This is a genomic window from Streptomyces sp. NPDC046335, from assembly GCF_055587985.1.
On sequence record NZ_JBVJFF010000025.1, the window covers coordinates 1 to 56,142 of the forward strand.

At 66.7% G+C, this 56,142-nt stretch carries 56 protein-coding genes and 7 pseudogenes; 28 read left to right on the forward strand and 35 right to left on the reverse strand.

The window, feature by feature from the left end; all coding sequences use genetic code 11:
• The 5 genes from ACZ6JY_RS39075 to ACZ6JY_RS39095 all read left to right on the forward strand — a co-directional run.
• A partial coding sequence (locus ACZ6JY_RS39075; protein ID WP_469204103.1) for an RHS repeat-associated core domain-containing protein occupies positions 1 to 2,833 on the forward strand: 2,833 nt, incomplete at its 5' end.
• A 248-nt stretch (positions 2,834 to 3,081) separates the two neighbouring features.
• A complete protein-coding gene (locus ACZ6JY_RS39080; RefSeq protein WP_469204105.1) occupies positions 3,082 to 3,312 on the forward strand; it encodes a hypothetical protein in 231 nt (76 codons plus the stop codon).
• Positions 3,313 to 3,320: 8 nt separating this feature from the next.
• On the forward strand, positions 3,321 to 3,572 hold the full coding sequence (locus ACZ6JY_RS39085) for a hypothetical protein (RefSeq protein WP_469204107.1): 252 nt from the start codon (positions 3,321 to 3,323) through the stop codon (positions 3,570 to 3,572).
• Between the two features lie 385 nt (positions 3,573 to 3,957).
• Positions 3,958 to 4,713, forward strand: coding sequence for a TIGR02391 family protein (locus tag ACZ6JY_RS39090; RefSeq protein ID WP_469204109.1), 756 nt, complete (start codon positions 3,958 to 3,960; stop codon positions 4,711 to 4,713).
• 64 nt (positions 4,714 to 4,777) lie between these two features.
• Positions 4,778 to 5,320, forward strand: coding sequence for a hypothetical protein (locus ACZ6JY_RS39095; protein ID WP_469204111.1), 543 nt, complete (start codon positions 4,778 to 4,780; stop codon positions 5,318 to 5,320).
• Positions 5,321 to 5,534: 214 nt separating this feature from the next.
• On the opposite strand, the gene ACZ6JY_RS39100 is transcribed toward ACZ6JY_RS39095, so the two are convergent.
• Positions 5,535 to 5,897, reverse strand: a complete 363-nt coding sequence (locus tag ACZ6JY_RS39100) for a hypothetical protein (RefSeq protein WP_469204113.1) — start codon at positions 5,895 to 5,897, stop codon at positions 5,535 to 5,537.
• Between the two features lie 156 nt (positions 5,898 to 6,053).
• A complete protein-coding gene (locus tag ACZ6JY_RS39105) occupies positions 6,054 to 6,542 on the reverse strand; it encodes a transposase family protein (RefSeq protein ID WP_469204115.1) in 489 nt (162 codons plus the stop codon).
• A gap of 436 nt (positions 6,543 to 6,978) precedes the next feature.
• Here ACZ6JY_RS39105 and ACZ6JY_RS39110 point away from each other — a divergent pair.
• Positions 6,979 to 7,829, forward strand: a pseudogene (locus tag ACZ6JY_RS39110) (IS5 family transposase).
• 29 nt (positions 7,830 to 7,858) lie between these two features.
• Here ACZ6JY_RS39110 and ACZ6JY_RS39115 read toward each other — a convergent pair.
• Positions 7,859 to 8,410, reverse strand: a complete 552-nt coding sequence (locus ACZ6JY_RS39115) for a thiol-disulfide oxidoreductase DCC family protein (RefSeq protein WP_469204118.1) — start codon at positions 8,408 to 8,410, stop codon at positions 7,859 to 7,861.
• Positions 8,411 to 8,664: 254 nt separating this feature from the next.
• Positions 8,665 to 9,003 (reverse strand): hypothetical protein, encoded by a 339-nt coding sequence (locus tag ACZ6JY_RS39120; protein WP_469204120.1) that lies wholly within the window; start codon positions 9,001 to 9,003, stop codon positions 8,665 to 8,667.
• A 627-nt stretch (positions 9,004 to 9,630) separates the two neighbouring features.
• On the opposite strand from ACZ6JY_RS39120, the gene ACZ6JY_RS39125 reads away from it, so the two are divergent.
• From ACZ6JY_RS39125 to ACZ6JY_RS39135, 3 genes are read left to right on the forward strand one after another with little or no spacing between them, the layout of a single operon-like run.
• A complete protein-coding gene (locus ACZ6JY_RS39125; protein ID WP_469204122.1) occupies positions 9,631 to 10,134 on the forward strand; it encodes a hypothetical protein in 504 nt (167 codons plus the stop codon).
• Complete coding sequence (locus tag ACZ6JY_RS39130) at positions 10,131 to 10,577, forward strand: hypothetical protein (RefSeq protein ID WP_469204124.1); 447 nt, start codon at positions 10,131 to 10,133, stop codon at positions 10,575 to 10,577. Before ACZ6JY_RS39125 ends, ACZ6JY_RS39130 begins: the two co-directional genes overlap by 4 nt.
• A 4-nt stretch (positions 10,578 to 10,581) precedes the next feature.
• Complete coding sequence (locus ACZ6JY_RS39135; RefSeq protein ID WP_469204126.1) at positions 10,582 to 10,935, forward strand: GntR family transcriptional regulator; 354 nt, start codon at positions 10,582 to 10,584, stop codon at positions 10,933 to 10,935.
• Between the two features lie 87 nt (positions 10,936 to 11,022).
• Here ACZ6JY_RS39135 and ACZ6JY_RS39140 read toward each other — a convergent pair whose 3' ends face one another.
• The 3 genes and pseudogenes from ACZ6JY_RS39140 to ACZ6JY_RS39150 form a co-directional block, all read right to left on the reverse strand.
• Positions 11,023 to 11,994 carry a sporulation-delaying protein SdpB family protein gene (locus ACZ6JY_RS39140; RefSeq protein ID WP_469204127.1) on the reverse strand — a complete coding sequence of 324 codons (972 nt, stop codon included), beginning with the start codon at positions 11,992 to 11,994 and terminating at the stop codon, positions 11,023 to 11,025.
• 11 nt (positions 11,995 to 12,005) lie between these two features.
• Complete coding sequence (locus tag ACZ6JY_RS39145; RefSeq protein WP_469204129.1) at positions 12,006 to 12,515, reverse strand: SdpA family antimicrobial peptide system protein; 510 nt, start codon at positions 12,513 to 12,515, stop codon at positions 12,006 to 12,008.
• A 133-nt stretch (positions 12,516 to 12,648) separates the two neighbouring features.
• Positions 12,649 to 12,777 (reverse strand): annotated as a pseudogene (locus tag ACZ6JY_RS39150) (IS110 family transposase); the annotation flags it as partial.
• A gap of 402 nt (positions 12,778 to 13,179) precedes the next feature.
• Between ACZ6JY_RS39150 and ACZ6JY_RS39155 the strand changes: the two are divergent.
• Positions 13,180 to 13,548: pseudogene (locus ACZ6JY_RS39155) on the forward strand (transposase); the annotation flags it as partial.
• Between the two features lie 558 nt (positions 13,549 to 14,106).
• Here ACZ6JY_RS39155 and ACZ6JY_RS39160 read toward each other — a convergent pair.
• Positions 14,107 to 16,059 carry an NAD-binding protein gene (locus tag ACZ6JY_RS39160; protein ID WP_469204131.1) on the reverse strand — a complete coding sequence of 651 codons (1,953 nt, stop codon included), beginning with the start codon at positions 16,057 to 16,059 and terminating at the stop codon, positions 14,107 to 14,109.
• Between the two features lie 341 nt (positions 16,060 to 16,400).
• The gene (locus ACZ6JY_RS39165; protein ID WP_469204209.1) at positions 16,401 to 17,033 is read right to left on the reverse strand and encodes a hypothetical protein; all 633 of its coding nucleotides are present in this window, start codon (positions 17,031 to 17,033) and stop codon (positions 16,401 to 16,403) included.
• Positions 17,034 to 17,198: 165 nt separating this feature from the next.
• Between ACZ6JY_RS39165 and ACZ6JY_RS39170 the strand changes: the two genes are divergently transcribed.
• The 6 genes and pseudogenes from ACZ6JY_RS39170 to ACZ6JY_RS39195 all read left to right on the forward strand — a co-directional run.
• Positions 17,199 to 18,341, forward strand: a complete 1,143-nt coding sequence (locus tag ACZ6JY_RS39170; RefSeq protein WP_469204133.1) for a hypothetical protein — start codon at positions 17,199 to 17,201, stop codon at positions 18,339 to 18,341.
• Between the two features lie 194 nt (positions 18,342 to 18,535).
• Positions 18,536 to 18,787, forward strand: coding sequence for a transporter associated domain-containing protein (locus tag ACZ6JY_RS39175; RefSeq protein WP_469204135.1), 252 nt, complete (start codon positions 18,536 to 18,538; stop codon positions 18,785 to 18,787).
• A gap of 256 nt (positions 18,788 to 19,043) precedes the next feature.
• The gene (locus ACZ6JY_RS39180; RefSeq protein WP_469204137.1) at positions 19,044 to 19,223 is read left to right on the forward strand and encodes a hypothetical protein; all 180 of its coding nucleotides are present in this window, start codon (positions 19,044 to 19,046) and stop codon (positions 19,221 to 19,223) included.
• Positions 19,224 to 19,514: 291 nt separating this feature from the next.
• Positions 19,515 to 19,637 carry a hypothetical protein gene (locus tag ACZ6JY_RS39185; protein ID WP_469204139.1) on the forward strand — a complete coding sequence of 41 codons (123 nt, stop codon included), beginning with the start codon at positions 19,515 to 19,517 and terminating at the stop codon, positions 19,635 to 19,637.
• Positions 19,638 to 19,810: 173 nt separating this feature from the next.
• A complete protein-coding gene (locus ACZ6JY_RS39190; RefSeq protein ID WP_469204141.1) occupies positions 19,811 to 20,296 on the forward strand; it encodes a cation:proton antiporter regulatory subunit in 486 nt (161 codons plus the stop codon).
• Positions 20,297 to 20,300: 4 nt separating this feature from the next.
• A pseudogene (locus ACZ6JY_RS39195) lies at positions 20,301 to 20,432 on the forward strand (cation:proton antiporter); the annotation flags it as partial.
• Positions 20,433 to 20,436: 4 nt separating this feature from the next.
• Here the strand turns inward: ACZ6JY_RS39195 and ACZ6JY_RS39200 are convergent.
• A pseudogene (locus ACZ6JY_RS39200) lies at positions 20,437 to 21,376 on the reverse strand (IS5 family transposase).
• A gap of 252 nt (positions 21,377 to 21,628) precedes the next feature.
• Between ACZ6JY_RS39200 and ACZ6JY_RS39205 the strand changes: the two are divergent.
• The gene (locus ACZ6JY_RS39205; RefSeq protein ID WP_469204143.1) at positions 21,629 to 22,153 is read left to right on the forward strand and encodes a GNAT family N-acetyltransferase; all 525 of its coding nucleotides are present in this window, start codon (positions 21,629 to 21,631) and stop codon (positions 22,151 to 22,153) included.
• Positions 22,154 to 22,238: 85 nt separating this feature from the next.
• A pseudogene (locus ACZ6JY_RS39210) lies at positions 22,239 to 22,717 on the forward strand (cation:proton antiporter domain-containing protein); the annotation flags it as partial.
• A 23-nt stretch (positions 22,718 to 22,740) separates the two neighbouring features.
• Here the strand turns inward: ACZ6JY_RS39210 and ACZ6JY_RS39215 are convergent.
• The 7 genes from ACZ6JY_RS39215 to ACZ6JY_RS39245 all read right to left on the reverse strand — a co-directional run bounded on the left by ACZ6JY_RS39215 (position 22,741) and on the right by ACZ6JY_RS39245 (position 29,476).
• Positions 22,741 to 23,796 carry a PucR family transcriptional regulator gene (locus tag ACZ6JY_RS39215; protein ID WP_469204145.1) on the reverse strand — a complete coding sequence of 352 codons (1,056 nt, stop codon included), beginning with the start codon at positions 23,794 to 23,796 and terminating at the stop codon, positions 22,741 to 22,743.
• A 106-nt stretch (positions 23,797 to 23,902) separates the two neighbouring features.
• The gene (locus tag ACZ6JY_RS39220; RefSeq protein ID WP_469204147.1) at positions 23,903 to 25,120 is read right to left on the reverse strand and encodes a cation:proton antiporter; all 1,218 of its coding nucleotides are present in this window, start codon (positions 25,118 to 25,120) and stop codon (positions 23,903 to 23,905) included.
• A 6-nt stretch (positions 25,121 to 25,126) separates the two neighbouring features.
• The gene (locus ACZ6JY_RS39225; protein ID WP_469204149.1) at positions 25,127 to 25,612 is read right to left on the reverse strand and encodes a cation:proton antiporter regulatory subunit; all 486 of its coding nucleotides are present in this window, start codon (positions 25,610 to 25,612) and stop codon (positions 25,127 to 25,129) included.
• Positions 25,613 to 25,827: 215 nt separating this feature from the next.
• On the reverse strand, positions 25,828 to 25,983 hold the full coding sequence (locus ACZ6JY_RS39230) for a hypothetical protein (protein ID WP_469204151.1): 156 nt from the start codon (positions 25,981 to 25,983) through the stop codon (positions 25,828 to 25,830).
• Positions 25,984 to 26,219: 236 nt separating this feature from the next.
• Entirely contained in the window at positions 26,220 to 27,743 is a 1,524-nt protein-coding gene (locus tag ACZ6JY_RS39235; protein WP_469204153.1) for a potassium/proton antiporter, read from the reverse strand.
• Between the two features lie 42 nt (positions 27,744 to 27,785).
• Positions 27,786 to 28,073, reverse strand: a complete 288-nt coding sequence (locus ACZ6JY_RS39240) for a DUF3040 domain-containing protein (RefSeq protein WP_469204155.1) — start codon at positions 28,071 to 28,073, stop codon at positions 27,786 to 27,788.
• A 104-nt stretch (positions 28,074 to 28,177) separates the two neighbouring features.
• The gene (locus ACZ6JY_RS39245; RefSeq protein WP_469204157.1) at positions 28,178 to 29,476 is read right to left on the reverse strand and encodes an ArsB/NhaD family transporter; all 1,299 of its coding nucleotides are present in this window, start codon (positions 29,474 to 29,476) and stop codon (positions 28,178 to 28,180) included.
• Between the two features lie 378 nt (positions 29,477 to 29,854).
• Here ACZ6JY_RS39245 and ACZ6JY_RS39250 point away from each other — a divergent pair, with 378 nt between their 5' ends.
• From ACZ6JY_RS39250 to ACZ6JY_RS39265, 4 genes are all read left to right on the forward strand, one after another.
• A complete protein-coding gene (locus ACZ6JY_RS39250; RefSeq protein ID WP_469204159.1) occupies positions 29,855 to 30,808 on the forward strand; it encodes a HAMP domain-containing sensor histidine kinase in 954 nt (317 codons plus the stop codon).
• A gap of 2 nt (positions 30,809 to 30,810) precedes the next feature.
• A complete protein-coding gene (locus tag ACZ6JY_RS39255; RefSeq protein WP_469204161.1) occupies positions 30,811 to 31,470 on the forward strand; it encodes a response regulator in 660 nt (219 codons plus the stop codon).
• A 674-nt stretch (positions 31,471 to 32,144) separates the two neighbouring features.
• Positions 32,145 to 32,345, forward strand: a complete 201-nt coding sequence (locus ACZ6JY_RS39260) for a hypothetical protein (RefSeq protein ID WP_469204163.1) — start codon at positions 32,145 to 32,147, stop codon at positions 32,343 to 32,345.
• Between the two features lie 103 nt (positions 32,346 to 32,448).
• Positions 32,449 to 32,766: a Shedu anti-phage system protein SduA domain-containing protein gene (locus tag ACZ6JY_RS39265; RefSeq protein ID WP_469204165.1), complete on the forward strand. Its 318-nt coding sequence runs from the start codon at positions 32,449 to 32,451 to the stop codon at positions 32,764 to 32,766.
• Positions 32,767 to 32,993: 227 nt separating this feature from the next.
• Here the strand turns inward: ACZ6JY_RS39265 and ACZ6JY_RS39270 are convergent, their stop codons facing one another.
• The 3 genes from ACZ6JY_RS39270 to ACZ6JY_RS39280 form a co-directional block, all read right to left on the reverse strand.
• Complete coding sequence (locus ACZ6JY_RS39270; protein ID WP_469204167.1) at positions 32,994 to 33,632, reverse strand: hypothetical protein; 639 nt, start codon at positions 33,630 to 33,632, stop codon at positions 32,994 to 32,996.
• A 90-nt stretch (positions 33,633 to 33,722) separates the two neighbouring features.
• Positions 33,723 to 34,493: a transposase gene (locus tag ACZ6JY_RS39275; protein ID WP_469204169.1), complete on the reverse strand. Its 771-nt coding sequence runs from the start codon at positions 34,491 to 34,493 to the stop codon at positions 33,723 to 33,725.
• A gap of 1,024 nt (positions 34,494 to 35,517) precedes the next feature.
• Entirely contained in the window at positions 35,518 to 36,441 is a 924-nt protein-coding gene (locus tag ACZ6JY_RS39280; RefSeq protein WP_469204171.1) for an ATP-dependent DNA ligase, read from the reverse strand.
• Positions 36,442 to 36,707: 266 nt separating this feature from the next.
• On the opposite strand from ACZ6JY_RS39280, the gene ACZ6JY_RS39285 reads away from it, so the two are divergent.
• Positions 36,708 to 37,850, forward strand: coding sequence for a pentapeptide repeat-containing protein (locus tag ACZ6JY_RS39285; RefSeq protein ID WP_469204173.1), 1,143 nt, complete (start codon positions 36,708 to 36,710; stop codon positions 37,848 to 37,850).
• 485 nt (positions 37,851 to 38,335) lie between these two features.
• On the opposite strand, the gene ACZ6JY_RS39290 is transcribed toward ACZ6JY_RS39285, so the two are convergent.
• The 7 genes from ACZ6JY_RS39290 to ACZ6JY_RS39320 form a co-directional block, all read right to left on the reverse strand.
• The gene (locus ACZ6JY_RS39290; RefSeq protein ID WP_469204175.1) at positions 38,336 to 38,500 is read right to left on the reverse strand and encodes a hypothetical protein; all 165 of its coding nucleotides are present in this window, start codon (positions 38,498 to 38,500) and stop codon (positions 38,336 to 38,338) included.
• Positions 38,501 to 39,073: 573 nt separating this feature from the next.
• Positions 39,074 to 39,796: a maleylpyruvate isomerase family mycothiol-dependent enzyme gene (locus ACZ6JY_RS39295; protein WP_469204177.1), complete on the reverse strand. Its 723-nt coding sequence runs from the start codon at positions 39,794 to 39,796 to the stop codon at positions 39,074 to 39,076.
• A gap of 524 nt (positions 39,797 to 40,320) precedes the next feature.
• The gene (locus ACZ6JY_RS39300) at positions 40,321 to 41,415 is read right to left on the reverse strand and encodes an alanine racemase (RefSeq protein ID WP_469204179.1); all 1,095 of its coding nucleotides are present in this window, start codon (positions 41,413 to 41,415) and stop codon (positions 40,321 to 40,323) included.
• A 169-nt stretch (positions 41,416 to 41,584) separates the two neighbouring features.
• On the reverse strand, positions 41,585 to 41,845 hold the full coding sequence (locus ACZ6JY_RS39305; RefSeq protein WP_469204181.1) for a hypothetical protein: 261 nt from the start codon (positions 41,843 to 41,845) through the stop codon (positions 41,585 to 41,587).
• Between the two features lie 32 nt (positions 41,846 to 41,877).
• The gene (locus tag ACZ6JY_RS39310; protein ID WP_469204183.1) at positions 41,878 to 42,261 is read right to left on the reverse strand and encodes a hypothetical protein; all 384 of its coding nucleotides are present in this window, start codon (positions 42,259 to 42,261) and stop codon (positions 41,878 to 41,880) included.
• A 77-nt stretch (positions 42,262 to 42,338) separates the two neighbouring features.
• Positions 42,339 to 43,751, reverse strand: a complete 1,413-nt coding sequence (locus ACZ6JY_RS39315; RefSeq protein ID WP_469204211.1) for an ABC transporter permease subunit — start codon at positions 43,749 to 43,751, stop codon at positions 42,339 to 42,341.
• Positions 43,752 to 43,852: 101 nt separating this feature from the next.
• Positions 43,853 to 44,788, reverse strand: coding sequence for an ATP-binding cassette domain-containing protein (locus ACZ6JY_RS39320; protein ID WP_469204213.1), 936 nt, complete (start codon positions 44,786 to 44,788; stop codon positions 43,853 to 43,855).
• 183 nt (positions 44,789 to 44,971) lie between these two features.
• Between ACZ6JY_RS39320 and ACZ6JY_RS39325 the strand changes: the two genes are divergently transcribed.
• Both ACZ6JY_RS39325 and ACZ6JY_RS39330 read left to right on the forward strand, forming a co-directional pair.
• Entirely contained in the window at positions 44,972 to 45,634 is a 663-nt protein-coding gene (locus ACZ6JY_RS39325; protein ID WP_469204185.1) for a response regulator transcription factor, read from the forward strand.
• Between the two features lie 26 nt (positions 45,635 to 45,660).
• Positions 45,661 to 46,773, forward strand: coding sequence for a HAMP domain-containing sensor histidine kinase (locus tag ACZ6JY_RS39330; protein ID WP_469204186.1), 1,113 nt, complete (start codon positions 45,661 to 45,663; stop codon positions 46,771 to 46,773).
• Positions 46,774 to 47,040: 267 nt separating this feature from the next.
• Here the strand turns inward: ACZ6JY_RS39330 and ACZ6JY_RS39335 are convergent, their stop codons facing one another.
• The 3 genes from ACZ6JY_RS39335 to ACZ6JY_RS39345 form a co-directional block, all read right to left on the reverse strand.
• On the reverse strand, positions 47,041 to 47,592 hold the full coding sequence (locus ACZ6JY_RS39335) for a GNAT family N-acetyltransferase (protein ID WP_469204188.1): 552 nt from the start codon (positions 47,590 to 47,592) through the stop codon (positions 47,041 to 47,043).
• A gap of 370 nt (positions 47,593 to 47,962) precedes the next feature.
• Positions 47,963 to 48,286 (reverse strand): DUF6221 family protein, encoded by a 324-nt coding sequence (locus tag ACZ6JY_RS39340; protein WP_469204190.1) that lies wholly within the window; start codon positions 48,284 to 48,286, stop codon positions 47,963 to 47,965.
• A 518-nt stretch (positions 48,287 to 48,804) separates the two neighbouring features.
• Complete coding sequence (locus tag ACZ6JY_RS39345) at positions 48,805 to 49,419, reverse strand: TetR/AcrR family transcriptional regulator (protein WP_469204192.1); 615 nt, start codon at positions 49,417 to 49,419, stop codon at positions 48,805 to 48,807.
• Between the two features lie 109 nt (positions 49,420 to 49,528).
• Between ACZ6JY_RS39345 and ACZ6JY_RS39350 the strand changes: the two genes are divergently transcribed.
• Both ACZ6JY_RS39350 and ACZ6JY_RS39355 read left to right on the forward strand, forming a co-directional pair.
• A complete protein-coding gene (locus tag ACZ6JY_RS39350) occupies positions 49,529 to 49,789 on the forward strand; it encodes a hypothetical protein (protein WP_469204193.1) in 261 nt (86 codons plus the stop codon).
• Positions 49,790 to 49,864: 75 nt separating this feature from the next.
• A complete protein-coding gene (locus ACZ6JY_RS39355; RefSeq protein WP_469204195.1) occupies positions 49,865 to 50,584 on the forward strand; it encodes a transposase in 720 nt (239 codons plus the stop codon).
• A 63-nt stretch (positions 50,585 to 50,647) separates the two neighbouring features.
• Here the strand turns inward: ACZ6JY_RS39355 and ACZ6JY_RS39360 are convergent, their stop codons facing one another.
• The 4 genes and pseudogenes from ACZ6JY_RS39360 to ACZ6JY_RS39375 all read right to left on the reverse strand — a co-directional run bounded on the left by ACZ6JY_RS39360 (position 50,648) and on the right by ACZ6JY_RS39375 (position 54,026).
• On the reverse strand, positions 50,648 to 50,896 hold the full coding sequence (locus ACZ6JY_RS39360) for an HD domain-containing protein (protein WP_469204197.1): 249 nt from the start codon (positions 50,894 to 50,896) through the stop codon (positions 50,648 to 50,650).
• An 879-nt stretch (positions 50,897 to 51,775) separates the two neighbouring features.
• A pseudogene (locus ACZ6JY_RS39365) lies at positions 51,776 to 51,978 on the reverse strand (transposase family protein); the annotation flags it as partial.
• Between the two features lie 239 nt (positions 51,979 to 52,217).
• Complete coding sequence (locus tag ACZ6JY_RS39370) at positions 52,218 to 52,619, reverse strand: hypothetical protein (RefSeq protein WP_469204199.1); 402 nt, start codon at positions 52,617 to 52,619, stop codon at positions 52,218 to 52,220.
• A gap of 135 nt (positions 52,620 to 52,754) precedes the next feature.
• Entirely contained in the window at positions 52,755 to 54,026 is a 1,272-nt protein-coding gene (locus tag ACZ6JY_RS39375; protein ID WP_469204201.1) for a NucA/NucB deoxyribonuclease domain-containing protein, read from the reverse strand.
• A gap of 903 nt (positions 54,027 to 54,929) precedes the next feature.
• On the opposite strand from ACZ6JY_RS39375, the gene ACZ6JY_RS39380 reads away from it, so the two are divergent.
• Complete coding sequence (locus tag ACZ6JY_RS39380) at positions 54,930 to 55,160, forward strand: helix-turn-helix domain-containing protein (RefSeq protein WP_469204203.1); 231 nt, start codon at positions 54,930 to 54,932, stop codon at positions 55,158 to 55,160.
• Between the two features lie 464 nt (positions 55,161 to 55,624).
• Here the strand turns inward: ACZ6JY_RS39380 and ACZ6JY_RS39385 are convergent, their stop codons facing one another.
• A complete protein-coding gene (locus ACZ6JY_RS39385) occupies positions 55,625 to 56,074 on the reverse strand; it encodes a hypothetical protein (protein ID WP_469204205.1) in 450 nt (149 codons plus the stop codon).
• Between the last annotated feature and the right edge of the window lie 68 nt (positions 56,075 to 56,142).

Here is a 56,142-nt window from a genome sequence, read left to right on the forward strand (position 1 = left end):
CCTCTACGACGCCTCCGGCGACACCCTGCGCTTCGACAAGGCCGCCGACGGCTCCTTCACCACCCCCAAGGGCTACTCCAAGGAGCTGAAGAAGAGCGCCGACGGCACCTACACCGTCACCAACTGGAAGTCACACACCAAGGACACCTACAACGAGCACGGCACCCTGACCAAGGTCACCGACAAGAACAAGGGCGCCATCACTGTCACCCAGCACGACCAGGGCGACGAGCACAAAGGCTTCAAGCTGACCGAGACCCGCTCCGGCCGCTGGATCGACCTGCTCAAGACCGACGCCTCACAGTGGCAGGCCAAGGACAACTCCGGCCGCACCGCTGTCTTCGACCTCGACCCGGCCGGTAACCTGCACAAGACCACCGACGCCGAAGGCAAGACCACCACCTTCGACTACGACACCTCCCGCCGCCTCACCAAGATCACCACGGCGGAGGGCCGGGTCACCGTCTTCACCTACGACCAAGCCAACCGCGTCACGTCCATGCTGCGGGCCACGGAGCTCAACGGCTCCGGCCACACCGGCCCCACCTGGACCTACGCCTACAGCGCGGACACGCCAACGGCAGCGGGCATGACGACCGTCACCGATCCGGAGAAGCACGCCACGAAGTACGAGCACGACGGCGACGGTCAGGTCACCGACGTCACCGATGCCCTGGGGCACAAGCGGTCCACGAAGTTCGACGCGAACCACAACATCGACACCGCCACCGACGCGATGGGCACCGGTACCACCCCCGGCAACGTGTCCGACTACGGCTTCAGTACTCGCAACAACCTCGAGTCGGTGAAGTCGCCCACTGGCGGGAAGTCGGTCACCAGCTGGCAGACGATCGCCGGTGGCGACAAGCCCAAGGACTCTACGAACGCCGACGGCGAGAAGACCTCGTACACGTACGACACGGCCGGCAACACCAAGTCGGTCGCGCAGACCGGTACCGGCGGAGGCAACGTTTCGTACACCTACAACCCCGCCGAGGCCACGTGCGGCGGTTTTGAGGGCCAGCGGTGCACGGCCGAGACGAAGATGTCCGCCTCGAAGACGGTGACGACGTCCTTCACCTACGACGCCAAGGGCAACCTGCGCAAGGTGACACCGCCCAAGCCGCTGGGGGAGACCACCTACACCTACGACAGCCTGGGCCGCACCGAGACCCTCACCGACGGCCGCGGGGTGAAGAAGGTCTTCACTTACGATCACCTCGACCGCATCAGGACCGTCTCCACCACCCATGACACGGTGCGCTACCACTACGACGGTGACGGCAACCTGCGCCAGCGCGATGACTCCACCGGCACGGTCAAGTACCAGTTCGACCCGCTCCAGCGCGAAACGGTCCGCACCCTCCAGGACGGTTCGCAGACCCTCCTGGCCTATACCCCGGCGGGCAACGTGGACTTCTACCAGGACCCGGCGGGCAAGACCGACTACAGCTGGAACGAGGTCAACAAGCTCAAGGAGTTCAAGGACCCCGCGGGCAAGGTGACGACGTACAAGTACAACCGCAACGACGTGCGCACCGAGACTGCCTACCCCGGCGGCACCGTGCAGACGGTCACCGTCGACAAGTCCGGCCGCCCCGAGAAGATCACCGCCAAGTCGTCCAAGGGCACTCTGGTGGACCTGGCCTACACCTACGGATACGGCACCGACGCCAAGACCGACGGTGCCAAGATCCGCACCAAGACGGACGCGGTGGCGGGCACGAAGACCAGCTACACCTACGACGGCGCGGGACGCTTCTCCTACGCGGCGGAGCACAAGGGCTCCACCCTCAACTCCTCCTGGCAGTACTGCTACGACCTGGCCGGAAACCTCACCAGCCAGGGCACCGAGAAGGGCTGCCCGCGCGGCACCACCTACAGCATCAACGACGCCCAGCAAATCACCTCGAAGAACGACTCCACCGACAACTGGTCCTACGACAAGATCGGCAACGAGACTGCTGGCGCCTCTACCCCGGAGCGCATCCGCACCGCCGAGCAGTACACCGACCACTCCCAGCTCACCTCGCTGACCGTGGGCGGCAAGACCTACACCGGCCAGTACGGTTCCACCGACCAGTCCGAACGCATTCGCCTGGGCGACACCTACTTCCACAACGGCCCCCTCGGCCTGTCCGCCACCTCAACCGGCGGCGTGGACACCGGGTTCAACCGAGAGCCCGGGGGCACACTGAACTCCATGACCACCGGCGGCAAGGCGTACTACTACCTCACCGACGCACTCGGCTCCGTCATCGCGCTGGCCGATGAATCCGGCGCAAAGGTCAACACCTACGCCTACAGCCCCCGCGGTGTCACCCGCGCGGCAACGTTGGAGAAGGTCGCCCAGCCCTACCGCTTCGCCGCCGGCTACCAGGATCCCACCGGCCTCTACCACTACTCCGCCCGCTACTACGATCCCAACATCGGCCGCTTCACCCAACCTGACCCCTCCGGGCAGGAACAAAACCCCTATCTCTACGCCGAAGGCGATCCCGTCAACCGCATTGACCCCAATGGCCTCAAGTCCTGGTCGCTCGGCGGAGAAATCTGCTTCGGGCTGTGCATTGGAGGGGGATATGCAGAAAACGAGGACGGCAGCGAAGGCGGTGGTTTCTTCCGAGTCGGGCTGGGATCTCCCGGAGGGGGATTCAGTGCCGAAATCAACAGCTCCAATATTTCGAAGGGGACAGATGGGTGGGGTTACGCGAATTGCAGTGCTGTAGTCCCCGAGGCGGAAGTGAATCTGGGTAAGAGCGGCCTCAGCTATGGCGCTGGGGCAGGCCTGAACTTCCCTGGGTGCTCCGCTGGAGCCCACGTCCAGTTCTGACCGGCAAGTACCAGGCGGGGGCCGTGCGTACGCGGCGGCCCCCGCCGCTCTGAGAGGATCTGCGGCATGGAGGGGTGGCAGATGTCGACTCCATTCTTGGTTGTCTTCTTCACGGTGTGGGCCTCCATCGCAGTATTTATCGTGTACAAAATCTGGTCGGCCCACAAGCAACGTGACAGGGGAGAGCGGCAGCGAGGTGGGCGGCCTTGAATCACACGTGTCACATCTATCCGTAGGGGAGTCGCTAGATGCATGTATGGATCGGATTGCTTTCAGCTGCCTTCGGAGCATTCCTCGTTTTGTCCGCAAAGAAGCTCGAGCGAACCAATGCCGCTGGCTCAAAAATCTTGTTCGGTGAAAACCGCGGCCGTAAGGCGGCCGGTTTCCAGGTGTGGGTATTCCGTGCGGGTGGCGCTTTGTTCTTTGTGCTGGGCATATTGGTGGCGATAGGAGTCGTCGAGTTGGCGGAAACTCGCTGAGCTGATTCATGAGTGAAGGCGATATCGATCCGCCCGCGCAGCGCGGCCGCACCGTTGCCGAGCAGCTCGCGGTACGCGCGCTCTTCCGCGTCCAGGACCTACTGCGTGAGACCGGCCGCAGCCTGCTCGGTAGTACGTTGGGCAGTGTTTCCCCGCAGACTCGCCCACAGCCCTCATTCAGCCACTACCGCACCAATTACGCCGGGCCCGACCGCCATTACGTCGGCGGTATCGTCATCCGAAAGATCCACCTGGTATAGCGCCCGCACCGTCCAGACCGCTCAGGCCGGGCACAGCAGCACACCCACCACTGCCAGTGGTGACCGTCCCCAGGACGCCCGTGAATCGCGCCGATAATTCTGCCGCTGCCGGACAGTACGACGGCAGCCCCACGAGGTAGCCAGCCCGCCTCGGTCTGCCGCCGCCTCCACAGCCGCGCCACGACCTCCTGCTCCGGGCGCCCGAGCACCGGGTCGGCGGGCAGCACGACCCGCACCGGCACGGGTGCCGGCTCGGGTGCGGCGTCGGAAAGAGCGTCACGGTTCCTACCGTAAGCAGCCGCCGTGCCTCCGCCGAACGCTGGTTCCGATTCGGGCACCTGGCAAATCGATCTCGTTTGTCGGTGCGTGCTCGTATTGTGACGACGTGACCTTCACCTACCACGCTCCGGTTCCCGCCCAGCAGATACGGGAGCTACCGACGCGGGATGTCGCTCTGCTTCTGCTCCAGCATCTGGCGAACGGGAACGGGCGTGCTCTGCAGCTGAACAACATCGTGGGCTCGACGGCGGCCCGCGCCTACGAGGGCGAGCCGGATATCGGCGCGCTCCTCGATGTCCTGGCTGATGCCTGGTCGTGGCTCGAGTCCCGGGCACTGCTCGCCCGGGACCGGACCCAGAACGAAGCCTTCCGCCGGGTCTCGCGCGAAGGAATGGAGCTGGCGAAGAACCCCACCGGTCTGGCGCGGTTCGAGGCGGGCGAACGGCTCTCAGGCCCGTTGCACCCGGCCCTGGAAGGGCCGGTGCGTACTAACTTCCTTCTGGGCGAGTACGAGCTCGCCAGCTTCGCAGCCATGAAGGCAGTCGAAGTCGCGGTCCGTGAAGCCTCCGGACTCGACAACTCCTTGGTCGGAGTGCACCTCATGCGCGCGGCGTTCCAGCCCCACAAGAACGGCAAAGCGGGCGGGCCGCTGGCTGACGCCGAAGCCGAAGGCGGCGAGCAGGAAGCCGCCTCGGCTCTCTTCGCCGGCGCCATGGGCGCGTACAAGAACCCGCCCAGCCATCGGACCGTGAAGTTCGACGACCCGATCGAAGCCGCCGAAATTATCCAGTTCGCTGACCTGCTGCTACGCCAGGTCGACCGGGCCAAACAACGTGCACAGTCACCGCCTGACGCATCATGACAGCCAGGGGGGGGAGAACGGCCGTGCACATCCCGTACGGCTGACCATCTAGGGGAGGATCTACGTGCGTCTCGCAGACATACGGAACACCGTCGAGCAGTCCACCAACGAGGACTGGCATCACATCGGGTGCTGGGGCGGCGGCTCCGGGCCCTCCTTCCACGACAGGTGGGAGCGGTTGGGCACGCTGGGGGCAGATGAGCTGAGCAAGTGGTCCCTAGACCTCGAGTCCCACGGGAACACCCTCGTGAACCGCGAGAACGTCGCGCTCACCATCGCCTGGGGCATCACAGTGAACAAGGGAATGACGCCGGACTGGAACACCTTCCCCAACGACAGGCCGGTGGACTACCAGGTGGGCGACGTCTTCTGGAACGGTGCCCTCGTCGACCGCCACCTGCTCGTCTCGGTCGACGGAGGCCGTGTCATCCTCCCGGTTCCCAAGGCCATCCACGACAAGCGGGAAGGCAAGACCATCGTGGCCCGCTTCGAGGTGACCCGCTTCGAGCGTGCCTTCGCCCGGCTGGTCCACAACGCCGAACCGGGCGAGGACTTCGACCGGTACTACAAGGACGCGGGCTTCGTGACCGTCGACAACCCTGCTTGATCCGTGCGTGGGCGGTGCCGCGATGCGGCACCGCCCGAACCGCATTCACGCAAGCCGTGCGAGCCGTACCCCTACGCCAAGGCGGCGGCCGCTGTCTCCAGTACGGCGCGCTGGCGGGTGTCGATGGGCACGTCGGCCTGGCGCAGCGAGCGAAGCGTGGATCCCTTGGCACACAGCCTGCACAGACCCATCAGCGGGAGCGGACCGGCCCCGATCAGGGGTGCGAGGAAGAGCTCTCGTACACGGGCCGGTAGCAGCCAGGGCACAGGCGGCAGTCCTCGAGTTCGTCCGCCGGCGGCGCGTCCGGACCCAGCAGCGGCACGATCCGCAGGAGGTTCTCCCCGCCTTCCGCCCACAGCCCCATCGGTCGTACCGCGCTCCGCTCGAAGACGACGTCGCCGTCCGGGTCCTCAGGAGTGCGGATCCGGGCCAGCGTGCCGACGCCATTCTCGGGATGGTCGGGCAAGAACGCCAGGATGGTCCTGTGGCCTGGCCCCTCGGTCACGCCGAAGACGTGGCCGTGCCCGGCCGCGAGGGCCGCGCCTACCTCGTTCAGCCCGCCGTCAACGTCGTTCATGCGGTTGGGGATGTAGCGAGCTCGTCGGAAGATGCCCCAGGACTTCGGTCTCGCAACGCTTCGTTCAACCGGTGCTCGTGCCGCTGACAGGGCCCGGTTGATCGTCTGCTGGGTCGCGGTGAGGTCCTGGGTGTGGAAGGCGTCTGATCGGCGTGGTCACCCAGGAGCCGGCCCCGATGTAGGCACGGCCGGCGAGGACGGGAACGCCTTGGCGTTCGCAGATCCGGATGATGCGGTGGGTCGGGCCGCGGTGAGGTCGTAGGTGCGCCCGGGCAGTGCGGGCGAGATCCACAGCAGCTTGCCCGCAGGCTCGGCGATGACCTGCCGGTTCACGCCGTGGCGGCGGTGCTTCTGCGAGAAGTCGGCCCGGCTGTCACCCACCCGGTCGCACTCGGCGAGCGTGCCGTCGAGCAGGATGTGTTGGGGATCCGATTCCCGCAGGGCTCGTAGCAGCCCGGGCGCTCGCCGGGACAGGTGATTGACGACGGCGCTGACGTAGGCGCGGGCGGTGCCGACGGATATGCATAACCCGGCGGCGATCTGCGCGAGGGTGTCGGGCCGGCGAAGGTAGACCAGACCGACGAGAGCACGCTGGTGGGGCAGGAGCTTGCCGCGGCGGTCACCCTCACGGGTGACGGTGAGCATGGTTACCCACTCGACCAGGACGTGAGGCAGGTCGAGTGCGGCACGACAGGAAACCAACGAGGCTCCCACGCTGCTGAGTTGAGACGTCGAACACCTCTCTCAATGGCAGAGGAGCCTCGTGCGTTGCGGAAGACCAGCCCGTCACCCGCCCGGTGACCACTCTGAAAACGCTCAGTGAACCAAGACCAAGGGAAGACTCCGGCGCCTGGCCCTGTCTATCTGCAGCATTATGAAAGCAAGCCGAGGGGGCCGATCCACCTAGAATGACCGGGAGTTACGGCTGTGGCAGGTCGGCTGGGCGCTGAGCCTCGCCTTCGTCGGCGCAGTCCTGGTCGCCGGCAGCATCTTCTACGCTCTGCTGGTACTGCTGGACTTAGAGGGCATCTGTTCTGGGATGCTTTTGTGACTGGCTACGTCGGCGGTCGTTGTACGGTGCGTGAGTTCTCGCCGTCCGTACCGCAGTGATGTGTCCGATGCTAGCTGGGCTCTGATCGAGCCGGTCTTTGCCGCCTGGCGGGCGAGACGGACCGGTCCCGGCACCGGCGGGCCGGGGGCATGACTTGCGGGAGATCGTCAACGCGATCCTGTACATCAACCGCACCGGCATCTCGTGGGCGTACCTGCCCCCCCACGACTTCCCGCCGTGCAAGACCGTCTACGACTACTACGCGAAGTGGGAAGCGGACGGTGCGACCCAGGTGCATGACCTGTTACGTGACAAGACCCGACGAGCCCGCGGCCGCAGTGCCGAGCCGACCGCGGCCGTGATCGACGCTCAGAGCGTGAAGACCTCGACAAACGCGGCCGGGACAGCCAGGGCATCGACGCCGGCAAGAAGATCAATGACGCAAACGGCACCTGATCACGGTCACGCTCGGTCTCGTGCTGGCCGTCGTCATCACCGCCGCGAACGTGCAGGACACCACCTGCGGCAAGCTCCTGCTCAACGACATCGCTGCGAACCAACCAAGCGTGTCCAAGGTCTGGGCCGACGGCGGATACCAGAACAGCGTCTTCAACCACGGCGCCCTCCTCGGCATCGACGTGGAGGTCGTGCAGCGACCTCAAGCGAAGGGGTTCGAGCCTCTGCCAAAACGATGGGTGATCGAGCGGACATTCGGCTGGCTGATGCAGCACCACCGCCTGGCCCGGGACTACGAAGCCCTACCCCAGAGATCTCGAGCAATGATCCACTGGGCGATGGCTAACAATATGTCCCGCAAACTGACGGGAGAATCCACGCCAACCTGGCGAATCGAAACGAACATGACCGCCACAACGACCTGAACGTTGACCAGATTCCCTCTAAGGGGTTTTCAGCGGGGAGGACGAGGGATCGTGCAGGCTGCTGTTCCGGCGGGCATGCGGTGCCGGTTCACGGCCACCCATCGGTAGATCTGGCGCGCAAGCAGGCTGACGACAGGAAGCCGCAGGCACGCTGCCACCCCGCGGTAACGACGGGCCTGAGATGAGCCAAGGAAGCGAGCCAGAGCGGCCGAGCCACCGCAGAGTGCCCTGTCTGCGTCGAGCAGAAGGACTTCTTCGTCCAAGCGGTCAAGGTGGGGTCGTGTCAAAGGCTCGGGGAGGGACTGCCAGGGTGTGGCGAGCATGCGGGGGCGGGCGCGCATGCGGATCTGCTGGATGGCGGCCTGGCAGAAGGCGCAGTCACCGTCGAAGACCAGTATGGGGCGCGGTGCGGTGGCATGGCGCTGGGACGTTTCGTCCACGGAGCGGGGGATCCCTTTCGTTGAGGGCGTAGGGGCGCAAGGAGCACAGTGTGGTTGGCAGTCACACCTGGCATGCTCCGGACGATCTCGGACATGTGCGAGGCCAGGTTCCCGGTCATAGCCCGGGCCACCTCGCCTCACGTCTTTCGGCAGCCCGGCCGGCTCCCGATATGATTCTTCGAGCTATTACGTCCAGTCCGGCAGGCGCCGCTGGTAAAAATAGTCTCCCTGCTTCGCGGCGGTGATAGCAGGGGCGGTTGAATTGCCAGCCCCCACCAGGACGTGCAGGTAGATGCTGTTGACCAGGTGGTGCTACTGGGCGTTCCGTGGTGCGTGACAGGCACTCAGCCCGACACTCGTCTGCCGTCAAAGCGTGCACAATCGCATTTCGATGTTCACTTCTTAACGTACAGCGAAGTGAGCATCTGCCATAAGTCGGTGGGCTTCACCACTTCTGTGTGGCAGATGAACTCCTTCCATTCTCCCCGCCTGATCCCGAGCTCTCCGCTTTTGCGGCAATCTTCTTCGGGCCAGAAGAAATAGGACACCTCATGGGTGAATCCTGACGGTGGCTGCCAGTCTGCTGCGCCGTCAGTTACCAACTCGCCCGCTTGCTGTGCACTGGACACCTTGGCCGCCCCGGAGGGGTAAGCCTGTACGCCGCTTTGACTGGCTGCCACAAGCGTGAGCCCGAGGGCGATTCCGGTAATCGCGGATACTCTCTTTGTCTGCATCTTCACTCCCTATACCGGTAGTTTTAGATTTGCTGCGGCCGAGTCTGAGGAAGACGTCTTCTCGGCGAGCAGGATTTTTAGCACGCAATGAGCTTGGCGTGCATGTTCCCACTCGCGCGAGGGGTGCTCCACTACCTCGTGCACCTAATCGTCCAGCTGGTGACTCGCTTCAGTGGACGCTACACAAACCTTTCCCCGCTGGGAACCAGAGTCATACCCGTGGCTTGATGGATACACTGAATGACTTATTCCGCCCAGTCGTGGAAAGGGTGCGTGAGAGCAATGCGGGATAGATGTCTGCGCGAGAGTGATATTTCAGCCGTCACCGCTAGGGCAAATTTACGTTGCGTTATTGAACGTACTGTGCAGTGAGATGTCCCGGAGGTCACGCTATAGCGCGCATACGTTGGAACAAGTAGTCGCACACCGTCACCGGCGAGCTGACCGCCCGCCCGGGCGAGGCCGCTGCCCCCTGCGGCCGGGGATGGACAGGCCCGGGGGCCCGCCGTGGCCGACTGCGGCACAACTCCGGCTGACCGTCGCGCACTTGGAGGCTGAAAGCAGTCGGTGCAACTCGCCTCATTGTTATGGCTGTTTGGTAACAATCGAATGAGGAGGGGTGAGTTCATGACCGCGACGAGTGATGCCACGCGAGACCGCACCGGGTGGCCATTGGGACAGATCGCACTGGGTGCGGCACCATGGCTGGTGGCGGCGGTGGTGCCGTGGGTGGTGCTGCTGGTGCTGCATGACCGAATGCCCGCTGAAGTGATCTCACACACGGGGTTCGATGGCCCGGACGGCTTCATTGCCGCACCGAACTTCCTGGCCATCGTGACCCTTTTCTTCCTGTTCCAGGGCGCGGTGTTCGTCCCAGCACTGATCAAGGGCGCGCAGACGAACGGTCAGTACCTGCTCGCCGCCGCCGTGTGCTGGGGGTTTGCTGCGGGTGAGGCGTACCTGCTCGCCGTGGACCTGCACGCCAACGCCCGCGGAAGTCACTTAAGCCACGCTCAGCTGCTGCAGGCGTACGACCCCAACTGGGCCCTGCACGGACCGGTCACCGCTGTTCTCGCGGTAGTGGCCGGTGCGGCAGGTGTGCTGATGGCGCGGAAGGCAGTGCCCCAATGACGACCCGCGAGATGTGGTCCCGGGCCGCCGGGCCCTCCTGGTGCCTGCCCGCTGCCGGGGTCATCCTCCTGGGTGTCGTCCTCCTGGCGATCGCCAACGGCCTGATGTGGTGGATGTGGGCTCCCGTCTTCTTCGCCGTCTGCACCGCAGGCTGCGGACTGGTACGGATCAGCGTGGACGCCGGCGGCGTACGCGTGGCCTGCGGCCCGGTGCCAGTACGTACGGTGGCGCTGGAAAAGATCGACAAGGCAGAGGCGGGTTACGCCAGACTGATGGACATGGGCGGCTTCGGATACCGCATCATGCCGGGGCGGCACGCCCTGGCGCTGCGCCCGGGCGACGCGCTGTGGCTGACACTGACCAGCGGCCGGGAGTTCGTCATCACCGTGGATGACGCCGCCTCCGCCGCCTCATTGGTCAATCGGTTGCGGAAGAAGGGCTGAAGGGGTGCTGGTGGAGATCAACCCGGCCTCCAAGGAGACCATCGGCGAGCAGATCGCCGCGCAAATCCGCGGTCACCTGGTTTCCGGCCGACTGCGTACTGGCGACCGACTGCCTCCCGCCCGGGACCTAGCCCGCTTGCTGCAGATCTCGTTCCACACCGTGCTGCGGGGGTACCAGGCCCTGGCCACAGAGGGCCTGATCGAGCTGCGCCGCGGGCGCGGAGCGATTGTCATCCGGGAGATCGACCAGGGGCGTGCGCGATTGGAGGCGATGGCACGGGAGTTCGCTCGTCTCTCCCGTTCCTTGGGAACGGGCCGGGACGAAGCGCTGGCACTGATCGCGTCCCACTGGGACTGACGGCGACCCGTAGGAAGGGATGCGGGACGGCTGCACCGACATTCCCGGCTGCCCCGCACCTGCCCTGCCGGTACAACTGCCCGCCTGTCAGGGCAGCGCTACCGTCTTGTCCGGCGCTGACGTGTCCGACTGTTCTTGCGCCTGTTCGACCTGTTCTGCCTGCGGGGTCTCGGCCCGCTCAGGCTCGGTCTGCCGCCCTTCCTTGGTACGGCGGCGGATGTGCGAACCGAGCGGCATGCACAGCACCGTGATCCCCGCGGCCATGGCGAGCGCAAAGGACCACAGACCCATCACCGAGGCGATGCCCAGATGGAAGAGGAATCCGGACCACATCGCCCAGTACCGGTAGCGCTGCGGCAGCAACAGCGCCACCGCCAAGGTCAGTTCGATGAACAGTGGGACCCATGTCATCAGCGCCACACCCACGGGCGTCGCCACGATCGGATCGGTCAGCCACGACAGCCAGGGCGCGGCGCCGAAGTTCAGGTCATGCGCCCAGTACCACAGAGCGGTTCCGTCGGCCCATTCCGCGTGCGGAAGCTTCGCCGCCGCCTGGAAGTAGATGACCGACATCTGGAGGCGCAGCATCACCAGCGACGACAGGCCCAGCAGCGCCCACACCCGCTGCCCCCCGGCGCCGGTGGCAGTCGGCGGTTCGTTCCAGTGCCAGCGCCGCGCATCACCCAAGGCGGGCAGCACAAACAGCACCGAGAGAATCAGCGCTACCTGATCGCCGCCGTCGTTGATAGCGATCCCGGAAAACACTGAGTAATTGATGTAGGCGTGTGGCAGCGCCGTCAGGCGTGGGCGCCAGCCGGAGGCGGCGATCAGCAGCACCGCAACGCAGCCGTACATGATCCACGTCAGCCCGGAGTACGAGTCTTTCGCGGCGCAGAACGCCGAGGCGGACAGCACCCCGTTACACGGCGGGTAGTCGCCAAGGGTCGCGACGGGACGGAAGAGGGTCTCGGCGCTGGAGAAGATCAGCATCCCCGCCGTGCCGAGTGCGGCGAGGGTGCGGGCGAGGCCGTAGACGTTGGTCCACGGCAGCCGCAGCATGCGGTCTGCACTCACTCGCAGGTCACATCCCATACGGCCGCCCGCTCCACGCTGTGGCTGCCTTCCATCAGGTCACGCCAGGCGAAGGGAACAGGCTTCATCTCCACCAGCGCGGCGCGTCCACACAGCGACGGCGCCGGCGAGGTGTTCGTCACCGGCTTGGACAGCTTCGCGTCTTCCAGACACTCCTCCGCCGAGAAAGCCTCAGAGCAGTCGTTCCAGCGGATGCCATCCTTGCGGACCATCAGCGCCCCCTCGATGCCCTGCGAGCGCGAGGCCCGGTCCAGGCCGAAGGCGTTCGACGGCTTCGCGTGCGGCGATATCCGCGCATCGGCCCAGGTGCCGTCGGCGAGCTGCCGGAAGGGCACATGCACCGGCTCACGGGGCGACTTGGTGAAGAACGCCCAGCCTTGCGGGGCCACGGCCAGGGCCACCTGACGGGCCTTCTTCTGTCCGGGCAACTTGATCACGTTCGGTGGGAGAAACGCCTGGGCCACGTAGAGGGCCGCCAGCGCCCACACCGCGGCGACGAAGACGATCCAGCGGCGAAGTGTGCGGGATCTCGGGGCGGGGATGTCGGCCCGCCAGGGGAAATCAGGGAGAGGCATAGCAGTCCAGGGAGGCGAAGGTGTCATGGCACGGCGGGCCGCCCCCAATCAGCGCGTGGAAGCCGGCGCTGTCGTCGCTGATCCGTAGCTTGGCCACCTGGATTCCGTCCTGGTCAACCAGGGCTATGTCGTGGTGCCCCTCCGCCCAGTCGATGCCGCAGAAAATCTTGCTCAACCCTGTACCTCCGTATGAATCTGCAGGTCAGTCCCACGCGGAGCACGCGGCGCTCTAAAGAAGTGCTCCAGGCACGCCATCTCATGAGCCGTTCGTGTCTTCAGCGACCGACAGGGACCTCGGTCTGCTGGAGAGCTCATGGGCTCGCGAACTGCTGAGAGGTGGCCCCTGTCGGCGGGCTGAGGACATGAAAGCCGGTGATATCCGAGCTCCTGCCGGGCGGGACCGGTCTTAGACGAGAGATCAAGGTCCCGGAACTACCGAAGGTCTCCGCCCGGCAGGGCAAGGCGCGAGGCGGAGCCAGTCTGACAACGGGGATCCAGTCCCGGAACGGCAGCAGGCTTCCACCTCGCATGGCACCCCTTGCACTCACACGCTTCGAGGCCACCGATGACCTATTAGAACTACCGGTACTCCACCAACCACCAGGTCATCATCGACGCCGACACCCGCCTTGTCGTTGTGGTCGGCCGGCCGCTCGCCGGGAACCGCAACGACTGCAAGGCATGGGAAGAATCCGGCGCGAAGGCCGCCGTCGACATGACCGTGACGATCGCCGACGGCGGCTACCCGGGAACCGGACTCGTCATCCCGCACCGCCGCGAGCGCGGCCAGGCCGAACTCCCGGACTGGAAGGAGGAACACAACAAGGCCCACAAGCAGGTCCGCGCTCGCGTGGAACACGTCTTCGCCCGCATGAAGACCTGGAAGATCCTCCGCGACTGCCGCCTCAAAGGCGACGGCGTTCACCACGCCATGAGGTTGGTCGCCGGTCCATCTCGAGGCGGGTGCCCGGGGAGACCAAGTAACGGTAACCCATCTCGGCCTGACCGCTCCGCGTGTGCATGCCTCGGAGCTGCTGGCCTCCAGGTCCTCGGCAGGGACTGCGCCGCCATCACCGACCTGGTGGCTACCGTCCCAGGCGGCTTGGAGGATGCAAGAGGCGGGCCCCGAGCACTCCTGAAAACCCTGACCGCGTGCTTGAACACCACCATGACACGACGGCTGGGGGGTGAGTGTGCGCACCGTCTTTTACCGGATCAGCCGTCTGCCCGCGCATTGAGGTGCACCGTGAGCCCGTGGGCAAGCGTGTGGTGGCGGCGGTCGTGTTGGCCGACGACGCGATCGGGGCCTGGTCGGCCGCTCGATCTGACAAGGACGGGTGATGCCGCTGACGCTTCGGTGACCACGTGCGTAGTCCCGCAGAGGCCAACTGGCGTGCGCGATCCAGGCGGAGCTCCGCGCAACGGCCCAGCGGGCGGGGCAGGACGAGGAAGCCGAAGGACGGCTCGTCGGCCCGGCGGCCTTTGCCTGTCATGGATACCTGCCCTACCCGTCAGACGACCGGGCACGGAGTTGAGGCTGTCGGCCGAGAAGTTCGGCCAGGCCCTGACGGGTGGCGGCGAGAACCACGCGGTCTTGGGGGCGCAGGACGTAGCCGGGATGGAGGTCCCATATGAGTCCAGCGGGGCGGTCGACGCCGTAGCGCAGCGGGGTGGCGGAGAGGTCGGGTATCCGGTCGTCCGGTTCTGTGGTGTCCAGGGCGAGGACGCGCCAGGCGCCGGCCCGGAACGACTCGGCGATGGTGCGCCCTTCGAGGTCGGGGTGCCCGGCGACGTCCAGAGCGGCAAAGACCAGCATGCGGCGTTCGACCGGGATGGCCCCAAGGATCTGGCGGCCCATCATGGCTCCGGCGAAGGCCGGGGCGGCGAGGGTAGAGACGCTGCGGCTGCGGGTGAGTGCGCGGGGGTGGGCGGCGCGCAGGGTGCGGTGGACGGCGGCGGCGAACTCGTCGTCGTACAGTCGCAGTGCCACCCGCAGGTCGGGCTTGACGGAGCGCGCGTACAGGGCGGCTTCCAGGTTCGTGGTGTCGATGCTGGTGAGGGCGAGCAGGGCGTGCGCGCGGTGGACCTTAGCGGCCTCCAGGACACCTTCCTGCGTGACGTCGCCGATGATGGTGGGCACCCGCAGGCGGCGGGCGGCCGGGATGCCGCGTGCTTCGGGGTCTTCCTCCACGCACACCACGGGGATGCCGAGTTCGTTTAGGCGGGTGAGTACCCGGGTGCCGATCTTTCCGAGGCCGAGGAGGACGACGTGACCGGACAGTCCGCGCGGCGGGCGGCGCAGCGCGGAGGCGGTACGGAAGGTGCCGAGCGCCTCCAGGACTGCGGCGAGCAGCACGGGAAGGAACAGCAGCCCGGCCAGCCCAGCGAGGATTTGTAGCACCTGGCGGATGGTGGGCTCACCGATCGCCGGATCGTTGATCGCGAAGAGGTCGAGCAGGGTGAGGTAGGCGGCGTGCAGTGGATGCTTCTGCTCGCTGGTCAGCCAGGTCGCGACGGCCAGGGCCAGCACGCACGCCATGAGCCCGGCCAGGGACCAGCACAGTCGGCGTGAGAACAGGGACCCGAGCGGCGCCCCGCGCCCGGCCAGTCTCCTCGGTGCGGAAGCGGCGCCCGAGTGCGTGACCGTTTCCAGGACCACGGTGCCGTGGCCCGTGCTCGCGGCCACAGTGTCGTCGTCGGGCAGCAGCAGCGGCCCTTCGCGGCCGCTGGCATCTGATCCTTCCGCACCCGCCGGGTCGTTAGTGGTCGAGGACAGCAGCGCGAGGGTGCACAGGCCCGGATCGGCTGTCTCGCCGTGGGCGGGCGGAGTGCGCTCGACGGCGCGCAGCAGCAGTCCGTCGGCCTGGATGACCTTGCTGGTACCCGCGACCGCGGTGGCCGCGAGCGCCGGGGCGGCGGTGTCCGCGTCGGACAGGACGGTGGTGGAGGAGTCCAGGGCTTCCGGGTCGAGGCCGGGGACGGCGAGGACGGCGGCCTGGTCGAGGAGTTCCTCTAGGTGCTGTCCGAGCTTGCGGTTGTAGAGCCGGATGACCAGCCGCAGCCGGGGGTTGAGGCGGCGGGCGGCCAGCGCGGAGCGGATGTTGGTCTCGTCGTCGTCATGGACCAGTGCCAGCGCGGCGGCCTGGCGTATACCCGCCTCGGCCAGTACGGCGACGGTGAGTTCGGGCGCCTCAATCACCTGCGGAGCGTCCGAAGCCCCGTCGGCGGCAGGGCCGGCCGTACGGTTCACGACGGCCTGTACCCGGCCGAACATCGTCGCGGCACGCGCCGCTCCGTCAGGACTGGTCCGCTGCGAGGCCGGGACGACGAGCGTGACCGGCTTCCGGTGCACCGCCGTGAGCTCGGCGGCCAGCCGCTCGGCGAGTGCGTCGTCACCGCACACGATCATGTGTCCCGGGTGGGGGGCTCTGCGCGTCGGCTGCGGGAACAGGACCATGTCGCCCGTGACCTCCTGGTCAGGATGCCGGTCGCCTGGTAGCGACAATCCGTGTGCGTGAAGACGAGTCGTCCGGCTGGCATTGTGTCGTGCCGGACCGTCAGCATCCGGCAGCGCGGTATCTACCCGGTCATCTGCTATCCCCCGTGAGTTCACGGATTCTGAAGGGTGCTCCGGATGAACCTACGGATGGCTCTGGGAACTTGGCTTGCATGGGCCTGCTGTCGGAGTGCTCGTCGAAGCCCAGCTGGGTACATGCGAACATGCTCACTGCGTCGTACACGACGACTGTGCCGGGGTCACCCGGCCATCAGTTGATCGGCGGAGTGGGGGCCGTCGACCTACGGCTTTGGCGGTACGGCTGGTGCGGGCAGGGCGAGTACGCGCGCGAGGGCAGCGGTTACGGGGGTGAAGTGGTCGGGTAGGTACCGAGACACCCAGTCAGTGGCCAATGCAAGGAAGTCGGTCAAGTCATGCTCGGCGTTGTCGAGCAGGTGGCGGAGTTCGGTGACGGACAGCTCGATCGCCGGGCTGTCGCTCTGCTCGGCGTCGACGGTCAGCCGGACGGTGTCGGCGAGGCGCTCGGCGAATGGATCGGGGTCGTGGCCAAAGAAGGCTCGGCCGCTGCCGTCGACGACCTCGCGCCAGTCACGCCAGTCCTCCAGCCCATTGCAGCAGCCGGGTAGGAAGGTGACGCCTGTGGAGCTGTCCGTGACCCGCATGCCACCGGCCGCGAAGAGGTTGTCGAAGGTCAGCAGTCCGTGCAGAAACGATCCGAGCGGGTCGGTGGGCCGAGGCGGCCGGTCGGCATGTTCAGGGTCGATGTCGTTGCAGCCGGCAATGCGCATCACCGCTGTGCCGACCTCGGCGGGGGCGAGCTCACCGCTGAGTGACAGGTAGCTGAACGACTCGATTTCGGCGACGGGCCAGAGGGCAAAGTCATCAGGGGGATAGATCTCCAGGACGGGCTGCATCACGATCACCTGGGAAGTGTTCCGCATCCCCGGCCCATATCGCCTCCCGATTACGCCGAGCATTCACGCACCAACAAGCCTGCAGAGGGCTGGAGGCTGGGCATCTTCCGTGGCTCTGGCGCTGATCTTGTGACGGCCGCAGTCGGCGGGCGTTAGGGATGCCCGGTGGTGGTCGAGGATGATGCGGGGATGACTGATCAGGGTCCCGCCGTGATTCCGGCGCTGGTGTTCGATGGGGAGCGCGTACCCGTGCTCGTCGGCGGCTCGGTGACAGCCAGGCGCTTCACGGTGGGGGGTGCCGGCGTCGTCATAGGCCCGGCGGGGATGGTGATCATCACGGAAGCGAGTGACGCACCCGCCAGGAGCGGTGTGTGGAGCGCTGAGGGGGTCCGTCTGATCGGGCCCGCACCGGCACCAGTCACAGAGCGGCTGATGGGGTCGCCCTGGGGCGTGGACGAAAGTTCGTTGCCGATCCACATCGCGGTCCGCCTCGGAGAAGAGGTCCTGTACCTGGGCACCGCCCAGGTGAGCCAGGCCGGCACATCCGACGGCGTTCTCACCAACTGTAAATTGCGCCTTGAAGCACCCTTGAACAGAGAACTCCTCAACCGAGTGCGCCCACCACTTCCACCCGTGGACTTGCCGGGCCTGGGGTGGCTCAGGCATGTGAACGGTGACCGTGCGGCAGCGCTGGAACAGTTCGTCACCGGCTGGTACCCCGCCGCAGGCGCCACCGAATCACCATCCTGCTCTCCCTCACGCTTGCCTGGTGGACTGAGGCAGCTATACCGGCTCGCACAGCAGCGTCCGGGTGCCCTCGGAACCCAGAACAGCATCCTGCCCGAGCCAGACCTGCACACCGACCATCTCGGGGAGATGCTCGTCTTCGGCGTCGAGAACCAAGGAGGCTTCTTCTGGTCACTCCTGTGGACGCTTGACGGGCCTGAGGCCGATCCGACTGTCTGGTTCCGTGAATTCGACGAGGAGCCGATCGCCGAACAGGAACCGCTCAGCGGCTTCCTGATCCAGTTCTCCCTCTTCGAGGCTTCCATGGGCGCCGACTACCTGGCCCTGCCCAACAAACTCAGGGCACCACAGGTCGAGCAACTCACCCAAGCACTGCACCTTGTGCCCCTGCGTCCCTTCTGGCCCTGGGCACTCACCCACTTCTACGTGGCCCCCGGCCTCGTCGTGCGTGTCAGCAGCGAGGGCGGCGTAGAATTCGATGTCTGGGTCGGCGCCACCCACCGAAGCGCCCTGGACCCGCTGGCCGACCTCCCTGTCGACTGGACCCGCTTCGATGGCTGACCGTCACAAGATCAGCGGCAGAGTCCTTTCGTAGCACCTCCCTGAGCACATACAGATGTACGCCGGCAACTGCGGTTCAAGAGGTGCGCAAATTCTGTTCGGCGGCCGAGCTGGCGACGGCGGACGTGTAACGGAGGCTGGTTTTGGCGCCGAGGGAGAAGACGTGCGCGAGGTGAAGGGGGTCGGCGCCGTTGGTGAGGGCCTCTGTCGCAGACGACGGACATTGCACCACCGTCGCCGGCCTCATCCTGCACAAGCTGGGCCGCATCCCAAGCGCCCCGGGAACCCGCATCCTGGCAGGCGAGAGCATCCTCGAAGTCACCGTGGCCGACCGCAACGCCATCATCGAGGTACGCATCAGCCAAGCCACCCGCCATCCAAGCCACCCCGACCAGAGCCCCATCGCAGACGAACCCCCGGTCGATCCTGACGGCACGGACCGATGACGAGACCGATCGACCGGACCCGTGGCCCCATCGGACGGTGCCTAGACCTGAGGGCGGCAGGGTGGCCATTACCAGCACATGCTCTCGACCAGCCCGGCTACAACTGATGAGCTGTCCTTGCCCGCGGATCGGGCCTGCTTGCCTGGTACGCCGACGACGGGGTCACCGCGCCGGGCAATCACGGAAAGCTGGCTGTCATCATCCTGGTGGCCAGTTCCACTCGGGAGCGTTTACGCCTGTACGGCGGAAGATCCGGGTGAGTCGCCTTGCCACGCGGCACTCGCTCAAGTCGAGCGACGCGGCCAACGGTTGCTACCCGTACCTTGAGCGGAGGTGCGGCGTGCTGTCCGACTTCCGCGAGCGTCTCACCCAGGACAACCGCGCCGACCGTCTTCTCGACCTGGCGCTCGCGCGCCAAGAAGCCCCCGGGCCGTGAACTCGACCTCGGACAACAGACGTTCAACAAGGTAGCCCGGCTCCTGGGCGGGTGTGCGGCATGGTCGGCGCCTTCACCGTCCTCGAGGGCCTCGCCGCCTTCTCGCGCTACATTTTGGACGGCGCCTCCACTGCCGGACAGGCGGGATTCGGCCTGCCTGGACCGCGGCGGCATCACTGACCGGGCAGACCGGCACTCTGAACCCCCGTACGTGGCCTGTTTCTGGCACTCCTTCCCTGGAACCAGTCCCGCCGACGACATCTGGGTCCGCCATGGCTTCACCGCACCGGCATGTGGATCTCACCCCGGCAGCGCCGATGGGTGGTACTGCTGACCAACGGGTTCTACTACACCCGTGACCGGCAGTCCTCGATCGACGTCCGCGACGCCTTGCGCGCACTCGCCTTCAGCTGAGGCAGCGGCACCAGCAGGTAGCCCTCTCGTGAACTCGGTTCATAGCGCGGGGCGTTAGCGCTGCGTCCGGCCATTCGGCCCTCGACGGCGCCCCCGTTGGCCGATTCCGGACGCTCGCTAGGGTGTCATCAACAGCTGTGCGAAGAAGCACCCAAAGCAGACAGGGGGCAGTCGTGGGCACGCCACGCCTGAGCAGTACGCCGTTGCCCGGGATCGGGGTCCGCTACGACCTGACCACACGGGAACAGCGCCGCCTGTCGGTGGTCGCACATCGCGACGGAACACGGACTCTAAGCACGTACCGGAAGGACGACCCGGACGCGTGCGCGCTGTCCGTACGGCTCACCGCGGGCGAGTCGGACGCACTGATCGACGCGATGATGCCGGAGCACCACAGCCCGAACCTGCTGTCCACCACTGAACTGGGGCTGGTGGCCGAGCGGATCGAGCTGCCGTCTGTCTCGTACTGGAACGGACGGCTGCTGGGCGAGACCCGGATGCGCACCGAGACCGGCGTGTCGATCGTGGCGGTGCTGCGGCGCGCCGAGGCGTTTCCCTCGCCGACGCCAAACTTCCGGCTGGCCGGCGGCGACACCCTCATCATGATCGGCACCCGCGAGGGCGTCGAGGCGGCGGCGGCGATACTCGGAAGGGAGTGACACGGTGCACTCCTCGGCCATCTTCCTGATCGAGTTCGGGGCGATCATCCTGGGCCTGGGCCTGGGGCTGTTGGGCCGGTTCGCCGGGCGCTTCCAATTCTCCCCGATTCCGCTGTACCTGCTAGGGTCCGTCTCTCCGATCATGAGCGGAGCCAGATGAGGAGTGCGGCGGCGGTAACGGTGCCAAGGAATACGTATCCGCGCTTGTCGTAACGGGTAGCGACGGCTCGGAACTGCTTGATTTTGTTGATCGCCCGCTCGACGGTGTTCCTGGCTTTGTACCGGATCCTGTCGAAGTCGGCTGGACGGCCGCCGCGTGAACCCCTCCGCAGGCGGGCTGATTTGGTGTCGCTCTTCTCCGGGATGACGTGTCGGATGCCTCGTCGCCGTAGATAGGAGCGGATTACCCCGTTGCTGTATGCCTTGTCGGCGCCGACGCTGTCCGGTCGGCGCCTCGGCCTGCCCGTGCCGAGCCGGGGGACGCGGATCTTGTCCATGACCGCCTCAAACTGGGTGCAGTCCGCCCGCTGGCCAGGCGTGACGATCAGGGAAAGCGGGCGGCACTTACCGTCCGCGCTCAGGTGAAGCTTGCAGGTCAGCCCGCCACGGGAGCGGCCAAGGGCTTCGCCCGCTGCACCTCCTCCGCCGGGAACGGGCACAAGCGCACGTGCGCGCGCACGTGAACTGGTCTCTGTGCGGCCCCCTTTGGGGCACACCGGGCGGTGCTGGCGGTGGGCCCTTCGGGGCTCCGGCGGCGTGCTGGTGGGCGCGGATCGAGGTGGAGTCGATGTTGATGTCCCAGTCGATGCCGCCCTCGGCGTCAGCGACGGCCTGGACGTGCTGGAGCAGCCTCTCCCAGGTGCCGTCCGCCGACCACAGCATGTGGCGTTTGTGAACCGTCTGCCAAGGGCCGAAGCGTGCGGGCAGTTCGCGCCACTGACAGCCGGTACTGAGCCGGTGGATGATTCCGTTGATCACCTGGCGGTGGTCCCGCCATCGGCCGCACCGGCTGTTGCTCTTGGGCAGCAGCGGCTCCAGCACCGCCCACTCGTCGTCCGTGAGGTTCCCCCTGCTGAGCATGACCAGAACAACGATCTGACCGATCGAAGAGGTACGCCCTTCCGTGAGCGAAAGTCCCCGGTCAGCGGCCCGGAAATGAGTTGCCCAGGCTGCGGAGCAGTTGTTACGGTCACGCTGGCGCGAGAGACGCGTGATCAGCGGGACAGGGAGGTTGATGAATATGGCTGCCGTCGGCCGTCTTCAGCATGCCCTCGTCCGGCCCGCGCAATAGCAGAGCGCGGCCCGGGTCGTTCCAACGACCAGGAGAGACACGTGTCTTCCTCTTCTTCACCCGCCCACACCGACGTGATCACCAAGCGCCTGATCCTGCGGCCCTGGACCACGAACGAGGCCACCGCGGTCCTCGACGACGCCAGGCCCACGCACTGGGCGGGCGACTTTCCAGCCGAAGGTGACCGTGTGATCGCGGGCCTCTTCGAGCAGCACCCCGCATGGCTCGACGCATACGGCCACCGTCTGATCATCGAGCGCGAGAGTGGTTTGGTGGTGGGCTCGATCGGCCTGTTCTGGCCGCCCAGCGAAGGCGTCCTGGAAATCGGATATGGCATCGTGGCCTCCCGCCGCGGCCGGGGCTATGCCCCCGAGGCCACCCAGGCCCTGGCAGAGTTCGCCCTCACTGCACCTGTGGTTCACACCGTGTCCGCCGATGTGGAACTGTCCAACCCGTCCTCGGTCCGCGTGCTGGAGAAGGCCGGCTTCCATCGGTGGGCCACCGAAGAGAACGCGGGGAACACGGCCCGGTTCAGGATCACGAGGCCAGACCGCTCACGACGATGATCCCCAGGGCCCTGGAGGCGATGCCTCCAGGGCCCATCGTGGTGGCGGAGCCACGAGACAACCAGTGTGATCGGAGAGACAGAACCTAGCCGGGTTCGCCTTTGGCGAGGGCGGGCTGCTGCCGCTGGGCACCAGCGAGGAGTTTGTCGCGATCGGCGCCGAGATCGGCGTGATCTTGCTGCTGCTCATGCTGGGCCTGGAGTACACGGCCAGCGACCTGGTCTCCAGCCTCAAGACCCAGTATCCGGCGGGCCTCGTGGACGCCGCACTGAACGCGCTGCCTGGGGCTGCGATGGCGCTGCTGCTCGGCTGGGGCCCGGTGGCCGCGTGGTCCTGGCCGGGGTGACCTGGATCTCCTCTTCGGGTGTGATCGCGAAGGTCCTCGGCGACCTGGGCCGGCTCGGCAACCGCGAGACCGCGGTGATCCTGAGCATCTTGGTCCTCGAAGACCTGTCCATGGCCGTCTACCTGCCGATCATCACCGCGCTGCTGGCCGGTGCCGGTCTGGCGGCGGGCAGCGTCACGCTCGCCGTCGCGCTCGGCGCCGCCGGACTCGCCCTGGTAGGGCCCGGTTGTGCCGGCGCGGGTCACAGGGGTCTGACCGGCCAGTCGAGCAGGCGGGCGCCGATGACCGCGGTCTGCAGGGTGTAGCGGTCGGTGGGGTCGGTGGGGTCGATGCCGGTCAGCGTGCGGGTGCGGTCCAGCCGGTAGGTGAGCGCGCGCACGCTGAGCGACAGTCGCCGGGCCGCCGCGGCTGCTACGCAGCCGGTGTCGAAGTATGCGGTGAGGGTGTCGAGCAGGGGCTGGGCTCCGCCGCGTGCCTGTTGCAGCGGCCCCAGAGTGTTGCGCACCAGGTCCACCAGCGCCTGCCGATCACGGGCAAGGACGGGGAAGACCAGCAGGTCGGCCGCGCGGAGCAGCGGCTCGTCGAAGCCCATGCGCTGGGCCACGTCCAAGGCGTTGAGGGCCTCTTCGTAGCTGTGTCCGATGCCGACCGCGCCCGGCCTGGGCCGGCCGATGGCGACCTGGGCTCGGCCGGTGGCGGCGTAGGCGTGCTTGGCGAAGTGGGTGAGGACGTCGTCCTGGTCACTGGGGGCGATGCACACCATCCGGCCGTCCTTCGTGGTGAACAGGATGCGGCGGTTCTCGAAGCGTGTGAACACTTCGCTCTCCACTTGCCGGGGCACGGGGTCGGTCTCGTCGTACTTCTCTGGCCCCTCGGCCACGGCGACCGCGTGGGCCCGGGACAGACGCAGTCCGAACCGTTCCGAGCACGCGGCGAGATGCCCATGGTCGCCGCTCCCGTGGAGCAGGTCGTCGATGAACTCCCGGCGGGCCGCTTCCTCCTTGCGGACGACGAGTTTCTGCGCGCGCTCGTAACCGTCGGCGAAGGCATCCATGGCCTGTGCGAGGACGGTGAGGGCGCTCTCCGGGGCTGCCGCTTGTGGCCAGTTGTCGCGGCCGGCTTCGAGATGAGCGTGTACCAGGGTGCGCCAGCCGTGTCCGGCCTCGGCGGCCTGTGCACCGAGGGCGCGGCGGGAGCGGATCTCGTCGCGGGTCAGGCGGCGGCTCGTGGTGGCGGCGTCCGTCAGGATCCGCACGAACCCGTTGAGGAACGCTTCCGGTGCGGCCTGAACAGTCATATTTCTTCCCTTCGGTTCGGAAAGGGCCGGGCGCGTGTCCGCGCAGAGCCGCACGGCAGGCCGAGCCCCGCCTGGCATTACGCACGGACGCCTTGTTCCTGCGTGCTCAGCGGTTCGCCTGCACGGTCTCGGCAGGCTCGGCGACCACGGGTGTATCGAGGGCCGGGGGCGTTGAGCGGCGGGTGATGCGGCGGGCGAGGGGTTCGGTCCAGCGGGCGGTGAGCGGGCCGATGATGACGAGGATCAGGACGTAGGCGGTGGCCAGCGGTCCGATGCGCAGCTCGACGCCGACGGCGAGGCCGGCGATGACGATGGAGAACTCGCCGCGCGCCACGAGGGTGCCACCGGCCCGCCAGCGCCCCGCGCTTCCGACGCCGGCTCGGCGTGCCGCGTACCAGCCGGTGGCGATCTTCGTGAACGTGGTGATGACGGCGAGGATCAGCGCGGGGACAAGGACGGGCGGGATGTCCGCAGGGTCGGTGCTCAGGCCGAAGAAGACGAAGAAGACGGCGGCGAACAGGTCACGCAGCGGGGTGAGCAGGGTGCTGGCACCCTCGGCGACCTCACCGGACAGGGCGATGCCGACGAGGAAGGCACCGACGGCGGCGGAGACCTGGAGTTCCTGGGCGATACCGGCGACCAGGAGGGTGAGGCCGAGGACGACCAGAAGGAGCATTTCGGCGTTGTCGGAGGAGACCGCGCGGCTGATCAGGCGGCCGTGGCGCAGGGCGAGGTAGAGGACGGCGCCGACGGTGCCGAGCGAGATCAGCAGGGTGACTGTGCCGCCGGCCAGACTCACCCCTGCGAGCAAGGCCGTGAGGATGGGCAGGTAGACGGCCATGGCCAGGTCTTCGATGACCAGCACGCCCAGGACGACGGGGGTTTCGCGGTTGCCGAGGCGGCCGAGGTCGCCGAGGACCTTGGCGATGACGCCAGAGGAGGAGATCCAGGTGACGCCGGCCAGGGCGACAGCAGCGACCGGTCCCCAGCCCAGGATGAGTGCGGCGGCCGCGCCCGGCACGGCATTGAGGACGAAGTCGACGGCGCCGGAGGGGTATTGGGTCTTGAGGTTGGTGACGAGTTCGGAGGCGCTGTACTCCAGGCCGAGCAGCAGCAACAGGAGGATGACGCCGATCTCGGCACCGGTCGCGGTGAATTCCTCGCTGGCATCGAGCGGAAGGAAGCCGCCGTGGCCGAAGGCGAGTCCGGCGAGCAGGTATAGGGGTATAGGGGAGAAGCCCACACGTCCTGCGAGGCGTCCGAGGAGCCCCAGGGCGAGGATGACGGCCCCGAGCTCGATGAGCATGGCAGTGGTGTTATGCACGGGCTTTTATCCTCCGGTGATGAGTTCGGCGACGGCGTCCACGCCTTCTCGGGTTCCGACGACGACGAGGGTGTCGCCGATGGCGAAGCGGAAATCGGGGGTGGGCGACGGGACGGCGGCAGTGCGGCGCAGGACAGCGACGATGGACGCCCCGGTGCGGGACCGCGCCTGGGTGGCGCCGAGTGTGCGACCCGCGTACGGCGACCGCTTGGTGACGGGGATGTGCTCGGTGACCAGGTCGATCTCGATGTGCTGGTGCAGGTGGGCGACCGGGTCAGGGGTGAGCAGCTTGGCCAGCGCCGTTGCCTCGTGGGGCGCGAGGGGGGCTGCATCCTTGCAGCTGTCGTCGTCCTCGGGGTCGTGGAAGGCCAAGATGCGCCGCCCGTCCTGGTGCACGACGACCGAAAGATGCGGGCCGGCATCGGTCTGAAGGTCGTAGCGAGTGCCGACCCCGGGCAGGGCGGTTTTGCTGACGTGAGCTGTGTGTTCCATGGCGTGCTCCAGAAGGGCGCGTTACGGACGTGCGGGTGACAGGGTCAGTGGCTCGATCCGGGCCGTGGCGGTGCGTGGGGCAGCGTCAGCCCGACAGGAAATCTGCATCGCTCAACCGAGACCGGCCCAGCCCACTGGCCTCCGTGTGCCGCCCCTGGGCACGCAGGATGTCGGGACGGGGTCTGGCGGTAAAGGGGTCCGGTTTACCGGAGATGTCAGTGGCGCTGGTCGCAGGAGCCGGTGCTGCCGGAATCAGGCACGCTGTCGCGAGCGGCGTTGTCGACGCGCACTGCCCTGGGGGTGCGTGATGCGGGGCAGCGGAAGGCCGGGTTGACGATCGGCAGGTTCAGGGCGTGGATACGTCGACCCATGTCATGCCCCCATTCCACCGATACCTACGGCTACCCACAGGCAGCCCACAAAATGAGCGCCCGCCCGCTCAATGGAGCGTAATGGCCTAGTAAAGGATTCTAGCGCAGGAAAAAAGGAGCAAACCTAACAAATATGGATGCAGCGCTCAATTCGTCGGCGAAATGCTACTCGACGGCAGGGCCAGCTCGTGCCGGCTGCCGCGCCCGCTGGCCGCTTCGGGGCAGCCGGTCGGCTGTCACGGGGTGCCGGTTCGGTCCACGGGCTCGACGTCTCCTTGTTCACCGAGCCAGCGGGCGAGTTTGCCGCGTCTGCCGATCGCACGCAGCCGCCGTTCGGCGGCGTCCCGGGTTTCCGGCGTGGTGATCAGCAGGAGTTCGTCGCCCGCGCGGAGCACGGTGTCGTGGTGGGGAACGATGCTGGTGCTGTCTCGGATGATCAGGGTAACGACGACCGGTGAGGGCAACCGCAGTTCGAAGATGGCAACGCCGTGGAGCCGGGAGCCCGGGGGGACGGCGACGGTGAGCAGGTCGGCGTCCAGAACGTCGAGAGGGGCGGTCTCCACCTGTACGTCGCGCAGTGCGCCGGGTCTGGTCAGGCCGAGCCATCGGGCGGCGGCGGGCAGGCTCGGGCCTTGGATGAGAGTGAAGATGACGACCAGGACAAACACGATGTTCAGCAGGTCGCGGGCGCCGTTCACCCCGGCGACGATGGGGAAGGTGGCGAGCACGATCGGCACGGCGCCGCGCAGTCCGGCCCAGGAGATGAACGCCTGTTCGCGCCAAGGGGTGCGGAACGGCAGCAGGCAGGCCAGGACCGAGACGGGGCGGGCGATCAGCAACAGGACCAGGCCCACGCCGATGGCCGGGAGGACCGCGGAGGGCAGTTCGCGGGGGGTGACGAGCAGGCCGAGCATGACGAAGAGGCCGATCTGGGCGAGCCAGCCGGTGCCTTCGGCGAAGGAGCGGGTGGCGGCGCGGTGCGGCAGCTTGGAGTTTCCGAGGACGAGGCCGGACAGGTAGGCGGCGATGATGCCGCTGGCGTTCGCGGCTCCGCCGGCGGCGAAGGCGATGATGCCGAAGGCCACGGTGGCCAGGGGGTACAGGCCGGTGGCGGGCAGGGCGATGTGCCGTAGGGCGGCGACGCCGATGCGCCCGATGAGCAGGCCGAGGGCAGCGCCGACGGCCAGCTGGTAGAGGACGTTGCCCGCGATGTGCGCCGGGTCGGGCAGGTCGGCTGCGGCGGTGGAGAAGACCAGGACCAGGATGATGGTGGGGGCGTCGTTGAAGCCGGATTCCGCTTCCAGCAGGCCGGTGACCTTCTGGGGGAGCGGCAGGGCTCGTAGGACGGCGAAGACGGCTGCGGCGTCAGTGGAGGAGACGATCGCCCCGAGCAACAGTGCCAGGTGCCAGTCCATGCCGAGCAGCAGGTGGGCTCCGGCAGCGGTGACGGCGACCGAGATCGCCACACCTGCGGTGGCGAGCACGCCGGCGGGCGCCAGCAGACGCCGGACATCCGACCACTGGGTGGTCAGTCCGCCTTCGACGAGGATGATGGCCAGGCCCGCGGTGCCCAGGGACTGGGCCAGCTGGGCGTCGTCGAATTCCAGGCCGAGGACGTCCTCCCCGACGATGACGCCCACGGCCAGGAAGAGCAGCAGGCTGGGCAGGCCGAGTCGGTTGGCGGTACGGGCCGCGGCGATGCTGGCCAGCAGTACAGTGCCGCCGATGAGCAGCACCATATACAGCTGCTGCAAGGTCATCTGGGCGTCTCCGTACTGATGGCGATGGCTCCATGGCAGGCGTTATCGCGCAGGGGGACCGTGTCCTCGGGGCCGTGCGCGCTGGGAGTCGAAGAGGTGACCGCCGATACCTGCCAGGACCAGCCCTGTGGCGATGAGCAGCCCGTGGCCGATGACGATGCCGACGCCCAGGCAGGCGAGGGCGATGGCCAGGACCAGCCAGGTCCGACCGTGCCGGTACTCGCGCGGACGGCACGGGTGGCCGGATCCGAGAGCGTTGGCGAATTGAGGGTCCTCTCGATGCAGCTGGGCTTCGATCTCGCGCAAATGGTCGTCGTCGAAGCGGGCCATGGCTCCTCCTTCCCGGGACCGGTGCCGTGGCACTGGGTTGGCAGGCGGGTATGGCGACGGGGTCGGGGGGTCACGGGTGTCTCCTCCTCGGTGGGTCACCTCGATTAGGCCAGGGCGAAATAGCGAAGCCACACATACAGGGCCGACACGGTGACGGTGACTGCGGTGACGATCAGGCCGTAGCGGCTGAACTGCCAGAACGAGATGTGGTGACCGCTGCGTTCGGCAATGCCGACGACGACGACATTGGCCGAGGAGGCGATGATCGTGGCGTTGCCGCCCAGGTCCGCGCCCAGAGCGAAGGACCACCACAGCATTCCGGCTTCTTCGGTCCCGCCTGCCGACGCGACAATCTCGGAGACGATCGGGCTGACGGAGGCCACGAACGGAATATTGTCGATGACGGCCGAGGGGACGACCGATCCGAAGACCAGGGCCATGGAGGTGCCGAGCAGTTCGCCCTCGGTGGCTCGGGCAGCAGCTTCGCCGAGGTCTCCGATCACGCCGGTCTGCACCATCGCGCCGACCATCACGAACAGCCCGGTGAAGAACGCCAATGTCTGCCACTCCACGTCCTTGACGACGTCGGCAGGGCGCAGCCGGGAGACGGCGAGGAGCACCAGCCCGCCGCTGATGGCCACCACCGAGGGCTCCAGATGGAGGGTGGTGTGCAGCACGAAGCCCGCCATCACGATCACGACCACCACACCGCTGACGACGAGCAGCCGGACGTCCTTGATCGCATCCCGCTCGCGCAGCTCCATGACCTCCTCGACCCGCTTGGGGTCGTAGCGGAACGCCTTGCGGAACAGCACCCGACTCATCAGTACGAAGACGACCATCAGCACCACGACGATGGGCGCCATATGGATCAGGAAATCGTTGAACGACAGACCGGCGCGCGAGCCGATCATGATGTTGGGCGGATCGCCGATCAGGGTGGCCGCACCGCCTATGTTGCAGGCCATGACCTCGGCAATGAGGAACGGGACGACCGGCAGCCCGAGCCGAGTGCACACCAGGATTGTCACCGGCGCGATCAGCAGGACGGTGGTGACGTTGTCGAGCCAGGCGGACAGGAACGCGGTCGCCACCGTCAGCAGCACCATCAGCCGATATGGTCTGCCCCGGGCCCGCTTCGCCGCCCAAATCGCGATGAACTCGAAGACCCCGGTCCGTTTGAGGACCGAAACGATCAGCATCATGCCGAGCAGCAGGAAGATCACGTTCCAGTCGATTCCGGCCTCTCCGGAGTAGAACGCGTGCTCGGCGTCAGTCGCTCCGATCACCAGCATCACCACCGCGCCGCCGAGCGCCGCCGCGACGCGGTGCACCCACTCTGTCGCGATCAGGATGTAGACGGTGGCGAACACCGTCACGGCCAGCCACGCAGTGAGATCCACGAGGGCTTCTCCTCTGGGCGTTGCTCAGGGCAGCCGCCCGCTGCTTCCCGCGCCCCGCTCTCCTCCCCTCCTGCGGGCGTCCTTGCATCGACCGGCGCCGCAGACGCCAGGAGCGGGGCCTGGCCTCAACGATCACCCGGCGTGCAGGGGCGCCACCATCCGCACCGACACCCATATCCAGGGGTGGCGAACCTGTACGTGGAGCCGCTGCACGAGGATGAGAAATGGGTGCTGGCCCGGATGGACGGAATATCGGACGCACCGCCACGCTGGCTGTGCGGCACATCAGTGACAGCCAGGAAATGGGGTGCCAACGCACCCACCGACCGGACTGGACGGGCCATAGTGGGAAATCTCTACCGAGGAGGCCGTACAGCTGTGTCTCTGTTCTGGCGGATCTTCCTGATCAACGCCGCAGTACTGACCGCGGCCACAGCTCTGCTCCTACTCGGCCCCGTCACCGTCTCCACCCCGGTACTGCTCACCGAGGCCATGATCCTGACCGCCGGGCTCGCCACCCTGCTTGTCGCCAACGCGGCCCTGCTCCGGATCGGCCTGGCTCCACTGGCCCGGCTCGCCCGGGCCATGACCACCATCGACCTGCTGCGCCCCGGCCCTCGCCCCGCAGTCGCCGGACACGGTGAGATCGCCGATCTGATCGAGGCGTTCAACACCATGCTCGACCGTCTGGAAGCCGAACGCGCCACCAGCACCGCCCGCGCCCTGTCCGCCCAGGAAGCCGAACGCCGACGCATCTCCCAGGAGCTTCACGACGAGATCGGACAGAGCCTCACCGCCGTCCTGCTCGAGCTCAAACGCGTAGCAGACCAGGCACCCGCGCCCCTACGGACCGAACTGCACCAGGTCCAAGAGACCACCCGCGACAGCCTCGACGAAATCCGCCGCATCGCCCGCAGACTCCGGCCGGGCGTCCTGGAAGAGCTCGGTCTCGTCAGCGCCCTCAAGTCCCTGACCAACGAAATTCCCGCCCACTCGGGTCTCACCGCCCGGCGACGGCTGGAGACCGACCTGCCCACCCTGGGCGAGGAAGCCGAACTGGTCGTCTACCGCGTCGCCCAGGAAAGCCTCACCAACACCGTCCGCCACGCCCACGCCGAACACCTCGCGCTCACGCTCCGCCGGACCCCCACCGGAGTGGAGCTGCGCATCCGTGACGACGGCCGAGGGCTCCGAGCAGCCGCCGAGGGCGCCGGCATCCGGGGGATGCGCGAACGCGCCCTGCTCATCGGCGCCGAATTCACCCTCGGCCCCGGCCCCGGAGGCGGAACCGAAGTACGCCTCGCCGTGCCCGTCCGCAACGGGAGTGAGTGACCATGCCAGAGCCGACGAAGACCCGCATCCTGCTCGCCGACGACCACGCCCTGGTCCGCCGCGGCGTCCGGCTCATCCTCGACAACGAACCGGACCTGACCGTCGTCGCCGAGGCAGGCGACGGAGCCGAAGCCATCGACAAGGCCCGCGCCGAACAGCCCGACCTGGCCATCCTCGACATCGCCATGCCCCGCCTGACCGGCCTGCAGGCAGCACGCGAACTCTCCCGGCTACAGCCCGGACTGCGCATCCTCATCCTGACCATGTACGACAACGAGCAGTACTTCTTCGAAGCACTCAGAGCCGGCGCCGCCGGATACGTCCTCAAATCCGTCGCCGACCGCGACCTCGTCGAAGCCTGCCGCGCCGCCATGCGCGACGAACCCTTCATCTACCCCGGCGCTGTTGCCGCACTGATCCGCAACTACCTCGATCGTGCCCGAGACGGCGACAGCCTTCCCGCCAAGGCCATCACCGACCGCGAAGAGGAAATCCTCAAACTCGTCGCCGAAGGCCACACATCAAAGGAGATCGCCGACCTCCTCGTCATCAGCGCCAAGACCGTCGAACGCCACCGCGCCAACCTGCTCCAAAAGCTCGGCCTACGAGACCGGCTGGAACTCACCCGCTACGCCATCCGAGCCGGCCTGATCGAACCGTAAGGCCCGGGTGCTCTGGCGCTGAGGGACCCCGAAGTTCGTTGGATTGCGCACTGTCCCGAGTGAGCACTGTGCATCATGAAGTTGCTGGTCACGGGTCTGGGGTGCGCGGCGTTGGGATGCTCGTGCTGGTCGTGGGCGGGGGTCCATGGTGAAGATCGTCTGACCTGGCGGCCGGGGCCGCTGCCGGGTTCAGCTGCGTCGACTGCCGTGCCGCTCATACGATCCGTGGCCGGGCCGGTGCGCCGGGAGAGCGTGGGGAGGGCGTGGAAATGCAGGAGCTGGAGCGGATCACGGCTCGTAGGAATGAACTGGACATGCCATGAGCCGGATTCCCCGGACCATGAACGACCCAGCGGCATTCTGATCCTGGAGGACACGATGACTGTTTTCTCGTCGCCCAGCGTGCACCGTTTGGCCGCTCCAGCCGCAACTTCTCGCGGAAGGCCCGTCGTTCGTCGGTCATTCCGCCGCCTTGCGCATACCTCATGCCGTCGGCATGCCGCAGGGATCATGAGACGTTAGCCCCTACGACACCACGCTTGGAAGGGCAGTACGAGCAGTCAGAGGGACCCTGCTCCGTTCAGGCTTTGACGGAACCAAGCTGATGTCGTCATTGGATGTCAAATGTTCTTTCGACAGGGGGTGTTCTGGACCGGCAACGGTTCAGGCAGCTGTTGAACGACCCCGAGTTCTTCGAGCGAGAGCGCGGCCGAGTGGCTGGGACGGAAGCCGTCTGGCAGAGCTTCTGCGAAGAGAATCCGTGGATCTTCGGGTACGGCCTCACCCTCATCGCTTGTGGCCCCTTCGGCGACGGCAAGCTGGAGCGCATCACGACGGGCGCCAACATCTTCACGGGGGGCAGGAAAACGCAGTGACGCCGTCATGCGCTCCAACGGCTTCATCAGCAGCCTGCTGTTCTGCGAGATCAAGACCCACATGACGTGACTGCTGGCTGGCGCGCCGTACCGGCTCCCAGACGTGTACCAGGTCTCCAAGGACGTGGTTGGCGCCGTGGCGCAGGTGCAGAAGACCGCCTACAAGGCCCAACAGCTGGTCAGCGGTGAACTGCACAGACACCACCGGGATGACGGCGGCCCGACCGGCCTCGAAGTCTCAACCGGCCGCCCCCGACAGGTGTTGGTGATCGGAAGCCTCAGCGAGTTCACCGAGGACGGCGCGGCGAACCGGGAGAAGGTCGCCTCCTTCGAGCAGTGCAGGCGATCCGTCCATGGCGTCGAAGTCATCACGTTCGACGAGCTCTACCAACGGGCCTGCTTCATCGTGGAGGACCGCTGATACACACCTGTCCGCACCAAAGCGGGGGCCTGTTCACGTCTGGCTTCCGGCATTGGTTACAGCCTGGTGCGTGAGCGGCGAGTCCAGGGTCCGTTGCCAAAGCTCGTTCCGTTTCGGAACAACAAGGCCCTTCCGTGATGGAACATGAGGGCCGTACGGAACGAGCCGTGAGCGTTCACCGAGTGAACAGGCCGACGCCTTCATCGATGGGGGCGGAAGCGCCGGGCTCAGCGGTGGCAGGTGGCCCTCTCTTTGAAGAGGTCGAAGCCGCGCTGCATCATCGCGACCGCTCGGTCCGTCGCCCACCACAAGACCTGGGGGGAGCTTGTGACCTGGGCGAGGTTGACGCGCCCCTGGGTGTCGATGACGTCGCGCTCGAGGATGCTCAGGGTGCCGTAGACGTCGCCGTGCGCCAGTGAACTGCAGCTGCTCCACACGATCTCGGCCTGATCGGCCCCCATCGTGGTCTGCGCCCCGGCTTCGCGGACGATGTCCTTGTAAGCCGGGGACCGCAGCGCCTTCTTGGCGTCGCCGGGGTCGGCGCTGGCGGCCATCACCAGGTCGGTCAACTGCTGCCTGCGCTCCTCCGACGGGCGCTGCGGCTGCTGCTTCAGCAACTCCAGCATGTGGTCGGAGTGGCGGTACTCGCCAGCCTGGAGGGAGAGGCGGCGCTGGACACGTACGAGGCGGTTGGCGGGCGCGAGCAACCACACCGCTCGGGCGCTGTTCTCGAATGCCCCCCGCAGGAGCGAGTACTGCGCGTGCGTGTGCAGGATGAGCGAACGGTTCGTTCCCTGCTGCCCGCCCATGAGTGAGAAGCGGTAGCAGTGCAGGTGGTCGACGGCGACGCAGGCGTTGTGCGACACCTGGTAGGGATCGGTCTTGGCGTCGTCCTTGGCTAAGCGTTGTCCCGTAAATGATCTGCGGCATGCTGGGTGACCAGCGTCGTTCCCCGGTCACCCAGCGAGGGTGAGGTTGTGGAGGCGGGCGATGCCGAGCATGGCGTGGTGGACGCCGTCACCTTTGAGGCGGCAGTCGCGGAGGATCTTCCAAGTCTTCATGCGGGCGAAGGCGTGCTCGATGCGTGCGCGGACCCTGCGGTGTGAACGGTTGTGCTCCTCTTTCCAGGCTGGAAGGCCGGCCTGGCCGGGTGCGCGGCGGTGCGGGATGACCAGGCCGGTGCCCCTGTAGCCGCCGTCGGCGATCACCGTGGCGCGACCGACGGCGGCCTTGGCGCCGGACAGCTCCCATGCCTTGCAGTCATTGCGGTTGCCGGGCAGTGGTCGGCCGACGGCGACGACGAGCCGAGTGTCGGCGTCGATGACGACCTGGTGGTTGGTGGAGTACCGGTAGTTCTTGGACTGCTCGGCGATGCTGTGGTCGCGGGTGGGGACCAGGGTGCCGTCCACGATCAGGACGGTGTCCGTGCGGAACCGTTTGCGCTGCTGGGGTGCGAGCGCTGGTCCGAGGTGGTTGATGATGCGGTCGGCCGCGGACTTGGACACCCCGAACAGCGGTGCCAGTTGGCGCAGGGTGAGGTTGGTGCGCCAGTAGGCGGCCACCAGCAGCACCCGGTCCTCCAGCGGCAGGCTCCACGGCCGGCCCCTGCGAACCGGGTCGGCGCCCTCGCGCCGGAGCGCGGTGATCAGCTTGCCGAATTGCCTCGGACTCAGCCCGCTGAACGGGGGTATCCACGCGGGGTCCGAAGCCGTGATGACGCCAGCCATTTCAAGATCATCGCAAGTGGCCGAGGCGCCACTCCCTGTTCAGTACGTTTCAAGGGCTGGAGGAAGATTCGCGGTCGTGTGCGCTTCCGCAATGTTGAACACACTGGCGCAAGCCGGACACTCTGCCCGGCCAAAGGCGTATCTGATCCCCTCGGCGAGCCGTTGCTGCCCGTCTCGGCCGGCTGTGGCGTGCATCCATCGGCCCGGGTCACCGCCATAGCTCACGCAGATTGACGACTGCGCGTTCAGGCCCTGAGCGAGGGGCACGGCCCATCCCGGCACGCGCGGGGAACACAAGCCACGACCTCCCTCGGTTCGGGAGTAGCGGCAAGAAGCGCGGACCACCCCCGCGCATGCAGGGAGCGCGCTACAGTGCTTGGGGTGGCGACCCAATTAACTTGACGCATGTGTGGGCGTTGAACGGGCGGCGTCGGGTTCATAGTTTGCCGCCCGCGGAAAAGCGGGGTCACGCCCGGCCAGGCGCGACCCCGCAAGGACGGGTTCGCGAGACCCGGCCAACTGGCCGCGGATGCGGTCAGCGAAGGGTGACGAGGGACCGGCTATAGGCCATGGCGCCTCCTCCAGTCGCTAAACCAGTCGGCAACAGCTCGACCCGCCAGCGCTGACAGGAAGGTGATCCAGACCGTTGCTGGTCACTTCGTCTTGTCGCGAGACTCCCCGCCGTTCATATGCGCCTCCAATGCACCAGTGAAAGTGGCATGACCACGAACTCATTTGCTGGGCCTTGGGTTGCACGCGCCGGACGGGCCAGCATCGCAGAGACGACGATATGCCTTGCGATCGCGCCGGAGGCCCGACTTCCCGAGAGGTCCATAATCTCACCCCTCCCCCATATTCAGCCAGAAGGGCCTTTGAATTGCGCACCCAGTGCGCCACAACGCGCGTACAGCGCGCAACGGAGAACCGCGGCCATCCCCCAAGCCGGAAATCTTCACAAGTGGAATAACGCCGTTCGCCACCGAGCCGGGCACATTGAGACGCCCCAGCGACTTCAGTCTGGCGGTCAGTACCCCTCGCCGAACGTCGGCACGTGCACTGGATGCATCTCGTCGCGAATGCGGAGGAAGCGCACGAGGTGGCGGTGCCTGCCGCCATCGACCGCGGTGTCGGCACGGAACTCCGCCACCGTGTCCGGCCGTACAGGCGTGAAGACGAGGTCCTCGCGCGAACCCCAGCTCGCGCTGAAGTGTTGTCCGTGCCAAGGGTGGTCCGGGCCGCCGGGTGCCAGACGGAGAGCCACCTCGCGCCGCGCAGCCGCTGGCAGAGGGGTGGTGCGGGCGGCCAGACGCAGCCGGCCCGCGTGGTCGTAGCGGCCCAGCAGCAGTGTGACAGGGGCGTCCAGCGGTCCGGTGGCGCCGGCGATGACGGCTTCCGCGGTGTCGTACGCGCGGACCTTGACCAGCTCCCGCTCGCCGGGCCGATAGGGGCGGCGTCCGGAGCGGAGCACCACGCCCTCGATGCCCGCCCGGCCCCATTCCGGGGCCAGCCACTCCTGGGCCACGGCCCGGTCCGTTGCGGAGGCCACCAGCGCCCACGGCGCGGTAAGCACCCCCGTGGCGAACAGGGAATCCAAGACCTCCAGACGTTCCCGGCACGGGCGGGTGAGGAGTACTTCTCCCGCGCGTTCCAGCAGGTCGAACGCCACTACGTGAGCCGGTGCCGTACGGCCTGCCGCCGCTGCCCGCGCTCCGGTGAGTCGGGCGCGCTGCTGCAACGCGGCAAAGTCCAGCCGCCCGCCCTTGAACACCACCAGCTCGCCGTCAACGACCAGGTCCTCCTCCACCCCGGCGGCAGCGGTAACCAGGTCAGGGAACGCGGGCGTGAGGTCGGCGCCGCGCCTGGACTGGAGATACAGGCGGCCCGAGCGGAGGTAGGCGATCACCCGATAGCCGTCGTTCTCCAAACTTCGCTGTGTCTCATGAGACATCGCCGGGGTGATCGGCTCTCTCATGGCCGTGGTTGAGATCCGTAGAATTAAGGGCGGCGGAATCGACGGAAGGGTCTCCTGGTCCACCGGGCGGTACCAGTTGCAACCGGGGGCCTCCGCGGTCTGTCTTCATCGTCATGACAGCCAACCGAAGGCCGCAGTCCGCACCCAACGATCGGGAGTTACGGCTGTGGAAGGTCGGCCGAGCACTGACCCTCGTCTTCGCCGCCGCGGTCCTGGTCGCGGGCAGCATCTTCTACGGCCTCGTGGTGCTGCTCGACTTCAAGGAGATCGACAGAACGGCCAAGCTCGATGCGAAGACGCTCTTCGACCTGGTGAAGCTCGCCTTCGGGGTCGTGGCCGGGGCCGGCGCGCTCGTCGCCCTGGTCGTGGCCTACCGCCGCCAGCGCGTCGACGAGGCGGGTGCCCACCGCGAAGCCGTCCGACTGCACACCGAACGCTTCTCCCAGGCAGTCGACAAGCTCGGCTCGGACTCTCCGGCAGTCCGGCTCGGAGGCGTCCACGCCCTGGCGGGCCTCGCCGATGACGCCCCTGAGGACAGTCTGCGCCAGACGTGCGTTGACGTCCTGTGCGCCTACCTCCAGCTCCCGTTCACCCCCGACCCCGGCGAAGACCCGACCCACCAGGAGGAACACCACCGCTACCTGGCCTTCCGCAAGGTCCGACACACCATCCTGCGCCTCATCGGCGACCACTACCGACGCTCTCGGGGAACGCATCGTTCCTGGCAGAGCTGCAACCTCGATCTCACCGGCGTTGCCATCGACTGCAACATGAGCTTCGAGGGTGCGGTGTTCTCCGGCGCCGAGGTGTCCTTCCGTGAGGCGGTGTTCTCAGGCGGCCATGTGTCCTTCGTCAACGCGGTGTTCTCAGGCGACCGTGTGTCCTTCCACAACGCGGTGTTCTCAGGCAGCGATGTGTCCTTCCACAACGCGGTGTTCTCAGGCAGCGATGTGAACTTCTGGGGGGCGACGTTCTCCAGCGGCTCGGTGTCATTCGGCGGGGCGACATTCTCCAGCTCCAGCGTGTGCTTCAGCGAGGCGACGTTCTCCGGCTCCAGCATGTACTTCGGCGAGGCGACCTTTTCTGGCGCCGAGGTGTCCTTCGGCGGGGCGGTGTTCTCAGGCGGCCATGTGTCCTTCCACAACGCGGTGTTCTCTGGCGGCTGGGTAGGGTTCAGCGCGACATTTTCCGGCAGCCTGGTGCTTTTCTGGAGCGCGACGTTCTCCGGCGGCGCGGTGAACTTCCACAGCCCGACGTTCTCCGGCGGCACCGTGCAATTCGACTCAGCGAGAGGATCCGCTCCGGTGGGCCTCCTCGCCGCAGTTGGCAGCCCGGTGCCACCCGAGCTTCGTCTGCCCAGCGACTGGTTGATCGCGGATCCGTAGACAAGAGGGAGGCGTAATCGGTCGTCTACGCCCACTCTGGGCAGTTCGATGACCCAAGCTCGCGTACAAGGCAGGTGGGCGCGCAAGTCCAATCCGGTCCCCCTGCTTTACGCCTCCCCCTTTCGCACCCCCGTCGCACCGTATGAGACACAGCCAAGTGTCTGGAGAACCGTCGACCTTCTGCTGCCAGATCGCATCCGGAACGCGCTCCGCCAAGGGCAGGACCTCGCTGGAGCGAGCCAGCATCGGCTCAATGGGAGGCGTCAACACTCCACCACCCTCATCCAGCACCAGCGCCTTCGCCTGTTGCGGTACCCCTGTGCCGGGCAACCTCGCCGCCGAAACGCGCCCAACGGGTGCAAACGGCGATGGGTCCGCTGTTCGGCACCCGGAAGGCGCGAAGTCGTGCGCTTCGGCCTTCGGCATCTTGCAGGGCGACGGAAGTGAGCTGCCGAACCTCCGCTGTCAGGAACGCAAGAAGCTGGTCAGGAAGCCTCGGGTCGCCAGGACGCGCCAAGATCGGCAAAGTGCTGGCGGAGGACGCCGCGCTGCTCCTCAAGATCCTGCGAGGCGGGAGACAGGAGATAGACGTTGTCCTGGTAGGGGCGAAAGCCCAGGCGCTCCCACCCTTGGGCGACCTTGGCGTTCACGCGGTCCCATTCGGTCCTGTCCATCAGTCGGCGGTTGCTGAGGTCAGTGAGGCCGGGCGAGCAGACGATGGCCCGACAGCCGGACATGAGACGGGTGATGACTGGTGAAGAGGCAGTATTCCAACCCTGTGCAATTCCCCGCTGTGGGCGACGGCGAGGAGCAACCGGACCAGCTGAGAGTGCAACTGGTCGAGCCACTTCTAGGCCCAGGTGGGGGTCGGCGCGTATCTCGACCGCTGCGGCGGACGAGCTGGCAGCAACGGAGCCACACGCTCCCGCAAGTCATCAGGCACGAGGCCAGTCGCCACCCAACCCATTCTGCGGACACAAATTTAACGGCCAGGCTCGACAGCCAACGTCATTGTGAAGTCGTCATGAAGGAGCGGGCGGCGAGGGCGGGGGCGGCGACGACGACGGGCAGGGTCACGAGCGCGAACGCTGTGTTGGCGCGCAGTGTCATTGGGGTTCATGGGCCGGTATTAATCGCCCAGACAGGGAAGTTGCGGGCAGCCGGGTGTCACGTCACTCGTGTGGGAGGGGCAGCCCTGCTTCAGGTTGGCGCCGATGGATCGCTCAATCCGCCGGGTCAGGCGGCCATGGGCCCAGTTCCGGTAGGTGGGGGCTATTTGCATTCAGGTGACCCTCGACGTTGCGGCCGGCCATCCAGGCCGCAAGGTCGCGAACCGCTCCGGAGACTTCGACTGTTTCTCCCGACCCCAGCACTCGGGTGAACTCGGTATCGGTGGCCCGCACGACTAGCCGAGTACCGGCCGGGGCGCGGGCAGCCAGGAACTCCAGAGCGTGAAGGGCGAAGTCCACTGACCAGTTGTGGGGGCGGTAGCCGACGTTGAGGTCAACAGCATGGATCTCTGCCTCTCGCCACCGTGCCAGTGCGGTATCCAGCACGGTGGCATGACGGAACCGAACCGGGCGCTGCCAATCCGCTTCCTTCAGGCGTGACCACCGTTGTTCCAAAGCCCGTTGGGCCATCTCGAGTTCCTCGCGGAGCTCCACCAAAGGACGACCAGCGCCTCGATCGATGGACTGATCACGTTCCTTCTGGCCGCCGTCGTACATGTCGACAACTGCGCCCTGCAGAGCGACCCGTGCCTGCCGCTCGAAGGCGCGGGCGTTGTCAGCAAGGTGGATGAGGACATGCCCTCGGCTCCAACCCGGTAGGGCCGAGGCTGCATCCTTGTGTCGGTCATCGAGTTGATCGACCAGTGCAAGTACCCGGGCGTGCGCTTGAGAGACCTGAAGTACGAGCTCGTCAGGGGTTACGAGGGAATTGACCACTGTTGCACTCTAGCTCCCGCTCCACTTTCGATACACGCTTTTATCGAGGTCGTCCCAGCTGGCTTGAACGAAGCTGGTGACGGTGACCGAGATGGTGGAGCGTCCGGTGCCGGACCGGTTGTGGGAGCTGTTTCAGCGGGTGGATCCAGCCGCCCCGGTGCGCCCGCCGGGCTGCTGAGGCCGACGTCGTCATGGAAACCGGTGCTGGCAGACACAGTGTTCGTGACTACGACGGATGCACGTGGCGCCAACTGCCCACAGGCTTCGGCCCCTGCGGGGCGACCGCGCACCGGCGGCTCACCCAGTGGAGCCGAGCCCGGGCGTGGAGCAGGTCCACCGCCTGGGGTGGGATGAGCTCAGTGCTCGCTGCGAATTGGACTGGTCGCGGTGCGCCGTGCTCTCGGTGAACATGCGGGTGACGAAAGGCGGTGTCTCGCGGGCCGAAGCCCGTAGTTCGCGACGAGAAGGGCTCGAAGGTCCCTTTGAGTGTTCTGCTGCCGCTGCCTCTGGGCCTGAGGTGTTGCTCAGGTATTGGCGCCTCGCGCCGTTACCTGCCAGCGGTCGACTACCTCACCGTCTTGGACTACCAGCAGCTCATCGGCGAGATTCACCGGTGTGCAGATGTGGTTGGGGACGACAGCGACGACCGACCCGAGGCGTGGCCCCCGCACGCCTTCCGGAAGCCGGACAACAGCGTGGTGCTCCCACAACCCGGTAATGGAGCCCTGCGGGAACTGGGGCAGGTAGCCGTGGCCCGTCACCCAGGACGACCGGTCGGAGCCCAGAACCTTGCTCCCGACGTCCAGCACGAAGCGGTCCGGGGCAGGAACGCTGATCACCGTTGCCGCAGCAAGCAGCGCCAGATCCTCCACACCGCATGTGCCGATGGCCAATTGGGTGGCGTCGTTGAAGACGTAGACACCGGGCCGCAGTTCATTCACCGCACCCGGCCGCCACCGCCCCACCGTCGGAGTCGACCCGCCGCTGACCACACGACTGTCGAGTCCCAGATCTCTCAGCATCTGTGCGGCCTCAGCCAGCGTTCGGTCCTCATCCCTTGCAGCGAGCTCGCGCGCCTGCGCGTCGTGACCGTAGCCGTGGCCTGGGAACGTGAAGACGCCCACGACATCCAGACCCGCGTCAGCAGCTGCCTTTGCGACTTCACCAGCAGTCGCAGGCTGTACTCCTGTGCGACGGCTTCCGCTGTCGACCTCGATGAGCACTTCGACCGGCCGGGCGCTGCCGCACACGGCCTTGCCCAGCCGCTGCGCGCCTTCGACTGATTCGACTCCGACCCTCAGGGCTACACCGTCCGCCAGCCGACGCAGCCGCTGCGCTTTGCCGGCATCGGGCCACACCGGGTAGGCGATGAACAGGTCGTCCACGCCGGATTGGGCGAATGCCTCGGCCTCGCTGATTGTGGCCACTGACAACCCGCGCGCACCGGCCCGCAGCTGACGGTCTGCGATCTGCGCACACTTGTGGGCCTTGGCGTGCGGACGCAGCTCGAACCCTTGAGACTGCGAAGCCTCAGCCATGCGCGAGATGTTCCTGTCCAGAACCTCCGGATCGATTACGAGGGCCGGCGTCGCCAGCGACTCAGGCAGCGGTATGTCCATCTCTTGCCTCCCAGCATGAAGTATGTAGCGATGATCATGGCAGGTCTGCGAAACAAACCCGGGTGTTTTGCCACTCCTGCCCCGCCACACGAACGGCCTCCCGCACCATGCGCTCGGCAATCCAGCCTTGGTGCCACCAGCGGCTCGTAATCGGCTGGACGGAGGGAGTTCAGGCGTCACGTATGTGCAGCAGCAGGCCGCCGACCAACAGCGCCGAAGTGGCCCAACCAGCGGTCCCGGCAAGGCCGGCCCAGGGGCTGATGGTCAGGCTGGGGAGATCGGTGGTGGCCTGGATGGTGAGCCCCGCGCTCATCGGCGCGATCTTTTGGAGCAGGTGCTGCCAATCCGGGTCGCTGATGCTCTGGGAGAAAACGGGAATGATGTAGAGCAGCCCGAGGGTGGCCCCGATGCTGGTGGCGGAGTCCCGCACGGCGGTCGCGACACCCAGACTCAGAAGGCTGATCAGATCAGGTAGAGGACGGTCCCGAAGACCGCGCGCAGCGTCGGCCCGTCGGACAGGGACAGGGCCCGGTCGCCGGGGTGGGGCAGGATGAGCCGCCCGGCGAGCACCGACCCGAGGACGGCGACCGTTGCGCCGACGGCCACGATGCCCGTGAGAGTGATGGCTTTGGCCGCGAGGGCGGTGGCTCGCCGCGGCACTGCCGTCAGGGTGGTGCGCATCGTGCCCGCGCTGTACTCGCCGCTGATGGTCAGCACGGCCAGGATGGCGACCAGCGCCTGGCCGGGATAGACGCCCATGAGGCTGATCTTGGTCGTGTCGCCGCCGCAGCCACTGGCCGTGCAGTTCACCACTGAAGTGGCCCCGGCGCCCAGGGCCACGGTCACCGCGACGGTAGCCAGCAGCAACCATAACGGGCTGGCGACGGACCGCGTCTTCGTGCATTCCGCGTGCAGTGCCAGTCTCATGCGTCCCTCCGGTCGAGAAGGACGGCGGCCACGGCCAGGCTCAACACCGCGTACCCGGCCAGGACAGCGAACCCCGCCCATGGCGCCAGCGGGTAATAGCCGTAGTACGGCGTGTAATTGCTTGCGACCTGGTCGTACGGCACAAGCGTCTGCTGGACGGCCCAAGCCGCACCCGGTGTCACCGTCGCCACTGCCTGCGACACGCTTGCAGGCATGAACGGGATAGCGATCAGGATGCAGGGCAGCACGAGGACCACGATGACCGTGGTGACCGTGCCCGCACCGTGCCGGAAGATGGCGCCGACGCAGAGGGCCAGCACCGAGGCGGTCGCGAGCAGCGCCGCAGTCCCGAGCGCCACCCGCAGTTCGGTCGAGAACGACACCGGGAAGATATAGACGCCCTTGGACCGGGCCAGCCTCGAACCGAGTTCACTCGCGAGGATCGCCCCCGCCGCCCCGGCGACGAAGGTGACGGTCCACAACACGATCGCCTTGGCGACCAGCAGCCGGCTCCGCCCCGGACTCGCGGCCAGGGTGAGGTGGATCATCTTGCTCCGGTACTCCTCGGTGATGAACAGTGCCCCCACGACGATCACTGCGATCAGCGCGGCGAACGTGCCGACGAGGATGTCCCGCAGGTGGCCGCCGGTCGGCATGCTGTCGCGGACTGCGGGCGCAACGTCGCCGGCACCGGTCACCGAAATCCGGGAGCCGGATACCGTGAACGAACCCGACCCGTTCTCCGGATAGCCGGCGAAGCCGGGGGATGTAGCCCCCACCTGACCACCCGTCCAGTTGCTACCGGCCCAGCCCTCCTGGGTACGAAGATCCCGGAAGGTGGCCGCGGACACACTGCCGACGGTGCCTCCGCCACTCACGGCAGGCGGAGAGGCGACGAACAGTCCGACCTGCGCGGTCGATCCGAGCCCGCTCACCTGCGCGGTGCCCACCTTGGTCCATTTCGTGCCGTCGGTGGAGGCATAGCCGGTGATCGTGTCGCCCCAGCGGTCCAGCCGCAACCGGCGGGGGGACTCGGCGGAGACCGGGCCCGGGGGGCCGGCCGTGTCGTTGAGGTAGCCGTCCTGCATCCGTACGCCGTGGCTGCCGGTGGCCATGATCGCCGCGTAGGGCGATCCCTGGCGGGTGCTTTCCTTGATGATGAGCCCGGCCTTCGCCCACGGCACGGTGGCGAGCCGCAGGTCTCCGGGACCCATGGGGATGCTGCTGTTGACCGCGGAGACGGAGACGGTGATGCTGCCGTTTCCGGCGAGCGGCTGGTGCACGAAGTAGAAGCTGTCGATGACCGGCTCGCCGCCCGGTCCGATCGGAATGGGCGGCGAGCCCTTCTGGTTGCCGCTGGCTCCGGCGAGCAGGGCGAACAGCACAACCATCAGGGCCGCCGCCACCATGGCCGTCACCCGGCCGCGGACGGTTCGAAACTTGGTCCACTCCGCGTGCACTGCTTGAACAAGGCCGTTGCGCCCGGCACGGGACGGCGGGAGCGTGGCGGTCACTGCGATACCTCCGTGGGCGTCGCCGCGCGGAACTCGACCGCACCGCCGGTGAGCTCCAGGTAGACCTCCTCAAGGGTGGCGCGGTGATCTGATACCTCCGAGAACGGCACCGCGCTCTGGCTGAGGAGCGCCACGATCCGTTCCGCCGGCAGGCCGCAGACGATAACGGTGTCGCGACCTGTGTCCGCCACGCTCGCGCCAGCACCTGCGAGCACCCTCATCGCATGCGCGGCGGCCGTGGTCCGCAGGGCCACCCGGTTCTTGGAGGCAGCCGCGATCAGATCGGCCAAGTCAGCGTCGGCGACGGCCTTACCGCGCCCGACCACGACGAGATGACCGGCCGTGTCCTGAACCTCGTTCATCAGGTGACTGGAGACCAGCACGGCACGGCCCTGAGCGGCCAACGACCGCAGGAATCCGCGCATCCAGATGATCCCGTCGGGGTCCATGCCGTTGAACGGCTCATCGAGCATGATGACCGGCGGGTCGCCCAGCAGGGCCGCAGCAATACCGAGCCGCTGCCGCATGCCGAGCGAGTAGCCGCCGGCCTTGCGCCGGGCTGCCGAGGCCAGGCCGACCTGCTCGAGCACCTGGTCCACCCGTCGCGCGCTCAGGCCCTGCGAGTGCGCGAGCCACAACAGGTGGTTGCGCCCGCTGCGGCCGGGATGCAGCGCCGCGGCGTCCAGCAGCGAACCGACGTGGGTCAGCGGGTGCCGAAGGCTGTGGTACGGCTTGCCGTCAATGAGTGCGGTGCCCTCATCGACCGCGTCCAGGCCGAGGATCACCCGCATCGTGGTGGACTTCCCGGCCCCGTTCGGCCCCACGAGACCGATCACCACACCCGGACGGACGGTAAAGGACATGCCGTTGAGGGCCAGAGTCGCCCCATATCGCTTGCGCAGTCCCGTGACGACGATCCCCGGGGCGCTCATCGCAGCCATCTCACGGTTCGAAATAAATGCATGCCGACGGTTGTACGCGGCACCCGGTTCCAGCCGGGTCGCAGCCGCTGCGACCCGGCTGAGACCCGGGAGGTGGCATCGTGGGCGCATGCCACCTCGCCCCTACGTCCGGTTCGGCCGTTCCGCCCGCACGACGATCGGTGGTGAGGGGCGGTGAGGGTCCTCGTCGTCGAGGACTTCGAGATCCTCGCCCGCTCCATCGGAACCGGGCTGCGCCACGAGGGCATGGCCGTCGACGTCGTCCTGGACGGGACCGCGGCCCGCGACCACTTGGCCGCCACTCGCTACGACGTGGTGATCCTCGACCGCGACCTGCCCGGCGTCCACGGGGACGAGATCTGCCGGCAACTCGCCCAAAGCCGCTGCGTGACGCGCGTATTGATGCTCACCGCGTCCGACACGATCGAGGACCGTATCGACGGGCTCAGTCTTGGCGCCGACGACTACCTGCCCAAGCCGTTCGCGTTCGCCGAACTGGTCGCCCGCATCCGGGCCCTGGCCCGCCGCGCCATCCCACCGCTGCCGCCCACCCTCGCATGCGGGGACATCGCCCTCGATCCGGCCCGCCGCGTCGCATTCCGGGCCGGTCGGCGCCTTGAGCTGACCTCCAAGGAGTTCGCCCTGCTCGAATGCCTGCTCGCCGCACCCGGCCTGGTCATCTCCGCGGAGGAGCTGCTCGAACGTGTCTGGGATGCGGCCGCCGACCCCTTCACCAGCGCCGTCAAGCACACCATGCACCGGTTGCGGGCCAAGCTCGGCGACCCGCCCGTGATCGAGACCATCCGCGAAGGCGGCTACCGCATCGGATCGTCATGACCTCCCAGCAGTTGGCCAGAAGGTCCTTGCAGACACGACTCGCGCTCGCCTACGCGGCGGGCATCTACGCCGCCGGGGTCTTCGTCCTCGTCGTCGTCATTGTCCTGCTCGCCAGCGTCGACGCGGCCACACCCGTGGGCCACCCCTCGCCGGGCGTGACCACCGGAGCCGGGCGCGGGATCAGCCTGCCCCACCTCCTGACGGGATCAGCCATCGCCTTGGTCATCCTGATCCCCGCTGCCCTGGCCCTTGGCTGGTTCGTCGCCGGGCGGTTCCTGCACCCGCTACGCGCCATGACCGCCACCGCTAAGAGCATCTCCGTTGGCGACCTTCACAGACGCCTCGACCTCGGCGAGCCCACGGACGAGTTGACGGAACTCGGCCACTCCCTGGATGACCTGTTCACCCGTCTTCAGACCTCCTTCGACGCCCAACGCCACTTCGTCGCCAACGCCTCCCACGAGCTACGCACTCCCCTCGCCGGCCTGCGCACCCTCCTCGAAGTCGCCCTCGCCGACCCTGAAGCCGACACCGACACCCTGCGCTCAACCTGCCAGGAGGCCCTCGCCCTCGGCGAAGACCAGGAGCGGCTTGTAAAGGCACTCCTCGTCCTTGCCACCAGCGAGCGCGGAATCTCACGCAGGGAAACCCTCGACCTCGCCCAAGTCGCCGAAGGAGTGCTCACCTCCCGCCGCGACCAGGCAACGGACAGGGGTATCGGCCTGACCGAACACCTGATGCCCGCAGTGACGGACGGAGATCCACGGCTGATCGAAAGCCTCGTGGCCAACCTCGTCGACAACGCCATTCGCCACAACCGCCCGGACGGGCACGTAGAGATCACCACCCGGAACACCGGCGCCCAGGTGATCCTTTCGGTCACCAACAGCGGGCCGGTCATTCCCGAAAACCAGATACAAAGACTCTTCCAGCCCTTCCAGAAGCTGGCGCCCGGTCGTAGCGGCCACCGCGAGGGCTACGGCCTCGGCCTCGCCATCGTCAACGCCGTAACCCAAGCCCACCACGCCACTCTCACCGCCAGCGCACGCCCCGATGGCGGACTGTCCATCACAGTACGGCTCGCGCACACATCTCACCTGGCCCTCAACCAGGCGCAGCGCGGCAAGGATGGGGTGTAGGCGTCCTCAGCGCCGCCCTGGCCAGGCGCCCGAACACCAAGACCTGCCTGGCCGGGGCCAGGCGTCACGCACGCACGAGGAGCAGCAGAATGTGGTGGTCCTCCCGGAGCCGGACAGGACGTTCATAGCGAGGGTCCAGGTTCGGCCCCGCAGGCGACGCGGTCTTGAGCCGCTCGCCTGGCTGCCTGACGCGTGGCCCAGTCTGGGGCCGCGGCAGCCAGACGAACCGTTTCTCCAGGAGGTCGCCGATCAAGTGGCGGCACGCGCCTACACCGGCCGCTTGCGCAGGTGCCGGTGTCCCTCGTCTGGGAACTCCGGCGGCAGCGGCGGGAGGACCGAGTCCAGGACGTAACCGCATTTCTGCGCGATGCGGCACGAGCCCTCGTTGCCGACTGTGTGCAGCAACTCAATCTCGTCGGCAGGCATGAAGTCCTGCCCGCCGAACAGCCAGTTCGTGGCGTTCTCGACGCAGCGCGAGGCAATACCCTTGCCACGGGCTTCGGGCACCGTCCAATAACCTATGCCGGTCGCGAGCGTCTCCGGCGGGTTGGCCGCCTTGATAACGAAGCTGCCGACGACCACGCCGTCCTCTTCGACAGCCCAGCTCAGATGGGTGCCATCCGCCCACCCCCTGTCCTGGTCGGCGAGCCAGGCGCGGGCCTCGTTCGCGTCGTTGATGGGGCGCGTCAACCATCGGCGCATCGCCTCGTCGCGGTGGGCGGCAACAACCGTGCCAATGTCCGAGCCCTGCCAGGGACGGAGGGTCAGGGCCGGCGCGGTCGGAGTGGATTCCACAGTCAAAGTCATTGGCGACGTCATGCAGACCATCCAACAACACGGTCATCCCCCGAGCAGAGCTACACCCTTCTGATTCATGCTGACCACCGGCCTCGGCGGCGGCGAGGTGCGGATGGTCGCCGACGTCGGCGCCACCCCGGCGCCCAGCGACTTGGCACGGGGTTTCAAGGAAGTAGGTGCAGTACTGGCACACCGACAACGACTGGTGGGGCTGGATGATTCGTACGGGCCGGTTAGGTGCGTGGGTGGGCCAGGCAACGTTTGTCGATGGTTCTGGGCAGCAGTCAGAGACCAGCACGCAAGTGCTGCTGGGAGCTGACAAGCCTCAGCCGTTTTTCCCCACCATGAGGGCGCAATCCAGATGGTGATCGTTTGCCGTCTGCTGGTGTGCTCAGGGGTACCAGCTATCCTGCCAGGCGGGATGCAATTCGTAGGGCAGTGCGAACGCTTTCATCGTGGTGAAGGCGAAGGCCGAGTCCAGGGACCAGCAAAGGCCCTTGTCCTGCTCGTGCCAGATTCGGCGTTCGCAGTCCCGCAGGATGCGCCGTTTGCGGGCGATCTCGTAGGAAATCTTGGCGGGGCAGCGGCAGGAGCAGGAGCTGCCGGGTGTGGTATGAGGAACAGAGCAGCCGAATTCGTGGAAGAGAACGGCGTCGTCCTGTTCCTCGTTCCAACGGTCGTTCAGGAAGCGCGACAGATCGGTGACGATGCCCACTGGCTCATCTTAAATTCGCGCGTTTCGCCGCAGCCTCCGGCCGGTGGCACTGTACAACGAAAGAGTGCACAGCCTCGCAGGCATCCCGATGGATTGCTGCGTACAAGTAGTCCTTGGCCTTCGCTGGCATCCTCGCCTCCTCATAGCATCAAACACGTCCATGTTCCCACCGGAAGGCACCCGGCCGTTTATGGCTCGTCGATAAGGCGCGCGATCTGCAGGACCGCAGACCGCCGGGCAGGTCGGACGTTCGCCCTGTCGGTGGCTGATACGCGTCAAGATCAGACCACATCGCAGGGGGCTGCGCCGGGGGCTCCAGCGCCTGACGCCTCCTTTTCCTCGGGCACCGTGACGCGCTGCCCGGCCGGCCTACCCGGAACACGGCGACGGCCGCCGCATTCCAAAGCCCCGTGGTCCGGGGAGCGCGGGCGGTGCACCTAACGGCTGTCGCGTATCTACTGACCAGATTCGAGCGGGCGTCAGAGGTGTGCAGTGCGCGCCGCGTGGGGCTGGGCGCGTCATCCGCGGCTGGACGCTTCTTGCAACAGGTAGTCGATGTGGCGTTGGAGGATAGCCAGCGCCGTCTCCGGAGAGTGGTGGCCTGCCAGGACGTGGACCGTGAGGCCATCAGCCACAGCAAGGAGGGTGTGTGCCTCGCAGATGGGGTCAAGGTGCTGTGGGAATTCCTGTGTGTCCTGGCCATAGCGGATGAGCCACACGATGAGGTCATGGAGCTTGGCATAGGTGTCGTGCAGGACGTCGGCAAGCTTTTCGCTAGCCGGTGCCTGTGTGACGAACGCCAGCCAGACGTGCGCCTGCGTCTTCACTTCCCCATCCACCAGGGCGAGTTCGGCCAGGGTGTGTGACAGCAGCGTGGATGCGGCCTGAGGGGCGGAGGCTGTGGCGATGCGTTGCTTGGTGCGTTCGCTGACATGTTGGGAAACGTGCTCCAGCGCGAAGAGCAGCATGTCTTCCTTGGTGCGGAAACACCGCTGGACGGCGCCCATGGACACGTCCGCCTGAGCAGCGACGTCGCGCAGACTGACGGCTTCCATGCCAGAACGCGCGATCAGAGTGCAGACCGCCTCGGCGATCCGTCGGCGTCGGTCCTCGTAGTCGACCTGCCTCGGCACGCTCACCTCCTCCTGTTTTCTGATGCACTTGCATCATATCCTGCCGTACTGCACGATGTGATGCGACCGCATCGGAAACGGTATGCACACACTGGAGAGGACGCCCGTCATGGGTAAGCAGCTCAAGAAGTCGGATAACAATGCAGGCCAGGGGCTGCTCTGGCTGTTCGGTGCCATCCTGGCCATCCAGGGGTTCGGCTCCACCATCACAGAGGCCGGGTGGGGTACAAGCTTCGGTGTCGCCGGCCTTCTGCGGGCAGCTCACGTGCCCGAGTGGGGGGCCCTCCTGGTCGGCCTTGCAGGCGCCGCCCTACTGGTGACAGCGGTGCGCCGTGACCATGCGCGGAGGCAGGCGCACCCACGCCCGTGAGCGAACCAGTCCCCAACCACCGCTGCAAGCGGTAGCTCTTGGCGTAACTGGTGAGATCAGGGCCTCAAACCTTCGTTGATAGCCCCGTTCACCGGGCTGAGCCCACGGCTGCCCCGGAAGCTGGTGACCGGGCTGCGCGGCGAGAGTGCTGACGCGGTACGGTGCGGCCGGCCCTGGAGCGTGCCACTGGAGGACAGGGCCCTGCTGGTCGCCGCCTACTGGCGCACCACCCTGCCCCTGCTGCAGCTCACCTCGCCGCTCGGCGCCTCGAAGTCCGCCGCCTACCGGATCATCAACGACCTCGGCCCGCGCATGGCACTGCAGCAGCGCCGCCGCTACCGCGAGGACACCGTGCTGATCGTGGACGGCACCCTGGTCCCCACCCGCGACCACAGCGTCGCCGAACAGTCGAAGAACTACGGGTACGCCACCAACCACCAGGTCGTCATCGACGCGGACTCCTGCCTGGTCGTGGCGGTCTGTCGACCCGTGACGGGAAACCGCAACGACTGCAAGGCATGGGAGGAGTCCGGCGTCAAGGCGGCGATCGGGAAGACGACCACGATCGCCGACGGCGGCTACCGCGGCACCGGCCTGGTCATTCCCCACCGTCGCATACGCAAGGACGAGGAACTGGTCGCCTGGAAGGAGGAACACAACCGCAGGGCCCACGCCCCCGTCGACCATGCCTTCGCCCGCATGAAGACCTGGAAGGTCCTCCGCGACTGCCGCTTGAAAGATGACGGCGTCATGCTCGGCATCGCCCGCCTGCACAACCTCGCTCAAGCCGGGTAACCCGAAACCACCAGGTCACCTGCCATTGAAGCGTCGTAGCCCGAATTCCGCTACGGGACAGCCCTATTCGGTGGCTCGGCAGGCGGTTAGGTAGTCCGCCCAGCTGGCCTGGGCAAGCCCTGCCCATACGGCCACGGTGTTTCGGCGGATGCCGAAGAGAAGAACGACATCCCAAAGCTCCTGGAACACCGCACTGGTATCAAGGAGATGGCACACCACCGGATACGGCCGCGACAGCCCGCTCTCCTTGCCCCACAGCCGAACATCCAGAACACAGTCCCCCGAGGCTCCCGCCTCGTCGCGCTTCAGCATGTCCACAGAGGTAGCACGCCCCACTGACAACAGCCCCAAATGGCCCAAGTTCGCACCAGCGTGAGGGGCGGGTCTTACACTCGCTGCGCGACGACAACGAATCGAGACGCATGCACGACGAGGCTCTGCAAAGAGATGGCAAAGCGGCCGAGTAAGGCCAGGTCGCGAAGGGTGCTCTCCGCGCGAGCGGAGGTGAGCCGGAATGGCGCGACACATGGGCAACGCACGGCGCGTGCTCTCCGCGCGAGCGGAGGTGAGCCGTGCCGCAGGCTGTCGGGCATCGGAGCGCCGGAGTGCTCTCCGCGCGAGCGGAGGTGAGCCGCGGCGTCGGTGCCGCACTCGGGTAGCTCCCCGTGCTCTCCGCGCGAGGCGTCGCAGGCCCTGGCACGCACATCTGCGGCGTTGTCGTCGGTTGCCAACGCTAGGTGAGCCGACCAAGATCCAGGCGGGCAAGGCCGAGGAGTATTGCTCTCTGCGTGAGCGGAGTGAGCCGGACGGTGCGCACAGGCATTGCGCCGCTCTGCGGTGCTCTCCGCGCGAGCGGAGGCGCGACGGCTGGAAGGCTCACGGCGAAAGAATCCAACGTGCGTTGTATGAGGCGGAGACGAGAGCGATACGCGGAAGGTGGAGCATGGGCCCGGGCAGTGCCGCGTGGCGGTCGGCCGCAGCCGCAGCCTCAGCGCTCAAAGACTCTTTGGAGCCCGAACTGGAGGAGGCTCGTGCGGTTTCCTCGGAATGCGTCGCGCTGTATGAGGCCATCAGTGGCAGGGCCGGAAAAGGCAGGAAGCTCGGCAAGGCCAGCCACAAGGGGGCCGAAATCAGCGGGCCCTTGTGGCAGTTCCTGCGACAGGCGGAGGAGCGGCTGACAGCCATCCTGGCTTCGCGCAAAGCGCGCAGCAGCCCGAGCGCGCGGTCGGCGAGCAGGTTGATGTCGGCTGCTGTGTAGGCGTGGGCGGTTCCACGAAGATGCCGAAGCCGACGGCGAGCTGGGCGAGGGTGCCGTGTCTGTGCAGGTACACCAGGGCATGCTGGTGTGACGGGAGCTTGCAACGGCGGTCACCCTCACGGGTGACGATGAGCATGGTGACCCACTCGACCAGAACGTGAGGCAGGTCGAGTGCGGCAGGATGGGGTGACCAAGGAGGCTGCTGTGCCGGTGAGTTGAGGCGACGAACCCCTTCCTCAACGGCACGGAAGCCTCGTGCGTTGCTGACACCGACCCCGTCACTCGATCAGTGGCCACACTGAAAGAAATCACTGACCACATGTCACGACGATTGCTGGAATCTGCCAAGAGTCGATGGGGGCTTCAGGGTGGGCATTAGTCGTTGAGCGGCCATACCTGCAGCAGCCATTCCTCGACGCCCTCGTAGTACAGGTCCTTGCCGATCAGTGCCTGGGCCTCGGCCCGTCCCTTGCAGTAGGCACGGATGCGGTGACGCCCAATCGCACCTGTTGAGACCGGGCCGTCGACGAGGCCGCGATCCCATTCGCGGACGTACAGGTTGCCCGTCTCGCTGATGAAATCTGCCTCCGAGATCGCTTCCCAGTCGTCGGTGTTCTGTTGCGCAGGCTCTTCGCTCCAGGTCTCAAGGCGAACGAGAGGATGAAAGTCGTTGCCTCCGGAGCTGAGGAGCACCCCCCGCCCGGCGCCAGCCGTGAAGTGCGTGGTGTCGGGCCAGTCCTCCGGCATGTCGATGCGGCCGTCCTCGTCCAGCAGCAAGAAGTGCCGATACTCCACACACGGCTTTGATTCGTGGATAACGGCCAGTAGATTTGCGGGGGGCACGAGCATCATCCCTCAGGGCAAGTTCATGGTTCTCGGGATGGGTAGCCTAGTTGGCGGCCCGACCTGCGGCTACTGCTGCACGAGAACGTAGAACGGATCGCTGTCGATCACACGCTGCCGGTCGTAGAACTGGCCCAGCTTCGCACCACCGCGCCCGTTGTCGCCCGCATCGAGCGCGCGGGCTGAATAGTTGTTGTCGCCGGTCGAGGCGCCCTGCGCAGTGGACTGGAACGGGTATTCGTCACAGTCCAGACCGCGGGATGCGTAGTCCTCGCCGAAGTTCTCCTTGCACGTCTTTACTGCTGCACGGTGGTGCGCCCTGCGCAGCGATTTGTCGTGGTAGACGCGGGTCAGGGGCTTGCCGCTGGTAGCTCCCCCGGGGGCGATCTTCCCAGCCTTGATGGGGAAGGTCGGGTACCGGCCTGTCTGAGCGTCGATGATGTGGTCGGCGGTTTCATTCACCTTGGGGTCGGCGACGCTCATGTCGAAGAACAGCTCAGTGGTCTTGTCGTACACGCAGCCCTTGTGTGACCCGATGTAGGTGGCCGAATCGCAGCGGAAGCCGTTCTTCCCGGTGGTGACGGGTTTGGTCTGGCCTCCTTCAAGCGTGGAGGTTGCTTTGAAGTCGTGCCAGCTGATCTTGTCTGTGTTGATGGCCCCGGTCTCTGGCGATGAGAACGTGAAGTATGCAGACGGCTGAGACCGCCACTTGACGATCGACTGGCTCTGCTTATTCTGGGGGTCACCCTTACACTTGGAGCCTGTCGACTTGGTGCACTTCATATCGAGGGTAACGATGCGCTTCTGGAAATCGGGACCACCCTTTATTGCCATGGTCTCGATGCTGGAGACGAACGCAACACTGCGTGTGCCCGGCTTAACCGTGCCCAAAGTGTTGAGGCGGTACTGGAAGTACTCCTTCTCTTGGCACCTGCTGCCCGTACAGGCCAAGACACTCAGCTTATAGATGCCTGTCTTGCACCAGTAGTTGTGGTCAAGAACCCAACCGTTTGCCTTGTCGGCACTGTCCATGGTTTTGCACTCGTCGGCGCTTACCGGGGGATAGGCGCGAGCGGCACGTCGCGGAGCGCCCTCGGTAAGGCTCTCCCGGAGGTTCTTGGCGGCCTTGGCGCGCTCCAGCATCTCTTCAGGGGTTTCTTTTGGCGCCTGCGCTCGACGGCGTTCCGCGATCGACGCGTCGGGTGCCGGCTGCGCAAAAGTCGTAATGGGTGGCTGGGTGGTAGTCGTAGCGATCTCTTCGTGGGTGACTATCTCGTATGTTTCCGGATCGTCCGCCGAAGCGGTTGCCCCGCTGATTCCGCCAGCGATGATGGTGAGCATCGCGGCGATAGTGGCGACTCTTCTGAGCCTCAAAGTTCCCTCCCCTGTGGACCTGTTAGCGTGCGCTTTGGAGTTTTGGCGGCGCGCATGCCTGATAGCTGAGGGCATGGTGAGGCCCTCAGCTTCCGGAACTTGATCACATAGTTCACAGGAAGATCAAAGCGACTTCACAGATCAATTCGAGCCAGAGGATCTCCCGTGAGGTACGTGCCTGATTGTCTCGGTGGTGTAAGGAAGCACCCAAATCCGCACAGTTGCTGAAGACCATGGGCCGGGCCCGCACTGATTCCACCCACGTGGAGCCCTCGACGCGGTCCCTGGATTGGCTTGAGATGGTTACCGATACACTGCGCTCAGCACTGAACGCGCTGGATGAGGTGGTCCTCGAATGGCTGGTCGGCGTCAGAGATCCCGAGTGGCTCAGGCACTCGGGAGGAGGATTCCCGCCTCCCCAAGGCTCAGGCTGCGACAGTTACTGGTCCGGCGTGCTGACACCGACACCATGCGGTTACTCCAGGCTGTCTTCGCATCGGACGCCCCGCCTGAGCTGGCCCGTCTCCCGAGAGTCGAAATCTTGCGTCAGGTCTGGATCCAGCAACTTCTACCGGGTCGAAGACGGGGTGCAGCGGCGTGCCCCAGAAGCCGCCCGCCGGGCGCATTGTGTCTGGTCACCCCTTAACGAGCTCGTGCACAGTCGGCGGTGAGGCGGCAGGTTCTCGATCGTCGACCATGGTCGTCTGACGGGGAACGTGTCTCGTGCAGCGATCATCAGCGACCGGAGGATCACGGGCCTGTCGGCCGACGTGCTTACCGAACTCATCGCCGAGGTAAGCCCTTTGTGGCAGGAGCGTGTGGCAGGAGCGGCACCAGGCCAAGCTCGCGCCCCGGTCACGGAGGCGGGCGGTGGGCACAGGCGCGAAGCACCAGGTGGTGTTCGTGGACCATCTCCTGGCTACGCTCGTGCATCTCCGTCACGCCGCCACGCACGACGTGCTGGCCTGCTGGTTCGGCGTTGACCGCTCCACCATCACCCGAGCCATCGGTGAGATGTGGCCTCTGCTCGCCGAGCAAGGCCGCACCATCAGCCGCGGAGTTTTGGACATGCCGGCTCCGGCCGCACGAGTCCGGCCCTAGAAACCGCCGGTTCTTGCCGGGGATGTCCTCGGGCCTCGCAGAAACCGGGCCACTATCCCCGTTCTGGTGGGGAAGGGCGCCTCACCAGAACGGCGCACCGTGTGCTTCCGGTCCCTCGACCTCCGGAGCGCACGGAGGCCCCTGCCCCTGCAGGGTGCCCCTCCTGGGTGCCGCGTACCACGCTGCTGGCGCGGCACCTAGGACCTGCACCGTACTGACCGGCTTCTCCCCTCACTGTCTGGTGGGCCCTGATTGGCACGGCCGACAGCCCTGGCACGTGTGGGGATGGCCGTGCAGTCGACACGCACCGTAGATGCAAGGCTGCCCCGGTACATCGTCGTAGATACCAGGGCCGTTCCGGTCAGGGGGTGGCCGTCAGTGCGGAATGCCTTCGATACCAACTCCGCCTGGTGTGCGGACAGTGCCGCAATCTTGAACATGCCGCACGCGGGAGGGACAGGCACCTAATGAAGGGTGTACTTGCACGAGTGCACGCCCTCGGCGCCACCAGGGTCTTTGTCGACCTGCTTGCCGTCAACGGTGATCGAGCAGGACGGTGCAACGAACTTGCCGCTGGGCAGCATCAGGTTGCCCGGCCCTATATGCATGGCGAACCCGACCCTGCGTTGAGTGCTGGTCAGGGTGACCGTCTCGGTCTTCTTCCAGGGCAGTTTGACCCGCTTGGAGTCGCTGGTCTCGGCGTTATACATGATGTTGCTCGTGCCGGTCGTGCCCTTGCCACCGACTTCGAGCGTGACCTCGTAGCTCTTGCCCTGGCCTCCCGCCGCGCTGGTCTTCGACGGTGCCGCAGTCGACACAGCGCGCTTCTCCTTCTCGCCGCTGTCGCTGCTGCCGCAGGCAGCAAGAAGCCCGGTCGCCGCTATCAATGCCCCTATGGCCGTTGCCCTGTGCATGAATGCGTTCTCCTACTTTGAACCAATGTGACGTGCACCCGAGGCGCACAAAGCATCGTAGGGTCACC

Bases quoted from the DNA above. Each gene is read 5' to 3' on its own strand.
- ACZ6JY_RS39080 (WP_469204105.1), top strand. From the start codon at position 3,082: ATGCATGTATGGATCGGATTGCTTTCAGCTGCCTTCGGAGCATTCCTC.
- ACZ6JY_RS39085 (WP_469204107.1), top strand. From the start codon at position 3,321: ATGAGTGAAGGCGATATCGATCCGCCCGCGCAGCGCGGCCGCACCGTT.
- ACZ6JY_RS39100 (WP_469204113.1), bottom strand. From the start codon at position 5,897: ATGAACGACGTTGACGGCGGGCTGAACGAGGTAGGCGCGGCCCTCGCG.
- ACZ6JY_RS39105 (WP_469204115.1), bottom strand. From the start codon at position 6,542: ATGCTCACCGTCACCCGTGAGGGTGACCGCCGCGGCAAGCTCCTGCCC.
- ACZ6JY_RS39120 (WP_469204120.1), bottom strand. From the start codon at position 9,003: ATGCAGACAAAGAGAGTATCCGCGATTACCGGAATCGCCCTCGGGCTC.
- ACZ6JY_RS39125 (WP_469204122.1), top strand. From the start codon at position 9,631: ATGACCGCGACGAGTGATGCCACGCGAGACCGCACCGGGTGGCCATTG.
- ACZ6JY_RS39130 (WP_469204124.1), top strand. From the start codon at position 10,131: ATGACGACCCGCGAGATGTGGTCCCGGGCCGCCGGGCCCTCCTGGTGC.
- ACZ6JY_RS39140 (WP_469204127.1), bottom strand. From the start codon at position 11,994: ATGCTGCGGCTGCCGTGGACCAACGTCTACGGCCTCGCCCGCACCCTC.
- ACZ6JY_RS39160 (WP_469204131.1), bottom strand. From the start codon at position 16,059: ATGGTCCTGTTCCCGCAGCCGACGCGCAGAGCCCCCCACCCGGGACAC.
- ACZ6JY_RS39165 (WP_469204209.1), bottom strand. From the start codon at position 17,033: ATGCAGCCCGTCCTGGAGATCTATCCCCCTGATGACTTTGCCCTCTGG.
- ACZ6JY_RS39185 (WP_469204139.1), top strand. From the start codon at position 19,515: ATGTGGATCTCACCCCGGCAGCGCCGATGGGTGGTACTGCTGACCAAC.
- ACZ6JY_RS39215 (WP_469204145.1), bottom strand. From the start codon at position 23,796: ATGACTGTTCAGGCCGCACCGGAAGCGTTCCTCAACGGGTTCGTGCGG.
- ACZ6JY_RS39225 (WP_469204149.1), bottom strand. From the start codon at position 25,612: ATGGAACACACAGCTCACGTCAGCAAAACCGCCCTGCCCGGGGTCGGC.
- ACZ6JY_RS39230 (WP_469204151.1), bottom strand. From the start codon at position 25,983: ATGGGTCGACGTATCCACGCCCTGAACCTGCCGATCGTCAACCCGGCC.
- ACZ6JY_RS39235 (WP_469204153.1), bottom strand. From the start codon at position 27,743: ATGACCTTGCAGCAGCTGTATATGGTGCTGCTCATCGGCGGCACTGTA.
- ACZ6JY_RS39240 (WP_469204155.1), bottom strand. From the start codon at position 28,073: ATGGCCCGCTTCGACGACGACCATTTGCGCGAGATCGAAGCCCAGCTG.
- ACZ6JY_RS39255 (WP_469204161.1), top strand. From the start codon at position 30,811: ATGCCAGAGCCGACGAAGACCCGCATCCTGCTCGCCGACGACCACGCC.
- ACZ6JY_RS39275 (WP_469204169.1), bottom strand. From the start codon at position 34,493: ATGGCTGGCGTCATCACGGCTTCGGACCCCGCGTGGATACCCCCGTTC.
- ACZ6JY_RS39280 (WP_469204171.1), bottom strand. From the start codon at position 36,441: ATGTCTCATGAGACACAGCGAAGTTTGGAGAACGACGGCTATCGGGTG.
- ACZ6JY_RS39300 (WP_469204179.1), bottom strand. From the start codon at position 41,415: ATGGACATACCGCTGCCTGAGTCGCTGGCGACGCCGGCCCTCGTAATC.
- ACZ6JY_RS39315 (WP_469204211.1), bottom strand. From the start codon at position 43,751: ATGGTGGCGGCGGCCCTGATGGTTGTGCTGTTCGCCCTGCTCGCCGGA.
- ACZ6JY_RS39320 (WP_469204213.1), bottom strand. From the start codon at position 44,788: ATGAGCGCCCCGGGGATCGTCGTCACGGGACTGCGCAAGCGATATGGG.
- ACZ6JY_RS39335 (WP_469204188.1), bottom strand. From the start codon at position 47,592: ATGACGTCGCCAATGACTTTGACTGTGGAATCCACTCCGACCGCGCCG.
- ACZ6JY_RS39350 (WP_469204193.1), top strand. From the start codon at position 49,529: ATGGGTAAGCAGCTCAAGAAGTCGGATAACAATGCAGGCCAGGGGCTG.
- ACZ6JY_RS39360 (WP_469204197.1), bottom strand. From the start codon at position 50,896: ATGCTGAAGCGCGACGAGGCGGGAGCCTCGGGGGACTGTGTTCTGGAT.
- ACZ6JY_RS39375 (WP_469204201.1), bottom strand. From the start codon at position 54,026: ATGCTCACCATCATCGCTGGCGGAATCAGCGGGGCAACCGCTTCGGCG.
- ACZ6JY_RS39385 (WP_469204205.1), bottom strand. From the start codon at position 56,074: ATGCACAGGGCAACGGCCATAGGGGCATTGATAGCGGCGACCGGGCTT.